Annotated in this window: 33 protein-coding genes and 2 pseudogenes; 20 read left to right on the forward strand and 15 right to left on the reverse strand. The window is 66.2% G+C overall.

Translation table 11 applies throughout. The features are described 5' to 3' along the window. The 6 genes and pseudogenes from IT540_RS20820 to IT540_RS07210 all read right to left on the reverse strand — a co-directional run. Window positions 1-170: FAD-dependent oxidoreductase (locus tag IT540_RS20820; RefSeq protein WP_366029439.1), on the reverse strand; the 170-nt coding region annotated here is incomplete at its 3' end. Between the two features lie 198 nt (window positions 171-368). Then, window positions 369-1,190, reverse strand: a complete 822-nt coding sequence (locus IT540_RS07190; protein WP_291175104.1) for an ABC transporter permease — start codon at window positions 1,188-1,190, stop codon at window positions 369-371. Next, window positions 1,187-2,065 (reverse strand): ABC transporter permease subunit, encoded by an 879-nt coding sequence (locus IT540_RS07195; RefSeq protein WP_291175107.1) that lies wholly within the window; start codon window positions 2,063-2,065, stop codon window positions 1,187-1,189. The genes IT540_RS07190 and IT540_RS07195 overlap by 4 nt, the downstream gene beginning before the upstream one ends. Before the next feature lie 15 nt (window positions 2,066-2,080). Then, window positions 2,081-3,259: an ABC transporter ATP-binding protein gene (locus tag IT540_RS07200; protein WP_291175197.1), complete on the reverse strand. Its 1,179-nt coding sequence runs from the start codon at window positions 3,257-3,259 to the stop codon at window positions 2,081-2,083. Between the two features lie 120 nt (window positions 3,260-3,379). Beyond that, a pseudogene (locus IT540_RS07205) lies at window positions 3,380-4,387 on the reverse strand (polyamine ABC transporter substrate-binding protein); the annotation flags it as partial. A gap of 273 nt (window positions 4,388-4,660) precedes the next feature. Beyond that, on the reverse strand, window positions 4,661-5,761 hold the full coding sequence (locus IT540_RS07210; RefSeq protein ID WP_291175110.1) for a polyamine ABC transporter substrate-binding protein: 1,101 nt from the start codon (window positions 5,759-5,761) through the stop codon (window positions 4,661-4,663). 179 nt (window positions 5,762-5,940) lie between these two features. Between IT540_RS07210 and IT540_RS07215 the strand changes: the two genes are divergently transcribed. The 10 genes and pseudogenes from IT540_RS07215 to IT540_RS07260 all read left to right on the forward strand — a co-directional run bounded on the left by IT540_RS07215 (window position 5,941) and on the right by IT540_RS07260 (window position 19,468). Next, window positions 5,941-6,723, forward strand: a complete 783-nt coding sequence (locus tag IT540_RS07215; protein WP_291175114.1) for a GntR family transcriptional regulator — start codon at window positions 5,941-5,943, stop codon at window positions 6,721-6,723. 223 nt (window positions 6,724-6,946) lie between these two features. Next, window positions 6,947-8,350 (forward strand): annotated as a pseudogene (locus IT540_RS07220) (glutamine synthetase family protein). Between the two features lie 251 nt (window positions 8,351-8,601). After that, on the forward strand, window positions 8,602-9,993 hold the full coding sequence (locus IT540_RS07225; protein WP_291175117.1) for an aspartate aminotransferase family protein: 1,392 nt from the start codon (window positions 8,602-8,604) through the stop codon (window positions 9,991-9,993). Then, window positions 9,990-10,745, forward strand: coding sequence for a gamma-glutamyl-gamma-aminobutyrate hydrolase family protein (locus IT540_RS07230; RefSeq protein ID WP_291175121.1), 756 nt, complete (start codon window positions 9,990-9,992; stop codon window positions 10,743-10,745). Before IT540_RS07225 ends, IT540_RS07230 begins: the two co-directional genes overlap by 4 nt. After that, a complete protein-coding gene (locus IT540_RS07235; protein ID WP_291175124.1) occupies window positions 10,742-12,094 on the forward strand; it encodes a glutamine synthetase family protein in 1,353 nt (450 codons plus the stop codon). The genes IT540_RS07230 and IT540_RS07235 overlap by 4 nt, the downstream gene beginning before the upstream one ends. 9 nt (window positions 12,095-12,103) lie before the next feature. Further along, window positions 12,104-13,594: an aldehyde dehydrogenase gene (locus IT540_RS07240; protein ID WP_291175127.1), complete on the forward strand. Its 1,491-nt coding sequence runs from the start codon at window positions 12,104-12,106 to the stop codon at window positions 13,592-13,594. Between the two features lie 11 nt (window positions 13,595-13,605). Further along, on the forward strand, window positions 13,606-15,054 hold the full coding sequence (locus IT540_RS07245; protein ID WP_291175132.1) for an NAD-dependent succinate-semialdehyde dehydrogenase: 1,449 nt from the start codon (window positions 13,606-13,608) through the stop codon (window positions 15,052-15,054). Window positions 15,055-15,307: 253 nt separating this feature from the next. Continuing rightward, window positions 15,308-16,603: a 4-aminobutyrate--2-oxoglutarate transaminase gene (gene gabT, locus IT540_RS07250; RefSeq protein ID WP_291175135.1), complete on the forward strand. Its 1,296-nt coding sequence runs from the start codon at window positions 15,308-15,310 to the stop codon at window positions 16,601-16,603. 35 nt (window positions 16,604-16,638) lie between these two features. Continuing rightward, complete coding sequence (locus IT540_RS07255) at window positions 16,639-17,964, forward strand: aspartate aminotransferase family protein (protein WP_291175139.1); 1,326 nt, start codon at window positions 16,639-16,641, stop codon at window positions 17,962-17,964. A 7-nt stretch (window positions 17,965-17,971) separates the two neighbouring features. Next, window positions 17,972-19,468 (forward strand): CoA-acylating methylmalonate-semialdehyde dehydrogenase, encoded by a 1,497-nt coding sequence (locus IT540_RS07260; RefSeq protein ID WP_291175142.1) that lies wholly within the window; start codon window positions 17,972-17,974, stop codon window positions 19,466-19,468. A 19-nt stretch (window positions 19,469-19,487) separates the two neighbouring features. Here IT540_RS07260 and IT540_RS07265 read toward each other — a convergent pair whose 3' ends face one another. Further along, the gene (locus IT540_RS07265) at window positions 19,488-20,078 is read right to left on the reverse strand and encodes a TetR/AcrR family transcriptional regulator (RefSeq protein WP_291175145.1); all 591 of its coding nucleotides are present in this window, start codon (window positions 20,076-20,078) and stop codon (window positions 19,488-19,490) included. Between the two features lie 175 nt (window positions 20,079-20,253). On the opposite strand from IT540_RS07265, the gene IT540_RS07270 reads away from it, so the two are divergent. Further along, the gene (locus IT540_RS07270) at window positions 20,254-21,120 is read left to right on the forward strand and encodes a DUF3313 domain-containing protein (protein ID WP_291175148.1); all 867 of its coding nucleotides are present in this window, start codon (window positions 20,254-20,256) and stop codon (window positions 21,118-21,120) included. A 121-nt stretch (window positions 21,121-21,241) separates the two neighbouring features. On the opposite strand, the gene IT540_RS07275 is transcribed toward IT540_RS07270, so the two are convergent. Further along, complete coding sequence (locus IT540_RS07275) at window positions 21,242-23,062, reverse strand: methanol/ethanol family PQQ-dependent dehydrogenase (RefSeq protein ID WP_291175151.1); 1,821 nt, start codon at window positions 23,060-23,062, stop codon at window positions 21,242-21,244. A 238-nt stretch (window positions 23,063-23,300) separates the two neighbouring features. Between IT540_RS07275 and IT540_RS07280 the strand changes: the two genes are divergently transcribed. Both IT540_RS07280 and IT540_RS07285 read left to right on the forward strand, forming a co-directional pair. Further along, window positions 23,301-24,137: a lytic murein transglycosylase gene (locus tag IT540_RS07280; RefSeq protein WP_291175154.1), complete on the forward strand. Its 837-nt coding sequence runs from the start codon at window positions 23,301-23,303 to the stop codon at window positions 24,135-24,137. A 135-nt stretch (window positions 24,138-24,272) separates the two neighbouring features. Further along, window positions 24,273-25,034, forward strand: a complete 762-nt coding sequence (locus IT540_RS07285; protein WP_291175157.1) for a glucose 1-dehydrogenase — start codon at window positions 24,273-24,275, stop codon at window positions 25,032-25,034. A gap of 111 nt (window positions 25,035-25,145) precedes the next feature. Here the strand turns inward: IT540_RS07285 and ald are convergent, their stop codons facing one another. Continuing rightward, a complete protein-coding gene (gene ald / locus IT540_RS07290; RefSeq protein ID WP_291175160.1) occupies window positions 25,146-26,270 on the reverse strand; it encodes an alanine dehydrogenase in 1,125 nt (374 codons plus the stop codon). 137 nt (window positions 26,271-26,407) lie between these two features. Between ald and IT540_RS07295 the strand changes: the two genes are divergently transcribed. Further along, on the forward strand, window positions 26,408-26,905 hold the full coding sequence (locus tag IT540_RS07295; RefSeq protein WP_291175163.1) for an Lrp/AsnC family transcriptional regulator: 498 nt from the start codon (window positions 26,408-26,410) through the stop codon (window positions 26,903-26,905). A gap of 84 nt (window positions 26,906-26,989) precedes the next feature. After that, entirely contained in the window at window positions 26,990-28,486 is a 1,497-nt protein-coding gene (locus tag IT540_RS07300; protein WP_291175166.1) for a LapD/MoxY N-terminal periplasmic domain-containing protein, read from the forward strand. A 9-nt stretch (window positions 28,487-28,495) separates the two neighbouring features. Here IT540_RS07300 and IT540_RS07305 read toward each other — a convergent pair whose 3' ends face one another. The 3 genes from IT540_RS07305 to IT540_RS07315 form a co-directional block, all read right to left on the reverse strand. Next, window positions 28,496-29,383, reverse strand: a complete 888-nt coding sequence (locus IT540_RS07305; protein WP_291175169.1) for a transglutaminase family protein — start codon at window positions 29,381-29,383, stop codon at window positions 28,496-28,498. Next, the gene (locus IT540_RS07310; RefSeq protein WP_291175171.1) at window positions 29,380-31,860 is read right to left on the reverse strand and encodes a circularly permuted type 2 ATP-grasp protein; all 2,481 of its coding nucleotides are present in this window, start codon (window positions 31,858-31,860) and stop codon (window positions 29,380-29,382) included. Before IT540_RS07310 ends, IT540_RS07305 begins: the two co-directional genes overlap by 4 nt. 150 nt (window positions 31,861-32,010) lie before the next feature. Beyond that, entirely contained in the window at window positions 32,011-35,310 is a 3,300-nt protein-coding gene (locus tag IT540_RS07315; RefSeq protein ID WP_291175174.1) for a transglutaminase family protein, read from the reverse strand. Between the two features lie 262 nt (window positions 35,311-35,572). Between IT540_RS07315 and phaZ the strand changes: the two genes are divergently transcribed. The 3 genes from phaZ to hspQ all read left to right on the forward strand — a co-directional run bounded on the left by phaZ (window position 35,573) and on the right by hspQ (window position 38,615). Continuing rightward, on the forward strand, window positions 35,573-36,928 hold the full coding sequence (phaZ, locus tag IT540_RS07320) for a polyhydroxyalkanoate depolymerase (protein ID WP_291175177.1): 1,356 nt from the start codon (window positions 35,573-35,575) through the stop codon (window positions 36,926-36,928). Between the two features lie 150 nt (window positions 36,929-37,078). After that, window positions 37,079-38,134, forward strand: coding sequence for a CoA ester lyase (locus IT540_RS07325; protein WP_291175180.1), 1,056 nt, complete (start codon window positions 37,079-37,081; stop codon window positions 38,132-38,134). A gap of 94 nt (window positions 38,135-38,228) precedes the next feature. After that, window positions 38,229-38,615 carry a heat shock protein HspQ gene (gene hspQ, locus IT540_RS07330; RefSeq protein ID WP_291175183.1) on the forward strand — a complete coding sequence of 129 codons (387 nt, stop codon included), beginning with the start codon at window positions 38,229-38,231 and terminating at the stop codon, window positions 38,613-38,615. 107 nt (window positions 38,616-38,722) lie between these two features. On the opposite strand, the gene IT540_RS07335 is transcribed toward hspQ, so the two are convergent. Then, complete coding sequence (locus IT540_RS07335) at window positions 38,723-39,553, reverse strand: invasion associated locus B family protein (RefSeq protein ID WP_291175186.1); 831 nt, start codon at window positions 39,551-39,553, stop codon at window positions 38,723-38,725. A gap of 341 nt (window positions 39,554-39,894) precedes the next feature. Between IT540_RS07335 and IT540_RS07340 the strand changes: the two genes are divergently transcribed. Both IT540_RS07340 and IT540_RS07345 read left to right on the forward strand, forming a co-directional pair. Continuing rightward, window positions 39,895-41,706, forward strand: coding sequence for an extracellular solute-binding protein (locus IT540_RS07340; protein WP_291175189.1), 1,812 nt, complete (start codon window positions 39,895-39,897; stop codon window positions 41,704-41,706). A gap of 29 nt (window positions 41,707-41,735) precedes the next feature. Continuing rightward, complete coding sequence (locus tag IT540_RS07345; protein WP_291175192.1) at window positions 41,736-43,310, forward strand: class I adenylate-forming enzyme family protein; 1,575 nt, start codon at window positions 41,736-41,738, stop codon at window positions 43,308-43,310. Window positions 43,311-43,371: 61 nt separating this feature from the next. Here the strand turns inward: IT540_RS07345 and IT540_RS07350 are convergent, their stop codons facing one another. Continuing rightward, on the reverse strand, window positions 43,372-43,770 hold the full coding sequence (locus tag IT540_RS07350) for an SET domain-containing protein-lysine N-methyltransferase (RefSeq protein ID WP_291175195.1): 399 nt from the start codon (window positions 43,768-43,770) through the stop codon (window positions 43,372-43,374). Between the two features lie 160 nt (window positions 43,771-43,930). Next, on the reverse strand, window positions 43,931-44,488 hold a 558-nt coding region (locus tag IT540_RS07355), incomplete at its 5' end, for a TRCF domain-containing protein (protein ID WP_366029437.1).

Genomic DNA, 44,488 nt, shown 5'->3' on the forward strand with positions numbered 1-44,488 from the left:
AGCACCGCCACCTTGTAGCCGCGCTCGGCGAGCGACAGCGCCGTTGCGATGCCAGAGAACCCGCCGCCGACCACGCACACGTCGGCTTTGACCGTGCCCTTGAGCGACGGATAGCGCGTGTCGTCGTTGGCCGTGGCGGCGTAGTAGGAGTTGATGTGTTCGACCGGCATACGGGCTGTTCTAGAGCGCAATTGTTGAGCTTGCAAAGCCCCCTCACCCGCGCGCGGCGCGCGCGACCTCTCCCCACGGGGGAGAGGTGACGTGAGGCACGCTTTCTTTACCTCTCCCCGTCCATGCGAAGCATGGCTCCGCCATGATGGAGAGAGGTCGGCCGCGATTGAAAATCGCGGCCGGGTGAAAAGGCGTCGCTACTTCGCGCCCGCATCGACCGCCTTGAGCTCGCGCTCCTGCCGCTGGCTGGCGCGTTTCGTCGAGTAGGACGCCACCAGCACGCCCAGCGTGACGAGCCCGATCATGATCGTCGACACCGCGTTGATCTCCGGCGTCACGCCGAGCCGCACCTGGCTGTAGATCTTCATCGGCAGCGTCGTGGCGCCGGGTCCCGTGGCGAAGCTGGCGATCACGAGGTCATCGAGCGACAGAGTGAACGCAAGCAGCCAGGCCGAGATGACGGACGGCGCGATAATCGGCAGCGTCACCTGCAGGAACGTCTGCACGGGCGTCGCGCCGAGGTCCATCGCCGCCTCCTCCACCGACTTGTCAAAGTCGTAGAGGCGTGCCTGCACGACCACCGCCGCGAAGCACATCGAGAATGTCGCGTGCGCGATGACCACCGTCCAGAAGCCGCGGTCGAGCCCGATGGCGACGAACAGCAGCAGCATCGAGAGGCCGGTGATCACCTCGGGCATCACCAGCGGGGCGAAGATAAGCCCGGAGAACAGCGTACGCCCCGGGAAGCGCCCCATGCGCACTAGAACGATCGCCGCCAGCGTGCCCAGGATGACGGCCAGCGTCGAGGAGACCACCGCCACCCTGAGCGTCACCCAGGCGGCGTTCAGGATACCCTCGTTCTGCAGCAGCTCGCCGTACCACTTCGTCGACCAGCCGCCCCACACCGTGACCAGCTTCGACTCGTTGAAGCTGTAGATCACGAGCAGCAGGATCGGGATGTAGAGGAACGCGAACCCGAGCGCGATCGACGTGGCGTTGAACCAGGTGAAGCGTTTCATCGCGCGGCCTCCCGCTGCTTTTCCTGATTGCGCTGGAACAGCACGATCGGGACCACGAGCACGAGCAGCAGCACCACGGCGACGGCGGAGGACACCGGCCAGTCGCGGTTGGCGAAGAACTCGCCCCACAGCGTCTTGCCGATCATCAGCGTCTCCGAGCCGCCGAGCAGATCCGGGATCACGAACTCGCCGGTGGCCGGAATGAAGACCAGGAAGCAACCGGCCAGCACGCCCGGCAGCGAGAGCGGGAACGTCACCTGCCAGAACGCCTTCCACGGCGGCGAGCCCAGGTCCGCGGCGGCTTCGAGCAACGCCGGGTTGATCTTCTCGAGACTGGCGTAGAGCGGCAGGATCATGAACGGCAGGTACGAGTAGACGATGCCGATGTAGACCGCGGTCGACGTGTTCATGATGGTGAGCGGCTCGCTGATGACCCCGAGGTTCATCAGGAACATGTTGAGCAGGCCCTCTTTCTTCAGGATGCCGATCCACGCGTAGACGCGGATCAGGAACGAGGTCCAGAACGGCAGGATGACGAGCATGACCAGCGTCGGCTGCCATTCCTTCGGCGCCCGCGCCATGCCGTAGGCAATCGGATAGGCAACCAGCAGCGTGATGAGCGTCGAGATCGCGGCGATCTTGAGCGCCGAGAAGTATGCGTTCACGTAGAGCGAATCCTGCGCGATGAAGGCATAGTTCTCGAAGTCGAGCTGGGACAGGAACCCGCCGATGTCGGTGATGTCGAACGTCGGCGTATAGGGCGGGATCGCCGTCGCGATGTCCGAAAGTGAGATCTTGAACACGATGAAGAACGGAACAAGGAAGAACACCACGAGCCACAGATAGGGCACCGCGATCAGAAGCCACCGGCGCATGCGACCCTCCCTGCCCTAGCGCGTCACAACGATGCCGGTCTCGGGCGGCCACTCGAGCCACACCTTATCCTCCCAGCTTATCGGACGGTCGACGAGGCGCGACGAGTTGGTGCGCAGCGCCTTCACGCGCTGACCGTTCGCAAGCTCCACGTGATAGTGCGAGATCGACCCCAGATAGCCGACATCGACGACCTTGCCAGCCACGGCGTTACTTGCGTCCGTCGGCTTGTCGAAGTCGATGTGGATCTTCTCGGGACGCAGTGCGAGCCACACGGTCTGGTCGCTCGCGCAGCCTTCCGGCGCCACCGCCTTGAAGCGTGCCAGGCCTCCGCCCCAGTCGATCTCCGCGAACCCGTCGGAGACCTTCACGACCTTGCCCTCGAGCAGGTTTACGTCGCCGATGAAGTTCGCCACATAGCGCGAGTTCGGCGCCTCGTAGATGTCGCCGGGCGTCGCAATCTGCACGAATTCGCCGTGGTCCATGACCGCGATGCGCGAGGAGACCGTCATCGCCTCCTCCTGGTCGTGGGTCACGATGATGAAGGTGGTGCCGGTGCGCTCCTGGATGCCCATGAGCTCGAACTGCGCCGTCTGGCGCAGGCGCTTGTCGAGCGCGCCGAGCGGCTCGTCGAGCAGCACGATGCGAGGTTTCTTGGCGATGGCGCGCGCGAGGGCCACGCGCTGCTGCTGACCGCCGGACAACTGGTGCGGCTTGCGCTTGCCGAAGCGGGTGAGCTCCAGCATGCTCATCGCCTCCTCGACGCGCTGGCCGATCTGATCCTTCGGCATCCCCTCCTGCTTGAGCCCAAAGCCGATGTTCTGCTCCACCGTCATGTGCGGAAAGAGCGCATACGACTGGAACATCATGTTGACGGGCCGCTCGTAGGGCGCGAGCTCCGTGATGTCCTGGCCGGCGACCAGGATGCGTCCGCTGGTCGGCTTCTCGAAGCCGGCGAGCATGCGCAAGAGCGTCGTCTTTCCGCAGCCCGAGGGGCCGAGCAGCGCAAAGAACTCGCGCTCGTAGATATCGAGCGTGCAATCCTTGACCGCGACGAAATCGCCGAAGCGCTTCACCACGTTCTCGAAGCGCACGATGGGGCGCTTGGACGGATCCTTCCAGGGTGCGAACCCGGTCAGCGGCGCCGGCGTGCGTGCCGTAGCCCGTCCGGCGCCCGGCGCCGCGCTTGTGCTCATGCTTTGTGCAGGGGCCCCACTCATGACGACGATCCTCGATCTTTGCTCGCAGAGCGCACGGAGCGCCCCGCCCTGAACGAAAACCGCGCCTGGGAGATCCCAGGCGCGGCCTGCTGTCTTCTATTGCCCCGTGACGACCTTGGTCCAGATCCGCGTCACCACGCGTTGAGTTTTGGCATCATAGGGATCCTTGACGAACAGCCGCTTCAAGGTGGCCTCGTCGGGGAAGATGGAGGTGTCCTCCAGGATCTCCTTGTTGATGAACTTCTGGCTCTCGAGGTTGCCGTTGGCGTAGTTCACGTAGTTCGACGCCTTGGCGATCGCCTCCGGCTTCAGGATGTAGTTGAGGAAGGCGTGGGCCTCCTCGACGTGCTTCGCATCCGCCGGAATGGCGAGCTGGTCGAACCACATCTGCGCGCCTTCCTTCGGGATCTTGTAGCCGATCGTCACGCCATTCTTGGCTTCATCGGCGCGATCGCGGGCCTGCAGGATGTCGCCCGAGTACCCGACCGCGATGCAGATATCACCGTTGGCCAGCGCATTGATGAACTCGGAGGAATGGAACTTCTGAATGTTCGGGCGGATCGACTCGAGCAGATCGCCGGCCTTCTGCAGATCACCCGGATCCTTGCTGTTGGGGTCGAGGCCGAGATAGAGCAGCGCGACAGGAATGATGTCGTCGGCGGCGTCGAGAAGGAAGATGCCGCAATCCTTGAACTTGGAGACGATCTCGGGCTTGAAGATCAGATCCCAGGAGTCGACCGGCGCATCCGCCATGCGCTCCTTGATCTTCTCCTCGTTGTAGCCGATGCCCGTCGTACCCCACATGTAGTTGACCGAGTATTCGTTGCCCGGGTCGTAAAGCGCGGTGCGCTCCTGGATCAGCGGCCATGCGTACTTGAGATTCGGAAGCTTCGACTTGTCGAGCTTCTGGAACACGCCGGCCGTGATCTGCCGCGAAAGGAACGGCCCCGTCGGCACCACCACGTCGTAGCCGCTGCCGCCCGCGAGCAGTTTCGTTTCCAGGAGCTCGTTGCTGTCGAACACGTCGTAGATCGGCTTGATACCGGTCTCCTGCTCGAACTCCTTGAGCACATCCTCGTCGATGTAGTCTGACCAGTTGTAGATCCGGACTTCCTTGGCCGAAGCCACGCCGGCGACGAAAAGCATCGTCAGCGCAATCGAGCCCGCGATCGACGCGCGGACGCTACAGAGTTTTATCATTCGAGTATCTCCCACGGGAGCCTGTGAATCGGAGGGTCAAAGCCGCGCAGCCCGTTTCCAGCCGCCGGCCTGTTGCTATTGTGATCACATTATTCGCACCTCACAAGTCCTTCCTTTCATTTGAGGCTTGAAGAAGAAACGCGCCCGGAGGGTTCCGAGCGCGTCTGTCTGGAGCGTCTATTGTCCGGTCACCACCCTCGTCCAGGCGCGCGTCACGATGCGTTGCTCCGCCCCCTCGTAAGCGTCGTTCACGAAGAGCCGCTTCAACGTCTCGTCATCCGGATAGATCGACTTGTCGCCCTTCACCTGCTCGTCGACGAACTCCTGCGACGCGAGGTTCCCGTTGGCGTAGTTCGCGTAGTTCGATGCCTTCGCGATCACTTCCGGCTTCATCAGGTAGTTGAGGAAAACGTGTGCCTCCTCGACATGCTTGGCGTCCGCCGGAATGGCCATCTGATCGAACCACATCTGCGCGCCTTCCTTGGGCAGCGAGTAGATCACCGTCACGTTGTTTTCGCTCTCCGCCGCACGGTCGCGGGCTTGCAGGATGTCGCCCGAGTAGCCGACCGCGATGCAGATGTCGCCGTTGGCGAGCGCGTTGATGTACTCCGACGAATGGAATTTCTGGATGTACGGCCTCACCTTCGCGAGCAGATCCGCGGCCTTCTGGATATCCTCGGCCTTGCCGCTGTTGGGATCGAGGCCGAGATAGTTGAGGGCCGCGGGAAACACGTCGTCCGCGGCATCGAGGACATGCACGCCGCAGTCCTTGAACTTCGAGATCACGTCCGGATCGAAAACGAGCGCCCAGGAATCGACGGGCGCATCCGCCATCCGCTCCTTGATCTTGGCTTCGTTGTAGCCGATCCCCGTCGTCCCCCACATGTAGTTGATCGAATAATCGTTGCCGGGATCGTGCTTCGCCGTGCGTTCCATGATCAGCGGCCACATGTGCTGGAGGTTCGGAAGCTTGGACTTGTCGAGCTTCTGAAACACATTGGCCTTGACCTGCCGGCCGAGGAACGGCGCCGACGGCACCACGACGTCGTAGCCGCTGCCGCCGGCGAGCAGCTTGGTCTCCAGTATCTCGTTGCTGTCGAATACGTCGTAGACCAGCTTGATGCCGGTCTCTTTCTCGAACTCTTTCAGGATCTCGTCGTCGATATAGTCGGACCAATTGTAGATCCGAACCTCTTTGGCGGTCGCGGCTCCGGCGGCGAGCAAAGCCAGGACGCAGCAACCCGCAATCGACACACGCACACTAGCAAGTTTGATCATTCGGCTTCTCCTCCACGGAGCTCCCCGAGCAGCCGGCGGCCGACCACGCGGAATTTTCACCGATCCCCAACCTGACCTTTCCATTGTGATCACATTATTCGCGCGCTACAAGTCTTTCCTTGAGAGTAATCCTCCGGATCGCCACGGAGGCCGGAGCTTCCATCAAGCGGATTTGTGCAATGCGCAAAGATAGGGCAGACGAGCGCGCCGCGGCGCTGAGGCTGATGCACCGTCGCAGCAAGGCAGCGGAGGCCAAGCCGGCACGCACGCGCGCAGGCGCCACGCCGCGCCTGCGGACCCCGGAAGCGCGGAGCGAAATCGCCGTCACCACACACGAAAGCGTCTATCGCGGGCTTCGCAATCGCATCCTCTTCGGCGGCTTTCTACCCGGCAGCGCGGTGACGCTGCGCGGCCTCGCCGAGGATATGGGCGTGAGCCCCATGCCCATTCGTGAGGCAGTGCGCCGCCTCATTGCCGAGCGCGCGCTGAAGATGCAGGACAATCGCCGCGTCCTTGTGCCACCCATGACACAGGAGACGTTCGAGCAGATTGTTTTTGCGCGCAAAACCCTGGAGCCCGAGCTTGCCGTCCGCGCCATGGACCGCATCGGGCCCGCCGAGATCCGCCGCATCGTCGCGCACGACAAGGCCGTCGACCGTGCCATGGCCATGAGCGACGTGCACGGCTACATGGAGAGCAATTTCCGCTTCCATTTCGCCATCTACGAGCACGCCGGCGCCGATACGCTGCTGGCTCTCGTCGAGAGCATCTGGCTTCAGTTCGGACCGTTCATGCGCATGGCATACAATCGCTGGGGCACGTCCGATCTGGAGGACCAGCATCAGGCCGCCATCGCGGCGCTGCAGCGCAGGGACCGCAAGGCGCTGCGCGCCGCCATCGCCGCCGACGTGAGCCAGGGAATGAGCTTCATCGGGGAAACCGTTCTCAGACGCTCCTCGTGAGAACTCCCAGGAAATTGAACGCCGACGGAGGCCGTTGCGGTTAATATCGGGCGCTTGAGTTTCGGCCCAATTTGTGATCACATTATCACTGAACGACACGCTGGGAACGCTGGCGGCGCGACCCCGCTGCCGGTGCCCCCCGCGCCACAGGGCGGCAGCGTGCGCCACGGCCCCCATAAAATCAAGCCGCCGCAGCAACCAGCCTGCTAGAGCAAGGTGGATCATGTCAGCCGACACGGGAGCGATGGCCAATCTCACGGGCGAAGCGTTCGGCGCCGGCACGGCGCCCGAGCACCTGCGCGCCTGGCTCCAGCACCATCGCATCGAGGAGGTCGATTGCGCCGTCCCCGACATCGCCGGTGTCGCGCGCGGCAAGACCATGCCGGCCGAGAAGTTCGTCAAGCTCGACGCGGTGCATCTGCCGATCTCGATCTTCCATCAGACCATCACCGGCGACTACGTCGGCTTCGAGGAGGACGGACAGGCGCTCTATGCCGAGAGCGACCTCATGATGGTGCCCGATCTCACGACCATCCGTCCGGCACCCTGGGCGTCGAGCCCGACGGCGCAGGTCATCCACGACGCCACGTGGCAGAACGGCGAGCCGGTGGAGATCGCGCCGCGCTCCGTCCTGAAGCGCGTGCTTGAGCTTTACAGCAAGGAAGGTTGGCTCCCGGTCGTGGCCCCGGAGCTCGAGTTCTACCTGACCAAGACCAACCCCGACCCCGACTAGCCGCTCGAGCCGCCGACGGGCCGCTCGGGGCGCGCCGGCGCCGGCCGGCAGGCCTACAGCCTCGGCGCCGTCGACGAGTACGACAAGATCGTCGACGATATCTACGACTATGCCGAGCGTCAGTACCTGAAGATCGACACCATCATCCAGGAAGGGGGCGCCGCCCAGCTCGAGATCAACCTCCTGCACGGCAACCCCGTCGACCTCGCCGACCAGGTGTTCCTGTTCAAGCGCACCATCCGCGAGGCCGCGTTCACGCACAATTGCTACGCGACATTCATGGCCAAGCCGCTCGCCAACGAGCCGGGCAGCGCCATGCACATTCACCAGAGCGTGGTCGATGCGAAAACGGGCCGCAACATCTTCACCGACGAGGGCGGCGGCCCGAGCAAGCTCTTCTTCCAGTTCCTCGCCGGCCAGCAGCGCTTCCTGCCGCCGGCGACCTGCCTGTTCGCCCCGTACGTCAACTCCTACCGCCGCCTCGTGCCGGGCGGCGCCGCACCGATCAACGTCGAGTGGGGCCACGACAACCGCTCAGCTGGCCTGCGCGTGCCGTTCTCGCCCGCCGCCGCGCGGCGCATCGAGAACCGTCTCGCGGGCTCGGATGCCAATCCCTATCTCGCCATCGCGGCGAGCCTCGCCTGCGGCTATCTCGGCATCAAGATGGGGCTCGAGCCGCGCGAGGCCGTGGTCGGCAACGCCTACCGCAACGATCACCAGCTTCCGCGCGGCCTTCTCGAGTCCCTGACCGACTTCGAGGAGAGCGCCGACCTCCACGAGATCCTCGGCAAGCGCTTCTGCCACGTTTATCTCGAGCTCAAGCGATCGGAGTTCGAGGAGTTCATGCGCGTGATCAGCCCCTGGGAGCGCGAGCATCTTCTGCTCAGCGTCTGAGGCGCCTCCGCGACAGAGACTGCGATCCGGGATTTTTTGGGAAGAATGAGCGTGATACTGACCGGCCAGCTAGCGAAGACGCGCAAGACCGAGCTCCTCGAGCTCTGCGCGCGCATCGGATTCACGCCCCCGGCCCCGGTCTGAGACCGCGCGATCGTCGCGCCCGGACCAAGCGCTGGCGGAAGGCGTCCGCTTTCCGACAGGAGGAACGGAGAGGCCCGCGAGCTCCCCGCTCACACTGGAGAGATCCCATGTCGAACATCAAACTGAAGAACAGCACCACCGAGTGGCGGGACCTCGACGCCCTGCACCATCTGCATCCCTTCACCGACCACAAGTCGCTGCGCACGGGCGGCGCGCGCGTGATCGTGAAGGGCGACGGCCCCTACATCTGGGACAGCGAGGGCCACCGCATCCTGGACGGCATGGCCGGGCTCTGGACGACCAACATCGGTTACGGCCGCAGCGAGCTGGCCGACGCGGCGCGCGACCAGATGATGGAGCTGCCGTTCTACAACACCTTCTTCCGCACCACGCACCCGCCGGTCATCGCGCTGTCGAAGAAGCTCGCCGAGATCACGCCGCCGCACATCAACCAGGTGTTCTACGGCTCGTCCGGCTCGGAATCGAACGACACCGCCATCCGCCTGATCCGCCACTATTGGACGCTCAAGGGCGAGCCCAAGCGCAGGATCATCATCTCGCGCAAGAACGCCTATCACGGCTCGACCATCGCCGCGGGCTCCATGGGCGGCATGGGCCACGTGCACAAGCACAGCTACCCCGTCTACGAGGGCTTCCGCCACGTCATGGATCCCTGCTGGTTCGATGAGGGGCGCGACGGCGAGAGCCTCGAGACCTTCGCCCTGCGCGCCGCCAAGGCGCTCGAGGACGAGATCCTGACCGTCGGGCCTGAGAATGTCGCGGCCTTCGCGGGCGAGCCCGTGCAGGGCGCAGGCGGCGTGAAGATCGCCCCCGACTCCTATTGGAAGGAGGTCCAGCGCATCGTCGACAAGTACGGCATCCTGTTCCTGGCCGACGAGGTCATCACCGGCTTCGGCCGCCTCGGCGCCTGGTTCGCGTCGGACTACTACGGCATCAAACCCAACATCATCACCTTCGCCAAGGCCGTGACGTCGGGCTACCTACCGCTCTCGGGCATCCTGGTCGATGACAAGATCGTCGAGGCGCTGATGGGCCACGACGACGACTTCAATCACGGCTACACCTTCTCCGGCCACCCCGTGGCCTGCGCCGTGGCCCTGAAGAACATCGAGATCATGGAACGCGAGAAGCTGGTGACGCGCGTCGCCGAGTACGGCGCGCCGGCTCTCTCCAAACTGCTGGCCAAGTTCAAGGACCATCCGCTGGTCGGCGAGGTGCGCTCCGTCGGCATGATGGGCGCCATCGAGCTCGTGGCCGACAAGCGCACGCGCCGCCGCTTCGACAACCCCGGCCGGGTGGGCCTCATCTGCCGCGACCACTTCTTCCGCGAAGGCTTCATCATGCGCGCCGTATTCGACACCATGGTCTGCGCCCCTCCGCTCATCTGGGGCGACGAGCAGTTCGCCGAGGCCGAGCGCGTCATCGGCAAGGCCCTCGACCTCACGCTCGCCGACGTCGCCGGAGAGATCGCCGCATGAGCCGCCCCGTCGTCATCATCCCCTGCGACACCAAGGTGATCGAAGGCATGACCTTCGATGCCGTCGGCCGCAAGTACTCCGCGGCCGTGGCCGAGGTGGCTGACTGCCAGCCCCTGCTCGCGCCTCTGGGTCCGAGCATGCTGGACATGGGCGCGCTGCTTGAGATCGCCGACGGCATCCTGCTGTCCGGCAGCCTCTCGAACGTGCATCCGAGCCTCTACGGCCTCGACGAGCCGCCGCTCAACGACAAGGCACTCGATCACGAGCGCGATAGCCTGACGCTGCCGCTCGTGCGCGAGGCCCTGCACCGCAAGCTGCCGCTGTTCGCCATCTGCCGCGGCTTCCAGGAGCTGAACGTTGCCCTCGGCGGCACCCTCGACCAGGCGGTCCACGCCGTGGACGGGCGCCACGATCACCGCGAGCCTTCGGACGTTCCCATCGAGGACCGCTTCGGGCCCGCGCACCCTGTAAAGCTCTCCGGAACACTGAAGAGCTGGATCGGCCAGGACGAGATCATCGTCAACTCGCTGCATTGGCAGGGCATCCAGCGCCTGGCGCCCCCGCTCACGGCCGAGGCCCACGCCAAGGACGGGCTGATCGAGGCCGTGCGCGGCCCTTCGGAACATCCCTTCCTGTTCGGCGTGCAATGGCACCCCGAGTGGCAGGCCAAGAACAACAAGGCATCCATCGAGATCTTCCGTCGCTTCGGCGACGCGGTCCGCAAACTGAGCTCGAGCGGTCTCGCAGCATGACCAACACCCCCATCACGGTCGACGAGGCCAAGGACTTCCTGGCCGCCAACCCGACGGTCGAATGGATCGACATCTTCACGTTCGATCTGAACGGCATCGCGCGCGGCAAGCGCTTCCGCCGCGACGACCTCCTCGATCTCGCCAAGGGCGGGCTGATGATGCCGGCCTCCGCCTTCATCATCGACCCGCGCGGCAACTCCATCGGCGAGACCGGCCGTCTGTGGGAGACGGGAGATCCGGACGTTCCCGCGCGCATCCTGTCCGGCACCCTCGCGCCGGTTCTGGTCAACGGCGCCACACACGCCCAGGCCGTCATGAACCTCGAGACCGAGGGCGACATGGACGGCCGCGCCGTGCTCGCGGGCCAGATCGCGCGCTTGAAGAAGCAGGGGCTGACGCCCGTCGTCGCCGTCGAGCTCGAGTTCTACGTCACGCTGCCCGGCAAGGACGGCGCCTTCACGCTCGAGCCACCGCCCGGCATGACAACCGATCCCGATGCCGCGGGCACCTACGAGTTCGCGGACATGGACGCGCTGCAGCCCTTCATCGACGACATCTACCGCATCGCCACGGCGCAGGGCCTGCCCGTCGATGCCGTGATGCAAGAGAGCGGGCCGGCGCAGTTCGAGATCAACCTCAAGCACAAGGACGACGCCGTTGCCGCGGCCCTCGACGGCCTGCTCCTGAAGCGTGCCGTCAAGGCCGCCGCGCGCGAGCACAAGCTCAACGCCACCTTCATGGCCAAGCCCCACCACGACTGGTGCGGCTCGGGCATGCACGTGCACCTGAGCCTCGTCGACAAGACCGGCGCCAACGCCTTCGCGGGCAAGCCCATCTCCCCGATCTTCCGCCATGCCATCGGCGGTCTTTCGGAGACCATGGCAGACTTCATGGCCATCTGGGCTCAGTACGCGAACTCCTATCGCCGCTACGTGCCGAAGTCCTACGTCGCCATGACGCCGCAGTGGGGCTTCAACAACCGCACCGTGGCGCTGCGCATCCCCGCAGGCAACGGCGCCGCGACGCGCATCGAGCATCGGGTTGCCGGCGCCGACGCCAACCCCTATCTCGTGGTGGCGGCCGTCCTCGCCGGCATCGCCCACGGGCTCAAGACCAAGGCCGATCCCGGCGCACACGCCGAGGGCGACGCCGAGGAGATCGACGCGCCGAGCACGTTGCCGACGGCGTGGGTCAACGCCCTCGAGGTCTTCGAGCGCTCGACGGTGGTGCGCGAGGCCTTCGGCACCGGCTTCCACGACGTCTACACGCGCTTGAAGCAGACCGAGCGCGCGAACTTCGAACGCATCGTCACCTCGCTCGACCACCTCTGGTACGCGCTCGTTGCATGAGGCCCTGACATGACCTCGCTTGCACACTTCGAGAAGGTCGCCGGCGCGCTCGCGCTGCCCGGCAAGGCCGTCATCGACGGAGAGAAGCTCTCCGCCGTGAGCGGCGTCACCTTCGACAACGTCTCGCCGCGCGACGGCCGCGTGCTGAACCAAGTCGCCGCCTGCACCGCCGCCGACGTCGACATCGCGGTGGCCTCCGCGCGCGCCGCCTTCGCCGACGGCCGCTGGCGGAAGCTCTCCTACAAGGACAAGAAGCGCATCCTGTTCGCGCTCGCCGACCTCATGGAGCGCGAGACGGAAAATCTTGCCGTTCTGGAGAGCCTCGACGTCGGCAAGCCGATCGCTAACGCGCTCTCGGGCGACGTGCCGCAGGCCATCCGCACGCTGCGCTACTACGCGGAGGCCCTCGACAAGATCTACGGCGAGGTCGGCCCCGAGACGCAGGACCGTTTTTCCTTCGTCGTGCACGAGCCGCTGGGCGTGATCGGCGCCATCGTGCCGTGGAACTTCCCCCTCCACATGGCCATGTGGAAGGTCGCCCCCGCCCTCGCCATGGGCAACTCTGTGGTGCTAAAGCCGGCCGAGCAGTCGCCGATGACCGCGCTCAGGCTCGGCGACCTGGCGCTGGAGGCGGGCTTGCCGCCGGGCGTCTTGAACGTCGTCCCCGGCTTGGGCGGCGACGCCGGCAAGGCCATCGCGCTCCACAACGACGTCGACATGATCGCCTTCACCGGCTCCGGCGCCGTCGGCCGCCTGCTGATGAAGTATTCCGGCGAGAGCAACCTGAAACGTGTCAGCCTGGAGCTGGGCGGCAAGTCTCCGCACATCGTCTTCGCCGACTGCCCGGATCTAGACAAAGCCGCCGAGCACGCCGCCTGGGGCATCTTCTACAATCAGGGCGAGGTCTGCACGGCGGCCTCTCGCCTGCTCGTGCACGAAAGCATCGCCGACGCCTTCCTCGACAAGCTCCTGCGCGTCGCCGAACCGATCGCAGCCGGCGATCCGCTAGAGCCCTCAACAGTGTTCGGCGCCATGGTCTCCGTCGAGCAGATGCAGACCGCGCTGCGCTACATCGAGACGGCGAAGCAGGAAGGCGGTGTCCTCCGCCTCGGCGGCAACCGCACGCGCATGGAGACGGGCGGCTACTATGTCGAGCCGACCGTGTTCGACGGTGTCGCTCCGCAGGCAACGCTCTCGCGCGAGGAAGTGTTCGGTCCCGTGTTGGCCGTCACGCGCTTCACCGATACCGAGGACGCGCTCCGCCTCGCCAACGACACGCCATACGGCCTCGCCGCCGGCCTCTGGACGCGCGACGTTTCCCTCGCCCACAAGGCCGCACGCGAGATCAAGGCTGGCCTGGTCTGGGTCAACGGATGGGATAGCTGCGACATCACCATGCCGTTCGGCGGCTTCAAGCAGTCCGGCTTCGGCCGCGACCGCTCGCTGCACGCGCTCCACAAGTATGCCGACCTGAAATCGGTCTCCATCACGCTTCTCTGACGGAGGTTGCCATGAACGTCTCGCCTCCCCGCTATCCGACCGCCGCCCTGATCGGCGGCGAATGGATCACGTCCAAGGACACGTTTCCGGTTCTCGACCCGGCCACCGGCGCCGAGATCGCGCGTGTGCCGAACCTCGGCGCCGCAGAGACCACGCGCGCCATCGACGCGGCTGCGGCGGCGCTCCCCGCATGGTCGAAGAAGACCGCGAAAGAGCGCGCGCAGATCCTGAAGCGCTGGTTCGACCTCGTCACCGCCGATGCCGAGCCCTTGGCGCAGCTCATGACCGCCGAGCAGGGGAAGCCGCTGACGGAATCGCGCGGTGAGGTCGCCTATGGCGCCTCGTTCATCGAATGGTTCGCCGAGGAAGGAAAGCGCGCCTACGGCCGCACGATCCCGACCACCATGGCCGGCAAGCGCTTCATCACCATCAAGCAGCCGATCGGCGTCGTCGCCGCCATCGCGCCGTGGAACTTCCCCATCGCCATGATCACGCGCAAGATCGCCCCGGCCCTCGCCGCCGGCTGCACGGCCGTCGTGAAGCCGGCGGAGGACACGCCGCTCTGCGCGCTCGCCGTCGCCAAGCTCGCCCTCGATGCCGGCGTGCCACCCGGCGTCTTCAACGTCGTGACCACGAACGAGGCCGCAGCCGTAGGCAAGGTGCTCTGCGAGGATCCGCGCGTGCGCAAGCTCTCGTTCACGGGCTCGACGGAGGTCGGCAAGATCCTCTACCGGCAATGCGCCGGCACCGTGAAGAAGCTGACGCTCGAGCTCGGCGGCAACGCGCCCCTGCTCGTCTTCGACGATGCGGATCTGAGCCAGGCCGTCGCCGGCGCCATGGCCTCCAAGTACCGCAACGCGGGCCAGACCTGCGTCTGCGCCAACCGCATCCTCGTGCAGGCCGGCATCTACGACCGTTTTGCCGAAGCGCTGGCAGCCGAGGTCAAGAAGCTCAAAGTCGGCCCGGGCCGCGAAGCCGGCACCGTCATCGGCCCGCTGATCAACGCGGATGCGATCAAGAAGGTCGAGAGCCTCGTCGGCGACGCGACGGCCAAGGGCGCCAAGGTCATTGTCGGCGGCGCACCGGCCGACTCGGGGGCGCTGTTCTACCAGCCTTCCGTGCTGACCGGCGTAACCCCCGACATGACCATCGTGCACGAGGAGATCTTCGGCCCCGTCGCGGCGCTGATCCGCTTCGAGACCGAGGACGAGGCCGTGAAGATCGCCAACGACACGCCCTTTGGCCTCGCCGCGTATCTCTTCAGCCGCGACATCGCCCGCGCCTGGCGCGTGGCGGAAGCGCTCGATGCCGGCATGGTCGGCGTCAACGAGGGCATCTTCTCGAACGAAACGGTTCCCTTCGGCGGCGTAAAGGAGAGCGGCCTCGGCCGCGAGGGCGCCGCCGAAGGCCTCGACGAATACCTCGAAACCAAATTCATCTGCCTCGGAGGGATCGCCTAGGCGATCGTTTCATGGGTCCATCTCACCCTATAGCGGCGCCGCCCTACCACGACGTGCGAGAGAGGCGCGGCGACAGCCTCCTTTCTCCCGTCATCCCGGCGAAGGCCGGGACCCCCGCAAGCCTCCACGCGCGCGCCACTTCCGAGACCGCACCCCCGCTGAAACGTGTCGTGGATCCCGGCCTTCGCCGGGATGACTTTGGCGAGTGGACAGACGCCGCATATTCAGAGTTCACCGACGAAAGATCCTCCTCATGACCACCAACGCCAAGCTTCAAGCCCGCCGCACGGCCGCCGTCCCGCGCGGCATCGGGCACGCGACGCAGATCTACGCCAAGCGCGCCAAGAACGCCGAACTGTGGGACGAGGAAGGCAAGCGCTACATTGACTTCGGCGCCGGCATCGCGGTGGTCAACACCGGCCATCAGCATCCGCGCATCGTCGAGGCGGTGAAAAAGCAGCTCGAGGACTTCAGCCACGTCTGCTTCCAGGTGACGCCGCACGAGAACTATGTCTCGCTCGCCGAGCGCCTGAACACTATCGCGCCCGTCGCCGGCCCCGCCAAGACCATGCTCGCGTCCACCGGCGCGGAAGCCGTCGAGAATGCCGTTAAGGTCGCGCGCTGCTTCACCGGCCGCCCCGGCATCATCTCGTTCTCAGGCGGCTTCCACGGCCGCACGCACATGGGAATGGCGCTGACCGGCAAGGCCGTACCGTACAAGAAAGGCTTCGGCCCCTTCCCGGCCGACATCTACAACGTCGCCTTCCCGAACCTCTATCACGGCACGTCGACCGCCGAGAGCCTGAAGGCGCTGAAGGCGCTCTTCAAGTCTCAGGCCGCCCCCTCGACCATCGCCGGCCTCATCATCGAGCCGGTGCAGGGCGAGGGCGGCTTCAACATCGCGCCGACGGAGTTCCTGATCGCCTTGCGCGCGCTCTGCGACGAGCACGGCATCGTGCTGATCGCCGACGAGATCCAGACCGGCTTCGCCCGCACCGGCAAGCTGTTCGCGCTCGAGCACGCGGGCATCAAGGCCGACGTCGTGACGCTCGCCAAGGGCCTCGCCGGCGGCCTGCCGCTCTCGGCGATTGTCGGCCGCGCCGACATCATGGACGCGTCCGCACCCGGCGGCCTCGGCGGCACCTACGCCGGCAACCCCGTGGCCTGCGCCGCCGCCCACACCGTGCTCGACATCATCGAGGACGAGGACCTCTGCGCCCGCGCCAACGCCATCGGCGACATCATCAAAGACCGCTGCCGCGAGCTGGCCACCCGCTCGAACCTGAATTGCATCGGCGACGTGCGCGGCCTGGGCGCCATGTGCGCCGTCGAGTTCGTCAAGGACACCAAAGGCGGCGAGCCAGCCCCCGAGCTGACCGCCCAACTCTTGAAGGCCGCCAACGCGCGCGGCCTGATCCTGCTCTCGTGCGGCACATACGGCAACGTCATCCGCTGCCTGCCGCCCTTGACCGCCAGTGACGAGATCGTCCAGGAAGGGATGGACCTCTTCGAGGCGAGCCTGACCGAGGCCGTCAGCAAGCTTCAGTGATCGCGCTTTATCAATCTTCGCCGGGACACCCCGCCATGACCGTTCAGCTCAAGACCAACGACCTCAGCGCCTTCTTCATGCCGTTCTCCGCCAACCGGCAGTTCAAGAAGGCGCCGCGCCTGCTCGCCTCCGCCAAGGACATGCACTACTACACCCAGGACGGCCGCAAGGTGCTGGACGGCACCTCGGGTCTCTGGTGCGTCAACGCCGGCCACTGCCGTCCCCGCATCGTCGAGGCTATCCAGAAGCAGGCCGCGGAGCTGGACTTCGCCGGCACCTTCCAGATGGGCCACCCCAAGGCGTTCGAGGCCGCCTCGCGCCTGGTCAACATCGCGCCCAAGGGCTTCGACCACGTGTTCTTCACCAACTCCGGCTCCGAGTCGGTCGACACCGCGCTCAAGATCGCCATCGCCTATCACCGCGCCAAGGGCAACGGAACGAAGGTCCGCCTCATCGGCCGCGAGCGCGGCTATCACGGCGTCAATTTCGGCGGCACGGCCGTTGGCGGCATCGGCAACAACCGCAAGCAGTTCGGCGCGCTCGTCTCGGGCGTCGATCACCTGCGCCATACCCACGATCTCGCCCGCAACGCCTTCTCGAAGGGCGAGCCCGAGCACGGCGCGGAGCTGGCCGACGACCTCGAGCGCCTGGTCGCGCTCCACGACGCCTCCACCATCGCCGCCGTCATCGTCGAGCCCGTTGCCTGCTCGACCGGTGTCCTGATCCCGCCCAAGGGCTACCTGAAGCGCCTCGCGGCCATCGCCGCCAGGCACGACATCCTCCTGATCTTCGATGAGGTCATCACCGGCTATGGCCGCCTCGGCACGCCGTTCGGCACCGACTTCTTCGACGTCTCGCCCGACATCATCACCACCGCCAAGGGCGTCACCAACGGCACCATCCCCATGGGGGCCGTGTTCTTGAAGTCGCGCATCTTCGAAGCCTTCATGACCGGCCCGGAGAGCGCCATCGACATCTTCCACGGCTACACCTACTCCGGCCACCCGATGGCCGCCGCCGCCTGCCTCGCGACCCTCGACACTTACCATGAGGAGCTGCTGCTCACCCGCGCGGCCAAGCTCGCGCCCTACTGGGAGGAGCGGGTGCACGCGCTGCGGGACCTGCCGCACGTCATCGACGTGCGCAACATCGGCTTGATCGGCGCCGTCGAGTTCGCATCGAAACCCGATGCGCCGGGCGAGCGCGCCTACAATCGCTTTATCAAATGCTTCGAGAAGGGCCTGCTGGTCCGCCAGACCGGCGACATCATCGCCCTCTCGCCGCCGCTCATCATCACCGAGCAGCAGATCGACGAGCTGTTCGACACCTTCACGTCCGTCCTCAAGGACGGCGATCTATAGGTTGGTCATGCGCACCATCGAGAACGCCTACGGCGGCAAGAAAATCGCGTCGCGCTCCGACCGCACGCAGAACGTCTACAACCCCGCGACCGGCGAGGCGACGGCCCGCCTGCCGCTCTCGACCGTGGACGAGATCAACGCCGCCGTGGCCGCCGCAAAGCAGGCCGCGTCCTCCTGGGGCACGACGCCGCCCATGAAGCGCGTCGCGCCCATGTTCCGCTTCAAGGAGCTTCTGCAGAAGAACGCCGACGAGATCGCTCGCGCCATCTCCTCCGAGCACGGCAAGACGCACGCCGACGCGCTCGGAGAGTTGCAGCGCGGAATCGAGGTCGTCGATTTCGCCTGCGGCATCCCGCATCTCCTGAAAGGCGAGTACAGCCGCAACATAGGCCCCGACATCGATAGCTGGTCCGACCGCCAGCCGCTCGGCGTCGTGGCCGGCATCACGCCGTTCAACTTCCCGGCCATGGTGCCGATGTGGATGTTCCCTGTCGCCGTCGCCTGCGGAAACACGTTCGTACTGAAACCCTCCGAGCGCGATCCATCGGCGCCGATGCTGATCTGGGAGCTGTTCCAGGAAGCCGGCTTCCCGGACGGCGTGCTCAACGTCGTGCACGGCGACAAGACCACCGTCGACGCCCTGCTCGACCACCCCGACGTCCGCGCCGTGAGCTTCGTCGGCTCGACGCCGATCGCCGAGTACGTCTACACGCGCGGCAGCGCCAATGGAAAACGCGTCCAGGCCCTCGGCGGCGCCAAGAACCACATGATCGTCATGCCGGACGCCGACATGGACACGGCCGTCGACGCGCTGATGGGCGCCGGCTACGGCTCGGCCGGAGAGCGCTGCATGGCGATCTCGGTCGCCGTCCCCGTTGGCAAGAAGACCGCCGACCAACTCGTCGAGGCGTTGGCGCCGCGCGTGCGTGCACTGAAAGTCGCCCCCGCGACCGACCCCGAGTCCGAGATGGGCCCGGTCGTGACCGCCGACGCCAAGCGCCGCATCACCGATCTGATCGGTATCGGCGAGAAGGAAGGCGCGGAGCTTGTCGTGGACGGCCGCGGCCTCGTGCTGCAGGGCTACGAGAACGGCTACTTCCTCGGCGGCACGCTCTTCGACCGCGTGACGCGCGACATGACGATCTACAGGCAAGAGATCTTCGGCCCCGTGCTCTCCGTCGTGCGCGCCGAGAGCTACGACGAGGCCGCCGACCTCGTGAACAGCCACGAGTACGGCAACGGCACCGCCATCTTTACGCGCGACGGCGACACCGCCCGCGCTTTCGCCGACCGCATCGAGGTCGGCATGGTCGGCATCAACGTGCCGATCCCGGTGCCGGTCGCCTACCATTCCTTCGGCGGCTGGAAGCGCTCGCTGTTCGGCGACCACGCCATCTACGGCCCCGAGGGCGTGCGCTTCTACACGCGCATCAAGACGGTGACCGCCCGCTGGCCAACCGGCATCCGCGCCGGCGCCGAGTTCAACTTCACCGGCCGGAGCTGAGCCTTCGGATGCGTGTCCCTCAAATCTCGGTCTTCAATTTCTTGAACATCTCCTGGACATACTTCGCCAGCGGACGTTTTCCGTCTTGCGCGATCCAGGTATCGGATGCGAGGCGCAATGCGCCCATCGAAATCATTGCGACGAGTCGCCAGCGTTCGCGATTCTTGGGCCAAAGCTCGCACAAGCCTTCCAGCACAGCCTGCTCGAACTGTTGAAGCCGCCCGTGGTTACGGGCACGTAGCGACGCGCTTTGCTGCACGAGCCGGGCCGTCATGATCATCTGAGCCTCACGGTCAGGTGCGACCAGCTTAAGAAGTGCATCGCGGACGATATCAAGCGGCGCTCCTCCGGTGCACGCGCTCTCAATCACCAGCACCTTGAGTTCATTCGCGTAGCCTCCAACGGAGGCGTGAAGAATGTCCTCCTTGCTCTCGAAATAGTAGAAAAACGTCCGGCGCGAGATCCCTGCCGCCGCGGCGATCTCGTCAAGGGTCGTCGCCTCGTAGCCCTTGGCAACGAACAATTCGAGGCCGACCTCCGATATGCGTTGAAGCGTCTGCCGCCGCTTCCGCTCGCGCAGGCCCTCCGGTTTCACTGCAGCATCCTGCATCGGCAGTTTTCCCCATGAATCGCATCGAGTGCAAAATTACACCGTGACGTCACATTACGGCCATTGAGTATTTTTACACTGAGTGTAATATTTATCGCGATCGAGCCTGAGACCAAGGCCGTGAAAGCTCTCGCAGGTCTCCGTCGTCCGCTCCAGTCCAGCCGGGGGTCATCGCATGCACCGCAAGTGGAGAAGCCCCGTACACGCGCTCGTTCTGGCCGGCATGGGCTTGCTCCCGGCTTGCGCATCCGCCCCTTTGGTCCAGGGGCTCACGCTGTCCTCCTATGAAGGGCTTACCCAATCCGACGGGATGATCACGAAGTCTCGTATTCGCGTGAACAAGCCGCAGGTCCTGGCATCGCGGACGGTCAACATTGTTCCTACGGCATTCTCCGCGACCGCGTCACCGAAACTCAATGATCAACAGCGGACTTTGGTTGCAAACGCCGTCAGCCGGGCCCTCTGCGTCAGCCTCAGCGACCGCTTCGAGGTGGTCACCATCGACGCTCCCGCTGATTTGACAGTGAAGACCGTCGTCACGCATGCCACGGAGACCGACGAGGTTGCGGCGGGCTTGTCGGCTGTCGCGTCGATCGGCTCAAGCTTCGTGGATATGGGCGCTCCGGTCCCTGTACCACGTATTCCGATAGGCCTCGGAAACCTTTCCATCGAGGCCGAGGCCCTCGATCCTCTCGGCCAGCAGCAGGCAGCCATGGTCTGGGGCCGGGGCGCGACGGCGTTCTTCAGCTCACCCAAGGCATCGAAGGCAAGCGATGCCTACGATCTGGCCGCCTCCTTCGGTGATGATTTCGGCTATTTGCTCGTCAAGGGCGAGAGCCCCTTCGGCGGGGTCGATCCCAGCCTTCCCTCGATGCAAAAGATCAGTTCGGCGATAGGCTTCGCGCCCAAGCATGCTGCGTGCGAGAATTACGGCCGCGCACCCGGCATCGCCGGAGTGGTCGGGGGCAAACTTGGACTGCCTCCCGAGTGGACTGACGAAGGCGGAAAGGAAACCACCTCCACCGCTGCTCAATGGCAATAGGCTATCCATTTTCCGAGCAAATGAGCACACAGTCGTTTCAGGCGAAAGAAAAAGGACCGACATGGGGCGTGGTCCCATGCCGGTCCAGTGGCTCGCAACCTGTGAACTTCGGAGGAAGCGCCTAGGGCAGCGAGAATACGGTCAGAGATCCGCCGAGGGCGGTGTACTGCTTGAGGCCGGCGTAGCCGCCCACGGCCCCGAGGCCGTCCGTCGGCTTGTCGAGACCGGCCGCGAGGCCGATGCCCGCCCAGCCGCCGATGCCCGAGTAGACGCCGACGTACTGCTTGCCCTTGTGCGTATAGGTGAAGGCGTTGCCGATGATGCCGGAGGGTGTCTTGAAGCGGAACAGCTCCGTGCCGTCCTTCTGATCCACCGCCTTGAAGTAGCCTTCGAGCGTGCCGTAGAACACCACCCCGCCGGCCGTCGCGAGCGCGCCCGACCATACGGAGAACGGCTCCTTCTTCGACCACACGATCTTGCCGGTGGCGTGATCCCAGGCGATGAAGTTGCCAAGGTTGTCGGAGCCCTCGGGCGGGAACATCGACAGCGTCGCGCCGACGTAGGGCTGCCCCGGCGTGTACGAGACCTTGAACGGCTCGTAGTCCATGGCAACGTGGTTGGTCGGCACGTAGAACAGCTTGGTCAGCGGCGAGTAGGCCGCTGGCTGCTGGTCCTTGGTGCCGAGCGCCGCCGGCACGATACCCTTCGTATTCACGTCCGGCCCATTGAGGAACGTCGAGTACTTGGGCACCACCGCCGGACGGCCGTAGGTGGGGCTCTTCGGATCGAGGTCGACACCTGTCGACCAGTTGACGGCGGGATCGTACTTCTCGGCGACGAGCGGGATGCCCGACTCGCGATCGAGCGTATAGGCGAAGCCGTTGCGGTCGAAATGCACGAGCACGTTGTGCTTCGCGCCCTTGATCTCGACATCGTCGACCAGGATCGACTCGTTGATCCCGTCATAGTCCCACTCGTCGAACGGCGTGAGCTGGTAGGCCCAGGCTGCGACGCCCGTATCGACGTTGCGCGCGATGATCGAGAGCGACCACTTCTGATCGATCGGCTTGCCGTCGGGTCCGGCGCGCTGCGCCGGATTCCAGGTCGAGGGGTTGCCGGTGCCGTAGTAGATCAGATTGAGCTTCGGATCGAACGAGTACCAGCCCCAGGTCGTCGCGCCGCCGATCTTCCACTGGTCGCCGGTCCAGGTCTTGATGGAGCTGTCCTTGCCAACCGGCTTGCCGAGCGAGTTGGTCTTCTCGGGATCGAACAGGATCTGGTCGTCGGGACCGACGTTATAGGCCTTCCAGGCTAGGCTGCCGTCCTTGATGTTGTAGGCCGAGATGTAGCCCTGCACGCCGAACTCGGCACCCGATATGCCGACGATGACCTTGTCGTTGGCGACCACCGGGGCGCTGGTGCCCGTCTCGCCACGCTTCACGTCGCCGTTGAGCACCTTCCAGGCCTCGGTGCCGGTCTTGGCATCGAGCGCGACCAGATGCGTGTCGGCCTGATACAGGAAGATCTTGCCGTCCGCGTAGGCGACGCCGCGATTGACGGTATCGCAGCACATGATGGGAATGACCGAGGGATCCTGCCTCGGCTCGTACTTCCAGATGATCTTCTGCTCGTCGTCGAGGTCGAGCGCATAGACGATGTTGGGGAACGGCGTATGCACGTAGATGATGTTGCCGATGACCAGCGGCGAGCCCTCATGCCCACGCAGAACGCCGGTCGAGAACGTCCATGCGACCTTAAGATCCTTCACGTTCGACGTGTTGATCTGATCGAGCGTCGAATAGCGCGTCAGCGCGTGATTGCCGTTCTGTTGAGCCCAGTTGTTGGGATCTTCCGAGAGCTTGATGACCTCGTCGTTCGCCAATGCCGGCTGCGATAGCACCAGTGCACCGAGCACGGCGGCAGCCAATGACCTGCGTTGCATGATTTCCTCCTTCGATTTTCCCGAATCTCGCGTCCGTCCCACGCGGATCGGGAAAAGAAGGAAAACATGACAAGAATAATTCCCTAACGAAGATGAGTCGCAATACATTCCCGACTAAGCAATCCCAACTATGCTTATGACGACCGTCTTGGGCCGCCGTCATCGGGCCTGCTTCTCCAAGCAGATCCTCACCGCTAAGGTCTGGCCGGCATCGAACGAACGACGGAGCATCGTGAACGTGACGGCACTCATTCTTCGAACTGCGCGGACCGCCTCTCTCACCTTCGCTCTCCTGTTCGCCACGCTCACCTCTGTCGCGCACGCGCGCGAATGCGGCGACGGCGCCGACGGCTTCGGACGCTGGCTCGAAGGCTTCAAGAAGCGCGCGGCGGCACAAGGGATCTCCCAGCGCGCGATCTCCTCCGGGCTCGCCGGCGTCACCTACGACCCGCGCGTCATCCGCCTCGACCGCAACCAGCGATCCTTCAAGCTCTCCTTCGAGCAGTTCTACGCGCGCCGCGTCGGCACCGCGCTCATCAGCCGTGCGCGGGCGCGCCTGAAGACGCACCGTGCCACCTTCGACCGCGTCGAGCGCCAGTTCGGCGTACCGCGCGAGATCGTCGTCTCCATCTGGGGCCTCGAGACCAACTTCGGCGCCGACACCAGCGGCAAGTTCTCGATCATCCGCTCGCTCGCAACGCTCGCCTACGACTGCCGCCGCTCGCCGTTCTTCACGGGTCAGCTTTTCGACGCGCTGCGCATCATCGACGACGCGCACATGCGCCCCGAGGAGCTGCGCGGCGGCTGGGCCGGCGAGATCGGACAGACGCAGTTCCTGCCCACGCCCTACATCAAGTATGCCGTGGACTTCGACGGCGACGGCCGGAAGGACCTCATCCGCAGCGTGCCCGACATCCTGGCCTCAACCGCCAACTTCCTCAAAGGCCACGGCTGGCAGGCCGGCCAGCCTTGGGGACCCGGCACCGCCAACTACGAGGTCATCCGCGACTGGAACCGCGCGCAGGTCTATCAGCGAACCATTGCGGTCATGGCCTCGAAGCTCGCCGGCCGCTGAGACGTAACGCCGATCGGCTCCGACCTCTCCCAATGGGGAGAGGTGAAGTGGATTGCCGCCCTTCTTACCTCTCCCCTGTGGGGAAAGGTCGACCGCATAGCTGCCGGGTGAGGGGGCACGAACGGCAAGGAGAACATGATGAAGGTTGTTGCCATCACGGGCGCCGCGCAGGGCATCGGCCGCGGCATCGCGTTCGCGTTTGCCGAGGCCGGTTACGCGGTGTCACTCGCCGATCCTGACGCGGAAGCGGGCCAGGAGGCACTCTCGAAAGTGCGGGAGCGCGGCGCCAAGGCACTCTTCCTGCAGACCGATGTTGCCCAGGAGCACGAGGTCCGCCGCTGGATCGATCTCACCGTGGATGAGCTGGGTTGCCCTGATGTGCTGGTCAACAACGCTGGCATCTCGCGCAACACGCCGTTCCTCGAGCTTGCGGCCAGCGACTTCGACCGCGTCATCGCCGTCAACCTGCGCGGCACGTTCCTGTGCTCCCAACACGCCGCGCGCCGTATGGTGGAATGCGGGCAGAGCGGCGCCATCATCAACATCGCCTCAACACGCGCCTTCATGTCCGAGCCCGGCACGGAGGCCTACACGGCTTCCAAAGGCGGAATCGTTGCGTTGACCCACGGAATGGCGATCAGCCTCGGCCCGCTCGGCATCCGCGTGAACGCCATCAGCCCCGGATGGATCGAGACGCGGGACTGGCAGTACGCACCGCGTGCCGAGCAGCCAGTGCATTCGGAGCGCGACCGCCTCCAGCATCCGGTCGGCCGCGTCGGCAAGCCCGGGGACATCGCGGAGGCCTGCCTGTTCCTGGCCGAGCACGCAGGCTTCATGACCGGCCAGAACATCACCATAGACGGCGGCATGACCGTGAAGATGATCTACGAGGAATGAGCGGCCCAAGCGTCGCCCGATGAAAAAAAGCCGGCCCGCGGGGGAACGGGCCGGCTTGGGAGCGCGCACGGTGGGGGGACGAAGGCACGCGCTCGAAAAACGCTCCAGATCTCAGGCCGCGGCAACAGGCCGTGCCTTGCCGCCATCGAGCCGGTCGAAGCCCAGCGAGGCCGCAACCGTCGAATGCGTGATGCGCCCGTCGCGCACGTTGAGCCCGGCAGCCAGATGCTTGTCGCGGTCGAACGCCGCAAGCCCCTTGTCCGCGAGCTTGATGACGAACGGCAGCGTAGCATTGTTGAGCGCCTGCGCGCTCGTCACTGGCACCGCGCCCGGCATGTTGGCGACGCAGTAGTGGATGATGCCATCCACTTCGAAGGTCGGATGCGCATGCGTCGTCGGCCGCGAGGTCTCGAAGCAACCACCCTGGTCGATCGAAACGTCGACCAGCACCGCGCCCGGCCGCATGGACTTGAGCATCGCCCGCGACACGAGCTTCGGCGCGCTCGCGCCCGCGACGAGCACGGCGCCGATCACCACGTCCGCGTCCAGCACCGCATCCTCGATGGCGTGCATGGTCGACGCCAGCGTCGCGACGCGGCCCTGGAACAGCTCGTCGAGCTGGCGCAGCCGCGGCAGCGACTTGTCGATGATAGTCACGTCGGCGCCGAGCCCGGCCGCCATGCGCGCCGCATGCGTGCCGACCACGCCGCCACCAAGCACGGCGACCTTCGCGGGCCGCACACCGGGCACGCCGCCCATCAGCACGCCGCGCCCGCCCGTCGGGCGGCGCAGCGCGATGGCCGCCGCCTCGATCGAGAGGCGTCCGGCAACCTCGCTCATCGGTGCCAGCAGCGGCAGACCGCCGCCCGCGTCCGTCACCGTCTCATAGGCGATCGCCGCCGCACCCGATGCAAGCAGGCCGCGCGCCTGCTCGGGATCCGGCGCCAGGTGCAGGTACGTGAACAGGATTTGATGCGGCCTGAGGCGCTTGTACTCGACGGCCTGCGGCTCCTTGACCTTGACGATCATCTCGGCCGCCTCGAACACCGCCTCCGCGGTCGGCACGATCGTGGCTCCGGCCTTCTCATAGGTGGCATCGTCCGCGAAGATGCCGGCGCCGGCGCCGGACTGCACGATCACTTCGTGGCCGCGCGCCGTAAGCTCCCTCACCGAGCCCGGGACCAGCCCGACGCGAAACTCGTCACTCTTGATCTCTGTAGGAACACCGATGCGCATGGCGCCGCTCCTGCCGGGTCAATTCATCTGCCGGCACCATACCAGGAATGCCGCGTCGAAACCTCGCATTTTTCCTTGAAGCACGGCTCGGGTACGCAGATAATCTGCGAAAATAAGCGAATATACGCAGAAATATCATGAAATATGAGTTAGACGCGCGTGATCGCGCCATCGTTGCCGCCCTGCTGGAGGACGGCCGCCTGAGCCAGGTCCAGCTCGCCGAGCGCGTGCCGCTCTCGCCCACAGCCATCGCGCGCCGCATCCGGGCGCTGGAGGAAGCGGGCGTGATCAGGGGCTACCAGGCGCGCATCGACCGCCGCGCCATGGGGCTCGAGATGACGGTGCTCGTCTTCATCAGCCTCCAGAACCAGAGCGAGCAGCGCCTCGAAGCGTTCGAGGCGGCCGTCATCGCCGCACCGTCCGTCATCGGCTGCCAGCTCATGTCGGGCGAGGACGACTATGTGCTGACCGTGCTCGCCCGCGACCTGGCCGACTACGAGCGCATCCACAAGCAGGAGCTGTCGCGGCTGCCCGGCGTCACGCGGCTGCGGTCGAGCTTCGTGCTGCGCGACGTGAAATCGCGGCCCATTCCCGCTTCCGCGCTCGGCGCCATGCGCCCATCGGCAAAGAAGTAATTATATAACATACTTGTGATCCCGATTCGGCCACGGGCTGTGGTGACTGTCCGGGGAGATGAGCCGTCGTCCGGAATACCAAGCATGCCAACACCCGAGCCCCCTGAGAGCGTTTCGCCGACACCGCGCGCGCGGGGACGCCTCGCGTCCATCGCCGACGCGGCCACAGGGGCTTGGTACGCGTGTCCGTTCCGCTGGCAGATCCTTATCGCCATCACGCTGCTGACGCTGCTCACCGGCGCCATCGGCGGCATCCTCGCCGTGTTCGACTCGCGCACGCGCGCCGCCGTGGAGATGCGCTCAAACGTCGAGCTCTGGCGCCACCACATCGCCGCGCAGGCCCGCGAGATCGACGGCCCGGCCGACCTCGCCCCCTTCTCCTGGCGGCTGGCGCACGAGATGGCCCAGGTCCGCCACGTCTCGATCCGCGTGGTCGACGCCGAAGGCAATCCGCTGGCCGAGCCGCAGAACAGTCACGCGGTCGAGGCACACCACGATCGCGAGGCCGCGCCGCAGTGGTTCATCGACCTTGCGAAGCCGGCGACGGAGGTCCAGAGCGTACCGATCACCGCCCAGGGAAAGCGCCTCGGCACGGTGCAGATCGAAGGCGAGCCCGACGACGAGATCGCCGAGGCCTGGGAGCTGCTGGTGCAGATGTCCGTGCTGTGGCTCGGCGGAACCGCCCTCATGATGCTGGGGCTCTATTTCGTGCTTGGTTTCGTGCTCGATCCGCTCGTCACACTCGCGGAGGGCATGCGCGAGCTCGAGGACGGCCACTACGGCCTGCGCATCGAGCCGCCCAAGGTGCGCGAACTCTCGGCCATCGTCACGAGCTTCAATACCCTTGCCCAGGCCCTCGACCAGGCCAACGCCGAGAACAGCCGGCTCTACCGCCAGCTCATCGCCGTGCAGGAGGACGAGCGCCGCCAGATCTCCCGCGACCTGCACGACGAGTTCGGCCCTTGCCTGTTCGGCATCACAGCAGGCACCGGCGCCATCGAGCGCCACGCCCGCGCGCTCCCCGAGCCTCAGGCCGCGCCCATCCTCTCCTGCGTCAACGACATCGCGCTCGTCTCCGACCGCCTGAAAAGCCTGACGCGCTCGCTTCTGAACCGCCTGCGCCCGGTGGCACTCGGACGCGTCACGCTGACGGAGCTGATCTCCGATCTGATCGTCACCTTCAAGCGCCGCCATCCCGACACGCACTTCAAGAGCGATTTCGCCGATCTCCCCACCAGCTTCGGCGAGGACATCGACCTCACCCTCTATCGCTGCGTGCAGGAGGGCCTCACCAACGCCATGCGCCACGGACGGCCCTCGCTCGTCTCCGTCGCCCTCGCCGTCGAGCAGACGCCGTCCGCCGCGCAGGTGAGGCTGCGCATTGGCGACGACGGCATCGGCATCTCCGACAGCGCGGCGGTCGGCTTCGGTCTCTCCGGCATGCGCGAGCGCGTGCGCGCCCAGTCCGGCACGCTCGTCATCGAGCCCACGAGCGGCAGCGGAACCGAGCTCCTCGTCACGCTGCCCGTCCGCTCATCCGACAACGCCAAACCCGAGGCGCCCACACACACCGACCGCTGAGCGCACCCGCTATTGCACGCCGGCCCGCTCGCGCACATCCACGGAGACGGAGAGCGAATGGCGCCCGGAATCGAAGATCACGCCATCGATGGGCGACACGTCCGAATAGTCGCGTCCGAACGCGAGAGCGATGTGGTCGGTGTCGGCCCGCATCCCGTTCGTGGGGTCGAGGTCCTGCCAGCCGAATTCGTCTCCGCACCAGACCGACACCCACGCATGCATGGCATCCGCCCCTTCGAGCCGCGGCATGCCGGGCAGCGGATGCGTGCGCAGGTAGCCGCTGACGTACGCCGCCGGCAGGCCGAACGACCGAAGGCAGCCGATCATGATATGCGCGAAGTCCTGGCACACGCCGCGCCGGGCGGCGAAGGCGGCACGCGCCGGCGTCATCACGTCGGTCGCCGTGGGATCATAGAGGAAGTCGGCCCGGATCTGCTGCATGAGATCGGTGGCAGCGGCGAGCACCGGGCGGCCGGGCCCGAAGTGCACCGCCGCATAGTCGAGGAACGCGGCATCGAGCGGAACGTGGCGTGAGGGAAAGAGCTGGTGCACAGGCGAACGCGGCGCGAGCGAGACCATAGCCTGCGCCGCGGCCCGCACCGCCTCCCAAGGCGGCGTCGCCTCGGGTTCGGCGAGCAGCCCGCGGTTGAGATGCACCGTGAACCGGCTCTCCACCGTAAGCCCGTTGTGCGGCGTCTTGAGCGTGATGTGCGTCGTCGCGTTGCCGAAGAAATCGCGCGTCGCCGAAAACTCGCTCGGCGTGGGATCGATGAACATGTCGCGTGCGATGATGTCGATGCCCGGCTGCGAGAGCGGCATGAGCCTCAGCACGTGCGCCGCGAACGGCACGAAGGAGCCGTAGGTGTAGGACGTCGTCTGGCGGATGTCGAAGATCATGGGGAGCCGCCATCGGCGACGTGTGGATCGCGCACGCGGAAGAACGAGAACGAGATCTCGTCCGAGAGATGCATGAGTGCGTTCTCGATGCCGAGGATGTCCTCGCTCTCGATCTTCGCCGGATCGAAACCCGAGACGAGCGCGTGCAGCCTGTCGGCCACCACTACAGCCGGCGTGCGCCGCCGCTCCGGCGGCAGCACCGGCAGCGCCTGCGTGTGCACCTTGAGCTGCGCGAGCTGGAACGCGAGCGAGCGCGGATTGCTCTCGTCGAGCAGCACGAGGTCCATGACCGGAGCGAACGCCGCGCCGAACGGATAGCGCGAACGATAGGTGATCTGGCAGTCATTGAGCTCGAGCAGCAGGTCGAGCTCCTCGCGCGACCCTCCCTCCCGGCGCGCGAACTGGCGCGCGAAGCGGCACGTAGCGAGGCCGCGCTCGATCCTGAAACCGAGCTTGAAGAACCGCCAGCCGGCCACCCGGTTCATGGTCTCGAGCTGGAAGCCGGTGACGGCCGCGATCGTGCGCAGCGCCTGGCGGGAGCGTTCGAACACGGCGACATCGGCCGTCTCGCGGTCGACCGCGGCATCAACGTGCGCCTGCAGATCCTCGAGCGCCCGCCACGCGTCGGGCGGAAACCGGTCGCGGATGCCGAGCCCGGCACGCCGCGCGGCCGCGACCAGCGCCGACACCGAGCCGTCGAGATCCGATTGCGCGAGCGCCGCCTGCGCAAAGAGCCCAGCCTCGCCGGGCACGGCGGGATGGTCCGCCGCCCCCCAGCGGAACAGCATCTCCGCGAGCGCCGCCACCGCCGCCGAGCCCTGCGCACGGTCCTCTGACGCGCGCGCGCAATAGCCCCGGATGAGCCGCAGCGTCGCTTCCGCACGCTCGACGTAACGGGCGAGCCAGAACAGGTTGTCGGCGGCACGGCTCGGCAGCACGCCCTCCCCCCGCCGCACCACGATCTCCATCTCGGATGGGAGCAGCGTGGTCTGCGGCACGGGACCGTCCGACATCACCCACACATCGGCCGAGCGCGCCCCGCGCTGCATCGACACGGCGCTTTGATCATGCTGCGGGCCGATCAGCGCGAAGCCGCCCGGCATCACCGTATAGCCGTCGGCGGTGGCGGCGACGAACACGCGGAACACGAACGGCTGCGGCTCGAGCCGCCCGTCGCGCCAGACCGGCGTCGTCGAGAGCGTGGCCGCTTCCTGCCCGACGAAATCGACGCCGCGCCGTGCGATCGCCGCCCGGAGCTGCGCACGCCGGGCGTCGTCGAGATCCGCCGTCACCCACGGGCCTCCCGGCGGAACGCCGCCATCCCGCGCAAAGGCCGGCGCGATCACGAGCGCGCCGAAGGCATCGAGCACCGCCGCGCGCTGCGCCTCGTCTCCGCACCACCACGTCGCGACATTGGGCAGCGCAAGGCGCTCCCCGATGAGGGGCTCCGCCAGCGCCGGCAGCGCGCCGAGCAGCGCCCGCGCTTCCGCGAGTCCGGAGCCGAGCGCGTTGGCGAGCGTCACGGTGCCGCGCCGCGCCACCCGCGCGAGCCCAGGCACGCCGAGCTTCGAGCGCGCGTTGAGCTCGAGAGGATCTGCGAAATCGCCGTCGATGCGCCGCAGCAGCACGCTGACCTTCCGCAGGCCGCCGACGGTCCTGAGGTGGACCTCTCCTCCGAGCACCATGAGGTCCATGCCCTCGACCAGCCGGAAGCCGAGATAGCGCGCGAGATAGGAGTGCTCAAAATAGGTCTCGTTGAGCGGGCCCGGCGTCAGCAGGCAGACGCCGGCATCGTCCACGGCCCGCTGGCGCGCGAGCTCGGCGCGCAGCGCGTCGAAGAAGGGAGCAAGACGCTGCACGTCGAAGGCCCGCACCACGTCAGACAGCGCCCGCGACAGCGCGATCCGGTTCTCGAGCGCGAAGCCGGCCCCCGACGGCGCCTGCGTGCGGTCGCGCAGCACCTGCCATTGCCCGCTCGGGCTGCGGCAGAGGTCGACGGCGTAGAAATGGAGCTGACGCGGCGCGGGGCGGCCGGCCTGCACGAGCGGACGCAGGAAATCGGGGCTGCCCGCCATCAGCGCGGCCGGGACGCCGAGGCGCGCAAGCCTCTCGCCGCCGCTGTAGGCATCGGCGAGGAAGGCCTCGATCAGGCGCGCGCGCTGGATGACGCCCGCCTCGATCGCCACCCAGTCCTCGGACGAGATCAGGAGCGGCACATGGCTGAGCGGCCACGGCCGCTCGCCGGCGGCGGGATCGTCGTACACCCGGTAGAAGACGCCCGACTCCTTGAGATAGCGGTCGGCCGCGCCAAACCGCTGCTGGAGAGCACCAGGCGCCTCGGCCGCAAGCCGGTCGACGAAGCCGGCCCAGTGCGGCCGCACCGCTCCGGTCTCATCGACCATCTCGTCATAGACGCCCGGCTGCGGTCGGTAGCCGTCGAGCAGCACCGCACGGCCGGCCGATACCCCCGGAGCCATGGCCGCCTCAAACGTCACAGCACGCCCGCCAGTCCCCTCCGCCCTTGCGGGGAAGAGTTATAGGAGGGGAGGATTCCAGAACGCCGGCCGGGATTCCCCCACCCTTTGCCCCTCCCCACAAGGAGGAGGGGGAAACCACCAAGCCTCGTCTCATCCCGGCGCCCGCCTGAGATCGAGCGTCGCCGGATACTCGTCGTTGCGCTCAGAGGGAGGCACCGTCACGAGACCCGGCGTATGGCCATGGTCCTGGAAGCGCGCCAGGCGCCGCGCCTCGGCCTCGTAGGTGTTGACCGGGAACGTCTCGTAGTTGCGCCCGCCCGGATGCGCGACATGGTACACACAGCCGCCGAGCGAGCGGTGGCTCCAGGTGTCGATGACGTCGAACGTCAGCGGCGCGTGCACGGGCAGCGTCGCATGCAGCCCCGAAGCCGGCTGCCACGCCTTGAAGCGCACACCCGCCACGAACTCGCCCGACCGCCCTGTCGAGGTGAGCGGAACGTTGCGCCCGTTGCAGGCGAGCACGTGCCGGCGCGGGTTGAACCCGTCCGCCTTCACCTGCAGCCGCTCCACCGATGAATCCACGTAACGCACCGTCCCCCCGGACGATCCTTCCTCGCCCATCACATGCCAGGGCTCGAGCGCCTGCCGGAGCTCAAGCTTGACGCCCCCATGCTCGACGCTGCCGTAGAACGGGAAGCGGAACTCGCGCTGCGCCTCGAACCACTCGGCCTTGAAAGCGTAGCCCGCCCGGCCGAGCTGGTCGAGCACATCCATGAGGTCCGCCCACACGAAGTGCTCGAGCATGAAGCGGTCGTGCAACGCCGTGCCCCAGCGCACGAGCTCGCCCTCCTCCGGCTCTGTCCAGAACTTGGCGATCAGCGCGCGGATAAGGAGCTGCTGCGCCAGGCTCATGCGGTAGTCCGGCGGCATCTCGAACGAGCGGAACTCGATCAGCCCGAGCCGCCCGGCCGTGCCGTCAGGCGAGTAGAGCTTGTCGATGCAGATCTCGCTGCGGTGCGTGTTGCCGGAGGAATCGACGAGTAGGTTGCGCAGCAGCCGGTCGAGCAGCCACGGCGGGGTCGGCGTACTCGAGCCCGGCGGCGGGATGAGCCCGAGCGCGATCTCGAGCTCGTAGAGGCTCTCGTGGCGGCTCTCGTCCACGCGCGGCGCCTGGCTGGTGGGGCCGATGAACAGCCCCGAGAAGAGGTAGGAGAGCGACGGATGCCGCTGCCAGAAGACGATGAGGCTCTTGAGCAGGTCCGGCCGCCTCAGGAACGGGCTCTGCCAGGGCGTCGGCCCGCCGACCACCACGTGGTTGCCGCCCCCGGTGCCAGTGTGGCGGCCATCGACCATAAACTTGTCGGTGCCGAGCCGCGACAGGCGCCCCTCCTGGTAGATGGCCTCCGTCGTCGCCACGCAGTCGCGCCAAGTGGCCGCGGGGTGGATGTTGACCTCGATCACGCCGGGATCGGGCGTGACCTTGATGACGTTGAGCCGATGGTCGGGCGGCGGCACGTAGCCCTCGATGTGCACGGGCAGACCGAGATCCTCGGCGGTGGCCTCGACCGCCGTCAGCAGCTCGAGATAGTCGTCGAGCGATCCGAGCGGCGGCATGAACACGCAGAGCTTGCCTTCGCGCAGCTCGACCGCCATCGCCGTGCGCACCGAGGCACCCTGGATGTCGTGTGGCAGCGGATGGGACTGTCGGTAGGGATTGTCGCCGACGCGCCGGTAGACCTGCATCATGTCGTCCGGATCCGGCAGCTCGCCGCGCTCCGCGAACGGGTCGTCGGCGACGATGTGCGGCACGGCCTGCGGCGGCAGCCAAGGCAGTCCCTGGAGCGGCAGCCGGAGCCCAAGCGGGCTGTCGCCCGGCACCAGGAACAGGTGCTGCCGGCGCAGCTTCCACGTCTCGCTCATCCAGCCCGTGCCGGCGCGCGACTGCCACCTCTGGATCGGCAGCACGAAGCCCGACGCCGTGCTGAGGCCGCGCTCGAACACGCGCGCGATGCGCGCCCGCTCCTCCTTGTCCTCGAGCTTGCTGTCGAGCGGATCGACATTCACCGGAAGCTGCGCCTCCTTGACGATCCAATGTGCCGGATCCTCGTAGGCGGCCATGACATGATCGCCGCCGACGCCAAGCCGGTCGGCGATACCCTCCGCGAACGCCTTCGCGCCCTCGACGTCGGTCGGCGCAAGATAGCCCTCGCGTGCGACGAGCGAATCGTTGCGCCAGATCGGCTTGCCGTCGCGGCGCCAGTAGAGCGCGAACGTCCACCGCGGGAGGCTCTCGCCTGGATACCACTTGCCTTGCCCGTAGTGGAGGAAGCCGCCCGGCGCGAAGCGCGCGCGCAGCCGCCGGATCAGGTCGTCGGCCCGCGCGCGCTTGGTGGGACCGACCGCGGCCGTGTTCCATTCGGCGGATTGATAGTCGTCGATGGAGACGAAGGTCGGCTCGCCGCCCATGGTGAGCCCGACGCCTTGGACGGAAAGATCGCTGTCGACCGCGTCGCCGAGCTTGAGCAGCGCCTCCCACGCGTCGTCCGAGAACGGCAGCGTCACGCGCGGCTTCTCGGCGACGCGGTCCACCTTCATGTCGAAGGAGAACTCCACCTCCGCGTGATCGACCGTGCCGCTGATCGGCGAGGCCGTCCGGTAGTGCGGCGTCGCCGCCAGCGGGATGTGCCCCTCGCCGCAGAAGAGGCCCGACGTCGGATCGAGCCCGATCCACCCTGCGCCCGGCAGATAGACCTCGGTCCAGGCGTGCAGGTCCGTGAAGTCGTGCTCGGCACCCGAAGGACCGTCGAGCGACTTGATGTCGGGCTTGAGCTGGATCAGGTAGCCCGAGACGAAGCGCGCGGCGAGCCCGAGATGGCGCAGCACATGCACGAGCAGCCACGCTGAATCGCGGCAGGATCCCGAGCCGAGCTTGAGCGTCTCCTCCGGCGCCTGCACACCGGGCTCCATGCGGATCAGATAGCTGACGTCGCGGTTGATGCGTGCGTTAAGCGCCACCAGGAAGTCGACGGTGCGCTCCTCCTCGCGCGGCACGCTTTCGATGAGCTGCGTCAGCAACGGCCCCGCTGGCTCCGTCACGAGATAGGGCGCGAGATCGACAGAGAGCTCGTTCGAGTACGTGAACGGAAAGGTCTCCGCATAGCCCTCGACGAAGAAGTCGAACGGATTGACGATCGCCATCTCCGCCAGGAGATCGACGGTGACGCTGTATTCCGTGGTCTTCTCCGGGAACACGTAGCGCGCGAGCCAGTTGCCGTGCGGATCCTGCTGCCAGTTCACGAAGTGGTTGGTGGGCTCGACCTTGAGCGAATAGCTCGGGATGCGCACTCGGCAGTGGGCGGCCGGCCTCAGCCGGATGACCTGGGGACCGAGCGCCACGGGACGGTCGTAGACGTAGCGGGTGACGTGGTGGAGGCTGGTGATAATCCCCATACTCGGCGCGAACCTCGAACGGTGACGGGCGGGGGAGGCACACCAGACGCTGTGCGAAGGCCCTGCCCGCGTTTTGCACTGCAACGATGCTGCCTTGCGAGGCAATTGCCGGTCAAGCCGTGAACTCTGGGCAGATCGCTCAAAGTTTAGTCACATTCCTGCCTGCGCTAACGTCAATTACGACAATTCTGAGACGGAAAGCTTGACGGCGCGAGGCGCTCCTGCTGCAGTGCACGCGAGCACCCGCGGGAGGGCGAGGTTAATGCACTATTACACCTACGAACTGGCGCACGCACTTTTGCACCCGGTCCGCCTCATGACGCGCGCCGTCAAGGCCCAGATCGAGACACCGCTCAATCCCTTCGCCTCGACCGAGTTCGCCAAGAACATCGCCGCCGCCTGCGAGGTGTTCGAGGGCATGACGCGCCGCTACGGCAAGCCAGAGTTCGGCATCAAAGAGACCAAGGTCCACGGCCTCACCGTCCCGGTGCGCGAGGAGATCGTTCTCAAGAAGACCTTCTGCAACCTCCTGCACTTCGACCGCGACGAGACCGTCGTCGGCAAGCGGTACGACCCGAAGGTGCTCATCATCGCGCCGATGTCGGGCCACTACGCGACGCTCCTGCGCAGCACCGTCCAGGAGATGATCAAGGAGCACAACACCTACATCACCGACTGGGCCGACGCGCGCGACGTGCCGCTCTACGAGGGCAACTTCGACCTAGACGACTTCATCGACTACATTATCGAGTTCATCCAGTTCCTGGGTCCCAACACGCATGTGATCGCCGTCTGCCAGCCGGCGGTGCCGGCGCTGGCCGCCGCCGCCGTCATGGCCGCCAACGACGATCCGGCTCAGCCGGCCTCCATGACGCTGATGGGTGGACCCATCGACACCCGGCGCAACCCGACGAAGGTCAACAAGCTCGCCGAGGAGAAGCCGATCTCCTGGTTCGAGCGCAGCGTTATCAACTACGTGCCGTTCCCCAACGCGGGCTTCGGGCGGCGGGTCTATCCGGGCTTCATCCAGCTCACCGGCTTCATGACCATGAATTTGGAGCGCCACACGCAGGCGCACGTAAAGCTGTTCGAGAACCTGGTCAAGGGGGACTGCGACTCGGTCAACGCCCACAAGACGTTCTACGAAGAATATCTGGCCGTCATGGATCTCCCCGCGGAGTTCTACCTGCAGACGGTCAAGTCCGTGTTCCAGGACCACGTGCTGCCGAAGGGCGAGATGATGCATCGCGGCAAGCGCGTCGACTGCTCCGCCATCCGCAAGACGGCGTTGATGACCGTCGAAGGCGAGCGCGACGACATCTGCGGCCTCGGCCAGACGGAAGCCGCCCACGATCTCTGCACCAACGTGCCCGTCGACGAGCACTATTATTACGTCCAGCCCGGCGTCGGCCACTACGGCGTCTTCAGCGGCACGCGCTGGCGCACCGAGATCCAGCCGCGCATCCGCGAGATGATTCGCACCGTCCAGTTCAAGCGCCGCGCTGGCAGCGACGAGACCAGGATGCCGCTACCCTACCGCTCGCTGCACCCTACGCGCGAGAACATCGTCGACTGGCGCACGCCGAACGGCGCCGCCCCGAACGGTTCCGCAAGCTGACGCGAGCCGTCCCTGCCCTGCCTTCCGCGCTTCCGCTCGCACGCGATCGCCGATCGTTTTCGGATGTAGGGAGCACGTTGACTCTGACCGTTCTCAAACTAGAGTGCGCCGCGATCCCATCCCATCCGCATCCAGACTAAGGGTCTCCCCATGAGCGCCGTCCGCACGCCCGCGAAGCACTTTGCGCCTCTTGCGATCGGCGCGCCGGAACCCTACCGCACGCTGCCGGTGCGCATCGAGCGCATGATCCATTTCGTGCCGCCGCACAACGAGAAGATCCGCGCCAAGATCAAGGATATCGCATCCCAGGTGGACGTCGTGCTCGGCAACCTCGAGGACGCCATCCCGGTGGGCGACAAGGAGGCTGCGCGCAAGGGTTTCATCCAGATGGCGCGCGACAACGACTTCGGCTCGACCGGCCTCTGGACGCGCATCAACTGCCTGAACTCGCCTTGGGTGCTCGACGACGTGACCGAGATCGTGCGCGAGGCCGGCAACAAGGTCGACGTCATCATGCTGCCCAAGGTCGAGGGCCCGTGGGACATCCACTACCTCGACCAGCTCCTGGCCCAGCTCGAGGCCAAGTACGCGGTCAAGCGGCCAATCCTGATCCACGCCATCCTGGAGACGGCCGAGGGCGTGAAGAACGTCGAGGCCATCGCCGCCGCCTCGCCTCGCATGCACGGCATGAGCCTCGGCCCGGCCGATCTCGCCGCCTCCCGCGGCATGAAGACGACCCGCGTCGGCGGCGGCCATCCCGACTATGCGGTGCTCGCCGACGCCGGTGCCGATGCGGCGGCCGAGCGCGTCCGCGCCCAGCAGGACCTCTGGCACTACACCGTCGGCCGCATGGTGGACGCCTGCCTCTCCTACGGCCTCAAGCCCTTCTACGGACCGTTTGGCGATTTCTCCGATGCGGCAGCCTGCGAGGCCCAGTTCCGCAATGCCTTCATCCAGGGTTGCCTCGGCGCCTGGTCGCTGCATCCGACGCAGATCGACATCGCCAAGCGTGTCTTCTCGCCGGACGTGAAGGAGGTCGCTTTCGCGAGGCGCATCCTGGAGGCCATGCCCGACGGAACCGGCGCCGTGATGATCGACGGCAAGATGCAGGACGACGCCACCTGGAAGCAGGCCAAGGTCATCGTCGATCTCGCGCGCCTAGTCGCCAAGAAAGATCCCGAGCGCGGCGCCGCTTATGGAGTCTGATTCAGCGCACGGGCACCCGACCGTCAACTATGTTCGATAGATCGGTTGACATCCGCCGGGCGCTCCCTTCGAATGCGCCCTGGGGATAATGGTCATGCCGCGGAAACAAGCACACGAGCAGCCGCGCCGTCGCAAGCGCAGAGCACAGACGCCAGCCGTGCGCAGGGCGAAGTATGCGCTTGGCCAGGTCGTCCGACACCGGATCTATGCCTTCCGTGGCGTCGTGTTCGATATCGATCCCGTGTTCAACAACACGGAGGACTGGTACCTCGCGATTCCTGCCGAGAGCCGCCCGACCAAGGACCAGCCGTTCTATCATCTCCTAGCTGAGAACTCCGAGACCGAGTACATCGCCTATGTGTCGGAGCAGAACCTGCTGCCCGACGAGAGCGGGGAGCCCCTGCGCCACCCTCAGCTCGACGACTACTTCGTCGAGGATGAAAACGGCCGCTACCGCGCCGTCTTCATCCAGCCGCACTGATCCCACGCCACGTCCGTCGCCCCCGACGCGATGGAATAGGAGGCAACGAAAAAAAGGCCGCCCCGAAGGGCGGCCTTGTCATGTCGCGCGAACGAGCGGCGAGCCGGCTACTTCTTCGGTGCATCCTTCTTCGCAGCAGCGGCGGCAGCCTCGGCCGCACCCGGCTGCGGCGGCAGCTCCTTCAACTTCTCGGCCTTGAACTTCTCGTAGGCCTCCTGCTGGCGCTGGCGGATCTGCGCCATGAGCTGCCCGCGCGCCTTCTTGTACTCGGCGTTGTCGACCGGCTTACCGGCGAACGCATCGGTGAAGCCGTCCAGCGGAACCGGGAAGCCAATCGGCTGCGCCTGCGCGTTCATGGCCAGCACCATGATGCCACCGCCGACCTTCATCTGCTCGACGATATCCTTGGTGGCCTCGGTCTCGGCCGTGCAGCCGGAGGGATGGCAAAGCGAGAACTTGAGATCGACCGGCTTTAACTCCTTGTCGTCGATCTTCTCGTTCTTGGAAGCCTTCTCCCACTGCTCCTTCGTGTAGACTGCGGCCTTGATGCCGGGCGGAATGGCCATGCCGAGCGGGACCATGATCATGAGGTGATCGTTGTCGCTGCCCTCGACCTGCCGGATCGCAGCCGACACTAGTACCATGCCCGAGTTGCCGTCGAGGCGCTCGTGGTGCGTGAGGCAGATGTTCTTCTCTTCCTTGATTTCCTTGCCCTCCTTGTCGTGCTTGACCAGGGGGGACTTCTCGCAGAGCTTCACCCAGGCGCTCTGCTTGGGTGCGTCCTTGGCATCCTTGGCGGCGGGAGCGGCCTTCTCCTTGGCGTCCTGCGCATGTGCCGGACCACCGTGAGCGGCAATCCCGAGAACCAGGGCGAGAGCCGCGCCACCCGCCAATACGCCGCGTCCCAAGCTCGTTGCGAAGCTATTTCTGTGCGACATAGGAAAATCGACCTTTCGTATATGAGCCAGTCCAGAAGCCGCCTGGCGTTCGCCGGCCAGCAGCTCATCCCCACTTCGCAGCGCTCAATCGGCAATTATTGGCGCGCGCCCCAGACGCTAGCAGCGTCGTCCGGCCCGGCACTAAAGCCCCGAATGAGGCAATCCCGTGACCGCAGAAACGGAGCTGGGATCTTGCACAGATCGAAACGACACGGCCGTTGCAATCCCGCCACGCAAACGCCGCGCCGATCCGCCATTGGCCTGCCCGCGTGGTGTGCTACGTGACCCTGGCGACGCGAGCGAATCCAACACCTTGCGCCGGGTATTTTAAGGAGAGATCCGTGCAACGGCTGATTTTCACGAGCCTTGTCGCGCTGGCTCAGGTCGTGGCGACGCCGGGAGCGGGGGCCTCCGAGGCGCACGCCGAGCCATCGCACGCCATCGCCATGCACGGCGAGCCTGCTCTCCCGGCCGGCTTTCCCAATTTTCCCTACGTCGCACCCGACGCCCCCAAGGGCGGACGCGTCACGCTCGGCTCCTCGGGCTCCTTCGACAACCTCAACCCCATGATCGTGCGCGGCGAGCCCGTGCAGGGCATCCGCGAGTTCGTCATCGAGAGCCTGATGGCCCGCAGCCAGGACGAGCCGTTCACGCTGTACGGCCTCATTGCCGAAACCATCGACGTGCCCGAGGACAGAAGCCAAGTCACCTTCCGCCTCGATCCGCGCGCGAAGTTCTCGGATGGCAACCCGGTGACGGCCGCCGATGTCCTCTTCTCCTTCGAGGTGCTGCGCGACAAAGGCCGCCCCAACTACCGCACGTATTATCGCAAGGTCGCCAAGGCCGAGGCGCTGTCGGAGCGCGAGGTACGCTTCGTGTTCGCCGACGCCGAGGACCGAGAGCTGCCGCTGATCCTCGGCCTGATGCCGATCCTGCCGCGTTACGCCATGGATGCCGAGCGGTTCGAGGAGACGACGCTCAGCCCCCTGATCGGCTCCGGCCCCTACCGCATCGCCGACATCAGCCCCGGCCGTTCGATCACCTACCGTCTGAACCCGGACTATTGGGGCCGCGACCTGCCCGTCAACCGCGGGCGCTTCAACTTCGACGAGATCCGTTTCGAGTATTTTCGGGAGGGCGCCACCCAGTTCGAGGCGTTCAAGACCGGCGCCATCGATCTGCGGGTGGAGGATGATCCTGCCCTGTGGGCCAAGGGCTACGATTTCCCCGCCGCCAAGGACGGGCGCATCCAGCTCGAGGAGATCGCGATCGGCCTGCCGGCCGGCATGACGGCGCTCGTCTTCAACACGCGCCGGCCCGTGTTCGCCGACCCGCGCGTGCGCGCGGCGCTGATCCACCTGTTCAATTTCGAGTGGGTCAACAAGAGCTTCTTCCACGGCCTCTACAAGCGCAGCCAGAGCTATTTCGAGCGCTCGATGCTCTCCTCGGCCGGACGTCCCGCGGACGCGCGCGAGCGCACGCTGCTCGCACCGTTCCCGGACGCCGTGCTGCCTGAGATTCTGGACGGCACTTGGCGCGTGTCCGAAAGCGACGGCACACCCCAGAACCGCTCGAACGCGCGGCGCGCCTTCGAGATGCTGGCGGAGGCCGGCTTCACGTTGACGGACGGCCGCCTCGTCGAGACCGCGACCGGCAAGTCGCTCACCTTCGAGATCCTGGCCGCGACCACGAGCCAGGAGCGCCTGCTCGGCGCCTTCAAGGGCGACCTCGCCAAGATCGGCATCACGGCCCGCATCCGCGTCGTCGACAGCGCGCAGTATCAGTCGCGCCTCAAGGACTACGACTACGACATGATCCAGTTCACTTGGCCGTCGTCGCTGTCGCCGGGCAACGAGCAGCTCTTCCGCTGGTCGTCGCGCGTCGCCGACGATCCCGGCTCCTACAATTACGCCGGCGTCAAGAACCCCGCCGTCGACGCCATGATCGCCGCCATGCTGGCCGCCGAAGGCAACGACGACTTCGTCTCCGCCGTGCGCGCCCTCGACCGCGTGCTGCTCTCGGGTCAATATGTGATCCCGCTTTTCCACCCGCCGGCGCAGTGGGTCGCCTCCTGGCGGCGTCTCGCGCACCCGGAGCGCATGCCGCTGTTCGGCTTCAACCTCGACACTTGGTGGATCCGGCCGCAGAACTAACGGGCCGGCCAACCGCAGAACAAGACCGAATGGACCTGCCGCTCTACACGCCCGCCAACAATCCGCCCTTCAACATGGCCCGCTACTGCCTCGCCGGCGCGGCCGCGGCGGCGCCGGACAAGCCGGCGCTGATCGTCATCGGCGACCCCGACGCGGCACCGTCCGAGATCTGGACCTACGCCGACCTCGAGGACGCTGTCCTACGCACGGCAGGCGCGCTGCGCGAGTTGGGGCTCGCTCCCGGCGACCGCGTGATGATCCGCCTCGACAACACGAGCGCCTACGCGATCCTCTTCTTCGGCGCTGTGGCGGCGGGCCTCGTCGCGCTCCCCGCGTCGAGCCAGCTCACGGACCGCGAGGCGCTGTTCCTGCTCACCGACAGCAGCACCGCCACCCTTGCCTGCACCTCGCCCCTGTCAACGGGCACAACCGAATCTCCTCCCCCCTTGCGGGTGAGGGCTAGGGAGGGCGGAAATCCAGAACATCGGCCGTCGGGGAACGCGCCGCTCGCGCTCTCGCCGGACGATGTCGCGCGGATGATGCGCGAGGGCCCGCGCATCGACTACACGCCCACACGTGCCGAGGATCCGGCTTTCCTGATCTACACCTCCGGCACCACCGCCTATCCGAAAGGCGTGCTCCACGCCCACCGCTCGGCCCTCGGGCGCCGTCCGATGTATCAAGGCTGGTACGGCATCTCGGCCGCCGACCGCGTGCTGCACGCCGGCGCCTTCAACTGGACCTTCACGCTCGGCGTCGGCCTCACCGACCCGTGGGCCAACGGCGCCACCGCCATCGTCTACACCGGCGAGAAGGACCCGGCCCTCTGGCCGACCCTCATCGAACGCACCGAGGCGACACTGTTCGCCGGCGTGCCGGGTATCTTCCGCCAGATCCTGAAATACACGGACCTCCGCCCCGCCACGATGCCGACGCTGCGCCACGCGCTGATGGCCGGCGAGGCCCCGCCGCCAGACCTGTTCGAGGAGTGGACCACCTGCACCGGCAGGGACCTCTACGAAGCCTTGGGCATGAGCGAGATCTCGACCTACATCTCGACCGGCCCCGGCGTGCCGAGAAAGCCCGGCACCGTCGGCAAGGCACAGCCCGGCCGCCGCGTTGCTATCCTGCCGGTAGACGGCGCCGACGAACCGCTTCCACCCAACAGCGACGGCCTCATCGCCGTGCACCGCTCGGACCCCGGCCTGATGCTCAGCTACTGGAACCGCCCGGCCGAGCAGGCCGAGGTGCTGCGCGGCGACTGGTTCGCGGGCGGCGACCTCGGCCGCATGGACGCGGACGGCTACATCGCCCACCTCGGCCGCAACAACGAGATCATCAAGGCGCTCGGCTACCGCGTCTCGCCGATGGAGGTGGAAGCCGTGCTCGCGACACACCCCGACATCGCCGAGGTCGCCTGCGCCGAAGTGGTCGGCGCCTTCGTCGTGTTGAAGCCCGGCTCGCCCACCGACAGCGCGAACATCCTGGCCTTCGCCGCCGAACGCCTCGCCGCCTACAAGTGCCCGCGCGAGATCCGCTTCGTCGACACCCTCCCCCGCACCGCCAACGGCAAGATCAAACGCTCGGCGCTCGTCAGCTTCTGACCTGAAGCGGACCTCACCGTCATCAGGCGAAGTCGAGATCGCCCCCATGACGGGGTATGCACTATTTAGAACACTTAGCGCAGCGGCAGCTTCCTGCCAGATGCATCTCGAAATACTCCTCGCCGTAATCGTAGGAAAGCTCTTCACTAGGCTCGATGTTGCGGAGCGCGAAAATATAGACGCGCCGTTTGTGGATATCGATCTCGCAATTCGGCGCGCAGGAGTGGTTGATAAAACGGGCGGTATTCTCCGGGATGTTCCCGTCGATCATGCTCGTATCGCTCGTCCAGAAGAGATACTTCCCGCGATTCTCCTTCCTCTGCTTTGCGGTGGCGGGACGTCCGAGGTATTCGATGACGCATGAACCCTTGGGTATGCGGTCCTGAGTAAAAAGTCCCCTGCCGCTGTGCGAACGACGGACCGTAAGACGGAATGGCGCAGGTACGAAGCGACGCTTCATCGGGAACGGATACCATCATTTTTGATCAATCCGGCGTCCATATGTGAGCGGCATCAAGCAGACATCAGCCAATCGACGGCGGATTGTCTAGCTGCGCAAGACCGCGGATGTCCGCTCCTGGCCCCTAGCAGACGATCGGCATTAACAGGCAAGCCGCGACCTAAGCCGCCTTGGCGCCCTTGGCGGCGATCTCGGCCAGGGCCGACACGAGCCCACGCACGCCCTTGAAGCGCACCTCCGGCTGGTCCCAGTCGCCGCGGAAGACGAGCTTGTGGTCGGGCTGCAGCTTGGCAAGCCCACGCGACGCCTGCAGGAATTGCGCGAGCCCCTGCGCGTTGGCGAACTGGTTGCGGTGGAACGTGACCACGGCGCCCTTCGGCCCCGCATCCACCTTGGCGATGCCGGCCGCACGGCAGAGGCCCTTGATCTCCATCACGTCGAGCAGATGCTCGACCTCCGCCGGCAACTCGCCGAAGCGGTCCACCAGCTCGGCCGCGAAGGCGTCGATCTCGGCCCGCGTCTCGAGCGCCGACAGCCGCCGGTAGAGCCCGAGCCTGAGTTGCAGGTCGGCGACGTACGTCTCCGGAATAAGCACCGAAAGCCCGATCGCGATCTCCGGGCTCCACTTGTCGTCGCCTTCGCCGAGGTCGCCGCCCTTCATGGCCGCGACGGCCTCCTCCAGCATCGACTGGTAGAGCTCGAAGCCGACTTCCTTGAT

Source organism: Hyphomicrobium sp. (assembly GCF_020852195.1).
Classification (GTDB): Bacteria; Pseudomonadota; Alphaproteobacteria; order Rhizobiales; family Hyphomicrobiaceae; genus Hyphomicrobium_C.

Bases quoted from the DNA above. Each gene is read 5' to 3' on its own strand.
- IT540_RS07240 (WP_291175127.1), top strand. From the start codon at position 12,104: ATGACCTCGCTTGCACACTTCGAGAAGGTCGCCGGCGCGCTCGCGCTG.
- phaZ (WP_291175177.1), top strand. From the start codon at position 35,573: ATGCACTATTACACCTACGAACTGGCGCACGCACTTTTGCACCCGGTC.
- IT540_RS07255 (WP_291175139.1), top strand. From the start codon at position 16,639: ATGACCGTTCAGCTCAAGACCAACGACCTCAGCGCCTTCTTCATGCCG.
- IT540_RS07285 (WP_291175157.1), top strand. From the start codon at position 24,273: ATGATGAAGGTTGTTGCCATCACGGGCGCCGCGCAGGGCATCGGCCGC.
- IT540_RS07215 (WP_291175114.1), top strand. From the start codon at position 5,941: ATGCGCAAAGATAGGGCAGACGAGCGCGCCGCGGCGCTGAGGCTGATG.
- hspQ (WP_291175183.1), top strand. From the start codon at position 38,229: ATGCCGCGGAAACAAGCACACGAGCAGCCGCGCCGTCGCAAGCGCAGA.
- IT540_RS07270 (WP_291175148.1), top strand. From the start codon at position 20,254: ATGCACCGCAAGTGGAGAAGCCCCGTACACGCGCTCGTTCTGGCCGGC.
- IT540_RS07230 (WP_291175121.1), top strand. From the start codon at position 9,990: ATGAGCCGCCCCGTCGTCATCATCCCCTGCGACACCAAGGTGATCGAA.
- IT540_RS07350 (WP_291175195.1), bottom strand. From the start codon at position 43,770: ATGAAGCGTCGCTTCGTACCTGCGCCATTCCGTCTTACGGTCCGTCGT.
- IT540_RS07305 (WP_291175169.1), bottom strand. From the start codon at position 29,383: ATGATCTTCGACATCCGCCAGACGACGTCCTACACCTACGGCTCCTTC.
- IT540_RS07245 (WP_291175132.1), top strand. From the start codon at position 13,606: ATGAACGTCTCGCCTCCCCGCTATCCGACCGCCGCCCTGATCGGCGGC.
- IT540_RS07195 (WP_291175107.1), bottom strand. From the start codon at position 2,065: ATGCGCCGGTGGCTTCTGATCGCGGTGCCCTATCTGTGGCTCGTGGTG.
- IT540_RS07275 (WP_291175151.1), bottom strand. From the start codon at position 23,062: ATGCAACGCAGGTCATTGGCTGCCGCCGTGCTCGGTGCACTGGTGCTA.
- IT540_RS07300 (WP_291175166.1), top strand. From the start codon at position 26,990: ATGCCAACACCCGAGCCCCCTGAGAGCGTTTCGCCGACACCGCGCGCG.
- gabT (WP_291175135.1), top strand. From the start codon at position 15,308: ATGACCACCAACGCCAAGCTTCAAGCCCGCCGCACGGCCGCCGTCCCG.
- IT540_RS07235 (WP_291175124.1), top strand. From the start codon at position 10,742: ATGACCAACACCCCCATCACGGTCGACGAGGCCAAGGACTTCCTGGCC.
- IT540_RS07190 (WP_291175104.1), bottom strand. From the start codon at position 1,190: ATGAAACGCTTCACCTGGTTCAACGCCACGTCGATCGCGCTCGGGTTC.
- IT540_RS07225 (WP_291175117.1), top strand. From the start codon at position 8,602: ATGTCGAACATCAAACTGAAGAACAGCACCACCGAGTGGCGGGACCTC.
- ald (WP_291175160.1), bottom strand. From the start codon at position 26,270: ATGCGCATCGGTGTTCCTACAGAGATCAAGAGTGACGAGTTTCGCGTC.
- IT540_RS07295 (WP_291175163.1), top strand. From the start codon at position 26,408: ATGAAATATGAGTTAGACGCGCGTGATCGCGCCATCGTTGCCGCCCTG.
- IT540_RS07200 (WP_291175197.1), bottom strand. From the start codon at position 3,259: ATGAGCACAAGCGCGGCGCCGGGCGCCGGACGGGCTACGGCACGCACG.
- IT540_RS07325 (WP_291175180.1), top strand. From the start codon at position 37,079: ATGAGCGCCGTCCGCACGCCCGCGAAGCACTTTGCGCCTCTTGCGATC.
- IT540_RS07315 (WP_291175174.1), bottom strand. From the start codon at position 35,310: ATGGGGATTATCACCAGCCTCCACCACGTCACCCGCTACGTCTACGAC.
- IT540_RS07310 (WP_291175171.1), bottom strand. From the start codon at position 31,860: ATGGCTCCGGGGGTATCGGCCGGCCGTGCGGTGCTGCTCGACGGCTAC.
- IT540_RS07260 (WP_291175142.1), top strand. From the start codon at position 17,972: ATGCGCACCATCGAGAACGCCTACGGCGGCAAGAAAATCGCGTCGCGC.
- IT540_RS07335 (WP_291175186.1), bottom strand. From the start codon at position 39,553: ATGTCGCACAGAAATAGCTTCGCAACGAGCTTGGGACGCGGCGTATTG.
- IT540_RS07345 (WP_291175192.1), top strand. From the start codon at position 41,736: ATGGACCTGCCGCTCTACACGCCCGCCAACAATCCGCCCTTCAACATG.
- IT540_RS07210 (WP_291175110.1), bottom strand. From the start codon at position 5,761: ATGATCAAACTTGCTAGTGTGCGTGTGTCGATTGCGGGTTGCTGCGTC.
- IT540_RS07265 (WP_291175145.1), bottom strand. From the start codon at position 20,078: ATGCAGGATGCTGCAGTGAAACCGGAGGGCCTGCGCGAGCGGAAGCGG.